The organism is Streptomyces sp. NRRL S-340 (assembly GCF_000720185.1).
Lineage (GTDB): Bacteria > Actinomycetota > Actinomycetes > Streptomycetales > Streptomycetaceae > Streptomyces.
The window spans coordinates 1-57671 of sequence record NZ_JOIY01000044.1; the positions used below are offsets into that span (position 1 = coordinate 1).

The 57671-nt window shown below is 74.4% G+C and carries 46 protein-coding genes and 1 pseudogene; 31 read left to right on the plus strand and 16 right to left on the minus strand.

The features are described from left to right. Both IG64_RS29545 and IG64_RS41285 read right to left on the minus strand, forming a co-directional pair. The coding region (locus IG64_RS29545) for a lantibiotic dehydratase (RefSeq protein WP_037861719.1) at positions 1 to 2621 on the minus strand (2621 nt) is incomplete at its 3' end. Positions 2622 to 2731: 110 nt separating this feature from the next. Beyond that, positions 2732 to 2908 (minus strand): hypothetical protein, encoded by a 177-nt coding sequence (locus IG64_RS41285; protein ID WP_158771673.1) that lies wholly within the window; start codon positions 2906 to 2908, stop codon positions 2732 to 2734. Positions 2909 to 3285: 377 nt separating this feature from the next. On the opposite strand from IG64_RS41285, the gene IG64_RS29550 reads away from it, so the two are divergent. From IG64_RS29550 to IG64_RS29565, 4 genes are all read left to right on the plus strand, one after another. Next, the gene (locus IG64_RS29550) at positions 3286 to 4491 is read left to right on the plus strand and encodes a CapA family protein (RefSeq protein ID WP_158771675.1); all 1206 of its coding nucleotides are present in this window, start codon (positions 3286 to 3288) and stop codon (positions 4489 to 4491) included. A gap of 150 nt (positions 4492 to 4641) precedes the next feature. Continuing rightward, positions 4642 to 5523: a ThiF family adenylyltransferase gene (locus IG64_RS29555; protein WP_037861720.1), complete on the plus strand. Its 882-nt coding sequence runs from the start codon at positions 4642 to 4644 to the stop codon at positions 5521 to 5523. Continuing rightward, positions 5520 to 6518, plus strand: coding sequence for a hypothetical protein (locus IG64_RS37725; RefSeq protein WP_158771676.1), 999 nt, complete (start codon positions 5520 to 5522; stop codon positions 6516 to 6518). The genes IG64_RS29555 and IG64_RS37725 overlap by 4 nt, the downstream gene beginning before the upstream one ends. A 119-nt stretch (positions 6519 to 6637) precedes the next feature. Further along, positions 6638 to 8065, plus strand: a complete 1428-nt coding sequence (locus tag IG64_RS29565) for an FAD-binding oxidoreductase (protein WP_037861722.1) — start codon at positions 6638 to 6640, stop codon at positions 8063 to 8065. 332 nt (positions 8066 to 8397) lie between these two features. On the opposite strand, the gene IG64_RS29570 is transcribed toward IG64_RS29565, so the two are convergent. After that, complete coding sequence (locus IG64_RS29570; protein WP_037861724.1) at positions 8398 to 9168, minus strand: ArsR/SmtB family transcription factor; 771 nt, start codon at positions 9166 to 9168, stop codon at positions 8398 to 8400. 300 nt (positions 9169 to 9468) lie between these two features. Here IG64_RS29570 and IG64_RS41290 point away from each other — a divergent pair, with 300 nt between their 5' ends. From IG64_RS41290 to IG64_RS29595, 5 genes are all read left to right on the plus strand, one after another. Continuing rightward, on the plus strand, positions 9469 to 9882 hold the full coding sequence (locus tag IG64_RS41290) for a RidA family protein (RefSeq protein WP_051813452.1): 414 nt from the start codon (positions 9469 to 9471) through the stop codon (positions 9880 to 9882). Positions 9883 to 9914: 32 nt separating this feature from the next. Continuing rightward, positions 9915 to 11345: an MFS transporter gene (locus tag IG64_RS29580; protein ID WP_051813454.1), complete on the plus strand. Its 1431-nt coding sequence runs from the start codon at positions 9915 to 9917 to the stop codon at positions 11343 to 11345. A 156-nt stretch (positions 11346 to 11501) separates the two neighbouring features. Next, positions 11502 to 11978: a hypothetical protein gene (locus IG64_RS29585; protein WP_037861727.1), complete on the plus strand. Its 477-nt coding sequence runs from the start codon at positions 11502 to 11504 to the stop codon at positions 11976 to 11978. 289 nt (positions 11979 to 12267) lie between these two features. Further along, positions 12268 to 12747, plus strand: a complete 480-nt coding sequence (locus tag IG64_RS40765) for a hypothetical protein (RefSeq protein ID WP_234438652.1) — start codon at positions 12268 to 12270, stop codon at positions 12745 to 12747. Further along, on the plus strand, positions 12737 to 13957 hold the full coding sequence (locus IG64_RS29595; RefSeq protein ID WP_051813456.1) for an MAB_1171c family putative transporter: 1221 nt from the start codon (positions 12737 to 12739) through the stop codon (positions 13955 to 13957). Before IG64_RS40765 ends, IG64_RS29595 begins: the two co-directional genes overlap by 11 nt. Before the next feature lie 135 nt (positions 13958 to 14092). On the opposite strand, the gene IG64_RS29600 is transcribed toward IG64_RS29595, so the two are convergent. Further along, on the minus strand, positions 14093 to 14884 hold the full coding sequence (locus tag IG64_RS29600) for a TioE family transcriptional regulator (RefSeq protein WP_037861731.1): 792 nt from the start codon (positions 14882 to 14884) through the stop codon (positions 14093 to 14095). A gap of 79 nt (positions 14885 to 14963) precedes the next feature. On the opposite strand from IG64_RS29600, the gene IG64_RS29605 reads away from it, so the two are divergent. Both IG64_RS29605 and IG64_RS29610 read left to right on the plus strand, forming a co-directional pair. Then, positions 14964 to 16169: an erythromycin esterase family protein gene (locus IG64_RS29605; RefSeq protein ID WP_037861733.1), complete on the plus strand. Its 1206-nt coding sequence runs from the start codon at positions 14964 to 14966 to the stop codon at positions 16167 to 16169. 124 nt (positions 16170 to 16293) lie between these two features. Then, on the plus strand, positions 16294 to 17829 hold the full coding sequence (locus tag IG64_RS29610) for a carboxylesterase/lipase family protein (protein WP_037861734.1): 1536 nt from the start codon (positions 16294 to 16296) through the stop codon (positions 17827 to 17829). 109 nt (positions 17830 to 17938) lie between these two features. Here the strand turns inward: IG64_RS29610 and IG64_RS29615 are convergent, their stop codons facing one another. Next, positions 17939 to 18307, minus strand: coding sequence for a hypothetical protein (locus IG64_RS29615; protein WP_037861735.1), 369 nt, complete (start codon positions 18305 to 18307; stop codon positions 17939 to 17941). A gap of 101 nt (positions 18308 to 18408) precedes the next feature. Between IG64_RS29615 and sigJ the strand changes: the two genes are divergently transcribed. Beyond that, positions 18409 to 19326: an RNA polymerase sigma factor SigJ gene (sigJ, locus tag IG64_RS29620; RefSeq protein WP_037861736.1), complete on the plus strand. Its 918-nt coding sequence runs from the start codon at positions 18409 to 18411 to the stop codon at positions 19324 to 19326. Between the two features lie 65 nt (positions 19327 to 19391). Here sigJ and IG64_RS29625 read toward each other — a convergent pair whose 3' ends face one another. Further along, positions 19392 to 19919, minus strand: coding sequence for a MarR family winged helix-turn-helix transcriptional regulator (locus tag IG64_RS29625; RefSeq protein ID WP_051813457.1), 528 nt, complete (start codon positions 19917 to 19919; stop codon positions 19392 to 19394). Positions 19920 to 19976: 57 nt separating this feature from the next. On the opposite strand from IG64_RS29625, the gene IG64_RS29630 reads away from it, so the two are divergent. From IG64_RS29630 to IG64_RS29650, 5 genes are all read left to right on the plus strand, one after another. Further along, on the plus strand, positions 19977 to 20801 hold the full coding sequence (locus IG64_RS29630; protein ID WP_037861738.1) for an alpha/beta fold hydrolase: 825 nt from the start codon (positions 19977 to 19979) through the stop codon (positions 20799 to 20801). Between the two features lie 221 nt (positions 20802 to 21022). Next, positions 21023 to 21631 (plus strand): cysteine hydrolase family protein, encoded by a 609-nt coding sequence (locus IG64_RS29635; RefSeq protein ID WP_267883419.1) that lies wholly within the window; start codon positions 21023 to 21025, stop codon positions 21629 to 21631. A 101-nt stretch (positions 21632 to 21732) separates the two neighbouring features. After that, positions 21733 to 22722 (plus strand): aminoglycoside phosphotransferase family protein, encoded by a 990-nt coding sequence (locus IG64_RS29640; RefSeq protein ID WP_078884297.1) that lies wholly within the window; start codon positions 21733 to 21735, stop codon positions 22720 to 22722. A gap of 594 nt (positions 22723 to 23316) precedes the next feature. Beyond that, positions 23317 to 25620, plus strand: coding sequence for a protein kinase domain-containing protein (locus tag IG64_RS29645; protein ID WP_037861741.1), 2304 nt, complete (start codon positions 23317 to 23319; stop codon positions 25618 to 25620). Between the two features lie 77 nt (positions 25621 to 25697). Continuing rightward, positions 25698 to 26594, plus strand: a complete 897-nt coding sequence (locus tag IG64_RS29650) for an EamA family transporter (protein WP_234438653.1) — start codon at positions 25698 to 25700, stop codon at positions 26592 to 26594. 28 nt (positions 26595 to 26622) lie between these two features. Here the strand turns inward: IG64_RS29650 and IG64_RS29655 are convergent, their stop codons facing one another. The 3 genes from IG64_RS29655 to IG64_RS29665 form a co-directional block, all read right to left on the minus strand. Then, positions 26623 to 27582 (minus strand): NADP-dependent oxidoreductase, encoded by a 960-nt coding sequence (locus IG64_RS29655; protein ID WP_037861743.1) that lies wholly within the window; start codon positions 27580 to 27582, stop codon positions 26623 to 26625. Positions 27583 to 27585: 3 nt separating this feature from the next. After that, positions 27586 to 28533 carry an alpha/beta hydrolase fold domain-containing protein gene (locus IG64_RS29660; RefSeq protein WP_051813459.1) on the minus strand — a complete coding sequence of 316 codons (948 nt, stop codon included), beginning with the start codon at positions 28531 to 28533 and terminating at the stop codon, positions 27586 to 27588. Between the two features lie 319 nt (positions 28534 to 28852). Beyond that, complete coding sequence (locus tag IG64_RS29665) at positions 28853 to 29614, minus strand: SDR family oxidoreductase (protein WP_199811677.1); 762 nt, start codon at positions 29612 to 29614, stop codon at positions 28853 to 28855. A gap of 245 nt (positions 29615 to 29859) precedes the next feature. Between IG64_RS29665 and IG64_RS29670 the strand changes: the two genes are divergently transcribed. The 6 genes and pseudogenes from IG64_RS29670 to IG64_RS29690 all read left to right on the plus strand — a co-directional run bounded on the left by IG64_RS29670 (position 29860) and on the right by IG64_RS29690 (position 42496). After that, positions 29860 to 30777: a LysR family transcriptional regulator gene (locus tag IG64_RS29670; protein ID WP_051813475.1), complete on the plus strand. Its 918-nt coding sequence runs from the start codon at positions 29860 to 29862 to the stop codon at positions 30775 to 30777. A gap of 454 nt (positions 30778 to 31231) precedes the next feature. Next, complete coding sequence (locus IG64_RS29675) at positions 31232 to 31558, plus strand: hypothetical protein (RefSeq protein ID WP_051813477.1); 327 nt, start codon at positions 31232 to 31234, stop codon at positions 31556 to 31558. A 323-nt stretch (positions 31559 to 31881) separates the two neighbouring features. After that, entirely contained in the window at positions 31882 to 36027 is a 4146-nt protein-coding gene (locus tag IG64_RS29680) for a type I polyketide synthase (protein ID WP_158771678.1), read from the plus strand. Positions 36028 to 36266: 239 nt separating this feature from the next. Then, positions 36267 to 36893: a TetR/AcrR family transcriptional regulator gene (locus IG64_RS29685; RefSeq protein WP_051813482.1), complete on the plus strand. Its 627-nt coding sequence runs from the start codon at positions 36267 to 36269 to the stop codon at positions 36891 to 36893. Between the two features lie 45 nt (positions 36894 to 36938). Continuing rightward, positions 36939 to 37292: pseudogene (locus IG64_RS41295) on the plus strand (aldo/keto reductase); the annotation flags it as partial. Positions 37293 to 37297: 5 nt separating this feature from the next. Beyond that, on the plus strand, positions 37298 to 42496 hold the full coding sequence (locus IG64_RS29690) for a hypothetical protein (protein ID WP_037861746.1): 5199 nt from the start codon (positions 37298 to 37300) through the stop codon (positions 42494 to 42496). Positions 42497 to 42554: 58 nt separating this feature from the next. Here the strand turns inward: IG64_RS29690 and IG64_RS29695 are convergent, their stop codons facing one another. Both IG64_RS29695 and IG64_RS29700 read right to left on the minus strand, forming a co-directional pair. Then, positions 42555 to 43490 (minus strand): LysR family transcriptional regulator, encoded by a 936-nt coding sequence (locus IG64_RS29695; RefSeq protein ID WP_037861747.1) that lies wholly within the window; start codon positions 43488 to 43490, stop codon positions 42555 to 42557. An 86-nt stretch (positions 43491 to 43576) separates the two neighbouring features. After that, entirely contained in the window at positions 43577 to 44311 is a 735-nt protein-coding gene (locus IG64_RS29700; RefSeq protein ID WP_037861749.1) for a nitroreductase family protein, read from the minus strand. Positions 44312 to 44446: 135 nt separating this feature from the next. On the opposite strand from IG64_RS29700, the gene IG64_RS29705 reads away from it, so the two are divergent. Beyond that, positions 44447 to 44950: an Lrp/AsnC family transcriptional regulator gene (locus IG64_RS29705; protein ID WP_037861751.1), complete on the plus strand. Its 504-nt coding sequence runs from the start codon at positions 44447 to 44449 to the stop codon at positions 44948 to 44950. A gap of 192 nt (positions 44951 to 45142) precedes the next feature. Here the strand turns inward: IG64_RS29705 and IG64_RS29710 are convergent, their stop codons facing one another. Beyond that, entirely contained in the window at positions 45143 to 46357 is a 1215-nt protein-coding gene (locus IG64_RS29710; protein WP_037861752.1) for a beta-ketoacyl-[acyl-carrier-protein] synthase family protein, read from the minus strand. A 522-nt stretch (positions 46358 to 46879) separates the two neighbouring features. On the opposite strand from IG64_RS29710, the gene IG64_RS29715 reads away from it, so the two are divergent. Then, positions 46880 to 47590, plus strand: a complete 711-nt coding sequence (locus IG64_RS29715; protein ID WP_037861754.1) for a DUF4232 domain-containing protein — start codon at positions 46880 to 46882, stop codon at positions 47588 to 47590. A 114-nt stretch (positions 47591 to 47704) separates the two neighbouring features. Then, complete coding sequence (locus IG64_RS29720; RefSeq protein WP_037861755.1) at positions 47705 to 48094, plus strand: VOC family protein; 390 nt, start codon at positions 47705 to 47707, stop codon at positions 48092 to 48094. A gap of 47 nt (positions 48095 to 48141) precedes the next feature. On the opposite strand, the gene IG64_RS29725 is transcribed toward IG64_RS29720, so the two are convergent. Beyond that, entirely contained in the window at positions 48142 to 48900 is a 759-nt protein-coding gene (locus IG64_RS29725; protein WP_037861756.1) for a DeoR/GlpR family DNA-binding transcription regulator, read from the minus strand. A gap of 121 nt (positions 48901 to 49021) precedes the next feature. Here IG64_RS29725 and IG64_RS29730 point away from each other — a divergent pair, with 121 nt between their 5' ends. Beyond that, positions 49022 to 49762, plus strand: coding sequence for an NUDIX domain-containing protein (locus tag IG64_RS29730; protein ID WP_051813494.1), 741 nt, complete (start codon positions 49022 to 49024; stop codon positions 49760 to 49762). Here the strand turns inward: IG64_RS29730 and IG64_RS29735 are convergent. Beyond that, positions 49720 to 50652: an NmrA family NAD(P)-binding protein gene (locus tag IG64_RS29735; protein ID WP_324609595.1), complete on the minus strand. Its 933-nt coding sequence runs from the start codon at positions 50650 to 50652 to the stop codon at positions 49720 to 49722. The genes IG64_RS29730 and IG64_RS29735 overlap by 43 nt on opposite strands. 62 nt (positions 50653 to 50714) lie before the next feature. Here IG64_RS29735 and IG64_RS29740 point away from each other — a divergent pair, with 62 nt between their 5' ends. Beyond that, positions 50715 to 51317 (plus strand): TetR/AcrR family transcriptional regulator, encoded by a 603-nt coding sequence (locus IG64_RS29740; protein ID WP_037861760.1) that lies wholly within the window; start codon positions 50715 to 50717, stop codon positions 51315 to 51317. A 120-nt stretch (positions 51318 to 51437) separates the two neighbouring features. Here the strand turns inward: IG64_RS29740 and IG64_RS29745 are convergent, their stop codons facing one another. Then, a complete protein-coding gene (locus tag IG64_RS29745; RefSeq protein ID WP_037861762.1) occupies positions 51438 to 52403 on the minus strand; it encodes an alpha/beta fold hydrolase in 966 nt (321 codons plus the stop codon). A 277-nt stretch (positions 52404 to 52680) separates the two neighbouring features. On the opposite strand from IG64_RS29745, the gene IG64_RS29750 reads away from it, so the two are divergent. Beyond that, positions 52681 to 53349: a response regulator transcription factor gene (locus tag IG64_RS29750; RefSeq protein WP_037861765.1), complete on the plus strand. Its 669-nt coding sequence runs from the start codon at positions 52681 to 52683 to the stop codon at positions 53347 to 53349. 364 nt (positions 53350 to 53713) lie between these two features. Here IG64_RS29750 and IG64_RS29755 read toward each other — a convergent pair whose 3' ends face one another. Further along, complete coding sequence (locus IG64_RS29755) at positions 53714 to 54589, minus strand: SDR family oxidoreductase (RefSeq protein ID WP_037861767.1); 876 nt, start codon at positions 54587 to 54589, stop codon at positions 53714 to 53716. Between the two features lie 367 nt (positions 54590 to 54956). On the opposite strand from IG64_RS29755, the gene IG64_RS29760 reads away from it, so the two are divergent. Both IG64_RS29760 and IG64_RS29765 read left to right on the plus strand, forming a co-directional pair. Beyond that, positions 54957 to 55661 (plus strand): RraA family protein, encoded by a 705-nt coding sequence (locus IG64_RS29760; protein ID WP_037861770.1) that lies wholly within the window; start codon positions 54957 to 54959, stop codon positions 55659 to 55661. Positions 55662 to 55862: 201 nt separating this feature from the next. Beyond that, positions 55863 to 57323 (plus strand): hydrolase, encoded by a 1461-nt coding sequence (locus IG64_RS29765; protein WP_037861779.1) that lies wholly within the window; start codon positions 55863 to 55865, stop codon positions 57321 to 57323. Positions 57324 to 57671: the final 348 nt, after the last annotated feature.

Consider the following 57671-nt stretch of genomic DNA (forward strand, 5'->3'; position numbering starts at 1 on the left):
GTCCGGGGGCGAGGGCGGGGGCGGGGGCGGCGGGCGAACAGCGGCAGGGTCAGTTCGGCCGCGTGTGCCCCGTCCGGCCCCTGGAGCCAGCGGCAGCCGGCGGGACCGCCGTACCATTCCGTCATCGCGGCCGGTACGGGCCGCCGCAGTTCCTCGTGCAGCAGGAGCAGGTGCAGCGCGTCGTCCAGGTCCAGTGTCAGGCGGTGGTCGGCACGGGTGAGGCGCAGGTGGCGGGGGACGCCCCACTGTTCGCGCCAGCGGGCGACCTCGCGGTGCCAGCGCCCGCCGGTGCCCTCGTTCCGGCGGGCGGCCTCGCGCAGCGCCCGGTCGGGCAGCCAGCGCGCCGGGGACAGGACGGTCCGTCCGTGGCGGACGCGCGGCAGGGCCGGTGCCTGCGCCCACGGGCCCCAGTCCCAGGGAGCGCACCAGCCGCGCCCCTCGTGGCCGAGGTCCAGCAGGAAGCGGGCGGTGTCGGGCACATGGCCGGAGGCCGGGTTGAGCATGCAGTACGACACCGGCCGTACGAGGGTGCCGGTCGGCGTGTGGACCAGGCGCAGGCGCTCCGTGTCGGCGTACACGGCCAGGTCCTCCAGCCGCAGGTCACCGGCCCGGTCCGCCGCCGCGGGGCCGACGCCGAGGGGAATGCGGTGCGGCAGCCACTGGGGGACGGCGGTGACGTTGGCGGACCGGACGACTCGCGGGCGGTAGGCGACGACCGCGGGTGTCCCGGGCCGGGGCTCCTGACGGGCGGTCGCCTCCTCGCCGTGCAGGACGGTGCGCCGGACGGCCGCTTCTCCGCCGTCGAGGACGGGGACGAAGCGGCCGGAGGTGGCACCGGCCCGGGGGGAACCCGTGGGGGCGCCGAGCACCAGGGTGAACCGGCCGGCGCACAGTTCGTCCCAGCCGGCCGCCGCCACCTCGGCCCCCAACTCCAGTGAGGGCGGCGGCCGGTGGGCTGGCTCGGGGGCCAGCGCGGTGACCGTGGCGTCGTCGAGCAGGATCTCACCGGACCCGGAACGGGCCGCCGCCAGCAGGAGTTCGGCGAGTACGCCGTGCCCGGCGACCGCGCCGCGGGCGGCCGGGTCCCGGGCGAGGAAGTCCCGGGCAGCCGGTCCGGCCTGTCCGCGCTGCCCGCCCTGGCTGTCCTGTTCGCCGTGTTCGTCTTGTCCGTTCGGTTCCCCGCGCCCGGCGGCGCCCGCGCGCGTCCGGTAGGCGGCGGGCAGGCCGAGTCCGCGTGCCTCGTCGAGGAGTTCCCGGACCGGTACGGCGCGGTGGGTGCCGTACCGCTCCAGGAACTGCCGGTGGTACGGCCGCAGAGCGGGCGTGCCGGGCGCGTGCCGGGTGAGCCGCCACAGGACGCTCGCCGCGCGCTCGGCCTCCTCACCCACCGCGGTCGGCAGCACCAGCCGCGCGTCGAAGGCGAGGTCGCACTGCACCAGGTGGCCGGACGGCGCGAGAGCGCGCATGCGCTCGGTCACCTCGGCCAGCCGGGGCCCGCGCGCGGTGAGCGGTGCGGCGTCCAGTGCGCGCAGCGCGCCGCGTACCCCCGCCAGGGCCTCGGCGTCGGGGTGGCCCGAGCCGTCGAGACGCTCCAGGACGTGGTCGAGAGGGGTGAGGCAGTCGGGCGGCGGAACCAGGTCGCAGAGCAGGAAGCGTCCGGTCACAAGCCGGGCCACGACGTGGCCGATCTCCTCGCGCGTGGCCTGCGGGAAGGCCTCCTGGAGCCGCCGGACGAGTGCGGGGAAGGCGATGGGCTCGGCGGCGTACCGCAGGACGCTGCCGACGAGCCGGGTGTGGCGCACGGAGTGGACGCGGCGCCGGGCGCCGTCCGCGTCGTGGTGGTCGACCAGGACGACCCTGCCGTCGCGGACGACGTGCAGCGGATCGGCGACCAGCCGCGAGCGGGCGACGAGTTCGGGGCAGGCGAGCAGGCCGTCCAGGACGGTGTCGAGCCAGGCGGCGTCGGGCCGGCTGACGGTGCGGTGGGCGGCACCGACCGTCCGGTGGGGCGCCGGTCCGAGGGAGGCGGCCGCGACACCGGCGAACAGGCCGAAGGGCGTGGGGCGATGGGTCATGCGCAGGTGGTACTTCAGTACGGACAGCAGGATCCGCCGCAGCCTGCGGGGTGTGACCGTCCCGTGCGCCACCACGTCCGGCGCGGCCGTCAGGCGTCCTGCCGTCAGGCGTCCTGCCGTCTCCCGGCCTGTTGTATCCGGTGGGGCCGTCTCCGGCTCCGTCGGCGTCGGACCTGCCGTCACCCGCTCCGTCCTCGGACCCGCAGTCTGTGGCTCCGCCGGCGCCGGACGCACCGTCACCCGCTCCGCCGGAGCCGGGCCTGCGGTCTCGGGCGTCCCCGTCATCGGGGCCGCCGTCCGCGCCGCCGCGCACTTGGACAGGTCGTCGGCGAGGCTCGGGCTGGCCAGCCGGACCGCCGCGGTGAAGAGCGGGTCGGCGGCCAGCCGTGCGAGCCGCGCGCGCAGGGCGGCGGGGTCGTCGAGGTCGTCGAGGCCCCCGGGAGCCGGCTCCGCGCCGAGGCTTTCCCGGGGCGGGCCGGGCAGCGGGAGCGCCGCGGCACGCAGCAGGACGCTGCTGCCTGCCACGAACACGTCGGTGTCGCCCATGGGCGGGCCTGCCTCCATCCTGGCCTGGTCGGGGAACCACCGCCGGCCCGGCGGGAGGGACCGGCACCGGTGGCCGGCATCAGCCCTCCCGCCGGACTCGCCACGGGGGTTCAGCAGTCGTAGTAGGTGGGCGGGCAGGCCAGGCAGGTGCCCGTGCCGGTGAAGGTCGCGGGGTGCGGGCCGGGCCCGGCCACGTCCTCCGCCTCCACGTCCAGCCGCAGGTCGAGGTCGAGGTCCAGGTCGAGGTCCCGGTCCAGGGCGGGCTCCGGGCTCACGGTGCGGGCCATGTCGTTTCCTTCCTGAGAGGTTCCTGAAGGTCTCGGATCGAGCGGCAGCGATGCTAGGAGCCTTCGGTTTCGGTTCCGGCCGAAGTGTGTTCCATCCGCTGTCATGGATGCGTTTTGCGCCAAGTTGCCGACGAGCGTCCGCTGTAGTTGTCAGCGACGGCCCAGCCGTGCTTATGCTCACCAACGGCACCATCCGCTGTAGCGAACGGCCGTCGGGTTCCTCGACCGCTCGAGTCCATCGAGTCCGTCGAGCCCGTCCGGGCCGTCAAGTTCATCGCGTTCACCGAGTCCGTCCGGTACTCGCGAGCACTCAGCGAGTACCTGGCGAATGTCCAGCCAACACCCGCGCCGAAATGGTCAAGGGGGCCGTGCCGTTCATGGACGAGTTGCAGATCGTCGCCGTCGGGGACGTCTTCGTGCACCGGGAACGACCCGAGGAGGCGTTCCAGCACGTCAGCAGTGCCTTCCAGCAGGCGGACACGACGTTCGCCAACCTGGAGGGCGTCTACTGCACCACGCAGGAGCGCGCCCCCAGCGCGGGCGTCCCCGTCATCGCCGATCCCTCCCACGCCCGCGGTGTCGCCGGTGCCGGCGTCGACGTCGTCTCCCTCGCGAACAACCACAGCCTCGACGGGGGGACCCTCGCCCTGCTGGAGACCCGCGCGCTGATGCGCGGCTCAGGTGTGGCCACGGCGGGGGCCGGGGAGAACCGGGAGGACGCGCACCGGCCGGCCGTGCTCGACACCCGCAGGGGCCGCGTCGCCGTCCTCGCCTACGCCTCCGTCTTCCCCTGCGGGTACGAGGCCCGTCCCGGAGTTCCGGGACTCGCCCCGCTGCGGGCGAGCACCCTCTACACCCCGTGGGAGACCAACGAGTGGAATCCGGGGCTGCTGCCCCGGGTCACCACCGTGCCCGACGAGGGGGACATGGAGGTGCTGCGCGAGGACGTGGCACGGGCCCGCGACCAGGCGGACGTGGTGCTCGCCAGTTTCCACTGGGGCGACTTCACCCGGCCCTACGTCCTCACCGATCACGAGACGCGCACCGCGCGCGCCGCCATCGACGCGGGCGCGGACGCCGTCCTGGGCCACCACCACCACCTCTTGCGCGGCATCGAGTTCCACCGCGGACGGCCCATCTTCTACGGCCTGGGGCACTTCGCCTTCGACCTGCCCGGCCTGGAGGAACGGCTGCGGAAATCCGCCTACCTCGGCCGCGGTGACGCTCGGCTGCGCCGCGAGAGCGCCCGGCGTTTCGGCGAGTTCCGTATCGGACCCCGCGAGGGGCATCCGCTGCTCCCCTTCCATCCCGACGGCCGGCTCACCGGCTTCGCCCTCATCGGGTGGGCCGACGGCTCGATCCGCGCCGGGTTCGCCCCGTGCGTCCTCGGCCCGGACAACAGCCCCCGCCCGGTGGCCGCCTCCACACCCGAGGGCAAGGAGGTCATCGACTACCTGGAGCGCGCCTGCGCGTACGAGGAACTGCCCACGCGCTTCGAGCGGGACGCCTACACCTTCCACGGCATCCACGTCACGGCCGTACGTCCCGCCGACCGGCCGGCCGCGCCGCGCACCTCGGCCTGAACGGCACCCACCACCCGCGCCGCACCCGGGCCTGAACGGCACACCCCAGGCACCGACCCCGTCCACACGGCACGACACACCAGGCACGACACACCAGGCACGACACACCAGACACCAGACACCAGACACCAGACACCGGAAAGGTCATCCATGTCGGATCGCAAGCGCTACACCGCCACGGAAACCGGCGAGGACTACTACTGGCAGCGGGTGCGCCGCAACCTGGGCTGGCTGGGCAACACCCCGGAGGAACAGAAGGAGCGCCAGCTCAAGCTGAAGAACGCCGTCATAGGCATCGCCGGCGTCGGCGGCATCGGCGGGGCCACGGCGGACCGTCTGGTCCGCATGGGTGTGCAGAACCTGAAGCTGGCCGACCCGGACACCTTCGAGGTCTCCAACATCAACCGCCAGTACGGCGCGAGCATAGACACCGTAGGCCGCAACAAGGCCGAGGTCGTCGCCGAGGCCGTCTACCGGACCACCCGCGACGTCAACATCGACGTGTACCCCGAGGGCATCACCGAGGACATCGTCGACGAGTTCTTCGAGGGCTGCGACTACGTCCTGGACAAGATCGAGATCTACGAGATCGAGGCCCGCTACACGCTGCACCGGGCCTTCCGCCGCTCCGAGCGCTGCCGGTTCATGATGTGCACCCCCGTGTTCGGACACCGCACGTTCTTCTTCAAGTGGACGCGGGACTCCATGACGGCCGAGGAGTACTTCGGCGTCCCCGACGGCGAGGAGATGAACGAGAAGAACGCCGAGCAGCTCATCAGCAGGTTCATCCCGGAGATGCCGGACTACCCGGACCGGTCCGTGCTGGACGACTGGTTCGTCAAGGAGCGCGAGTGCCCGATCTTCGCGGGCACCCCGCCGCTGGCCCAGGGCATGCTCGCCTCCCGGCTGGGACAGGCCATCACGGGCCTCGACGAGCTGCCCGGCTCCGTGCCGCTGCCCGTCATGCCCGGTTACGCGATGCTCGACACCCAGAAGTGGGTGGCGAAGACGGTGGAGGGCCAGTGGTGGTGACGCAGCAGCTGATGTCCGCCCAGGCGCCGCCGGCGCCCCCCGCCACCGGCCTGCCCCGGCACGCCGTGTCACTGTCCTCCTGGCGGCGCGCCGACTACGAGCGGGTGTGGGAGCGGGCCGAGTGGATGCTGGGCAGCTCCACGGAGACCCTGGCCCGCACGGCCCCCGGCGCACTCCTCGGCGTGCTCTTCTACCAGAACAGCACCCGCACCCGGCTCAGCTTCGAGGTGGCGGCCCGGCGCATCGGCGGCTCGTCCGTCGGCTTCTGCGACGTGACGACCACCCGGGCCGGCGACTTCTACCAGGAGTCCCTGGAGGACACCGTGCGCGTCATAGGCTCCTACGCCGACATCCTGGTGCTGCGGCACACCGACGACGACGCGGCGGAGCGGGCGGCGGCCGTGTCACCGGTGCCCGTCGTCAGCGCCGGCACCGGCGACCGCGAGCACCCGACCCAGGCCATGCTCGACCTGTGGGTGCTCCGCTCCAAGCTGGACAGCCTGACGGGCGTCACCGTGGGCTACGTCGGCGACCCGGCCTGCCGCTACGCCCGCTCGCTCGTGCACGGGCTCGCCACGTTCCACGCCGCGGGGATCGTCTTCCTCTCCCCGGACGGCACGCGGGTCCCCGACGACGTGCGGGCCACCCTGGCCAGGGCCAGGATGAGCTGGCGTACGGCGGGGTCGGCCACCGAACTGCTGCGCGCCGTCGACGCGGTGACCATCATCCCGTTCGAGCTGTCCGACTTCCACGAGAGCGCCGTACGCTCCCACACCCGGTCGGCGCGGCTCGACCAGCGGTTCGTGTTCGACGCCGGGCTGCTCAGCCGGACGGGCACGGGCGTGCCGCTCATCCACACCGGGCCGCGCGGTCCGGAGCTGCCTCCGGAGACGGACGACCTGCCGAACGTGCACTATTTCGAGGGCGTCACCAAGGGCGTCCACCTCCGGGCGGCCCTGCTGGCCGAACTCCTCGCCGGTCACCGCCGCCGGTAGCGCGCCGCGGCCGACGCCGCCGGTACGGCGGCGGACCGCGACGGGCCGTGCCGGGGCAGCGTGCCCCGGCACGGCCCCACCGCTGCCCGCCACACCCCTCCCGACGAGGAGAACTCCCCATGCCTGAAGACCCGTTGGGTGACACCCTCACGGCGGCGCTGCGCGCCCGCGCCCCGCAGTGCCGCGTCCTGACCGGCGCGGAGGTGACCGAGGGCCATCTGCGCGACGAGGCGGCGGGAGCACCCTTCGGGCGGGCCCGGGCCGTGGCGCTGCCCCAGGACACCTCCCAGGTGTCCGCCGTCGTGCGCACCTGCGCCGAACTCGGTGTGCCGATCGTTCCGCGCGGGGCGGGCACGGGACTGTCCGGCGGCGCCAACGCCGTCGAGGGCTGTCTGGTGCTCGCCACCGAACGCATGGACCGGGTGCTCCGCGTCGACGTGGACGACCACACCGCGACCGTGCAGCCGGGCGTCGTCAACGACGACCTCAAACGGGTCTGCGCCGGGCACGGCCTGTGGTACCCGCCCGACCCGGCGAGTTCCGCGTGGTCGACGATCGGCGGCAACGTCGCGACCAACGCCGGGGGCATCTGCTGCGTGAAGTACGGGGTCACCCGCGACTACGTCCTGGGCCTGGAGGCCGTCGTCGCCGACGGTACGGCGGTGCGGCTGGGCGGCCGGACGGTCAAGGGCGTGGCGGGGTACGACCTGCGCGGGCTGTTCACCGGCTCCGAGGGCACCCTCGGAGTGATCACCGAGGTGACGCTGCGGCTGCGGGTGCGCAGGCCCGAGCCGCCGGTGACGGTGGTCGGCCTCTTCGACGAGCTGACCGCGGCCGGGCGAGCCGTCGCGGCGGTCGCGGCCCGCGGACTGACCCCCGCCGCCCTCGAACTCGTCGACCGGCACTGCCTCCAGGCCGTGGACGAGTGGAAGCGCACGGGGCTGGAGCCCGGCGCCGCGGCCCTGCTGCTCGCCCGCAGCGACGCCGGCGGCGGTGCCGCCGAGGAGGAGGGCCGGGCCCTGCTCGACTGCTTCCGGGGCGCGGGCGCCACCTGGGCCGACGTGTCCACCGACCCGGTCGAGGCCGACGCCCTCTTCGAGGCCCGGCGTCTGGCGTACCCCGCTCTGGCCCGCCGCGGGCCCGTCCTCACCGAGGACGTGTGCGTGCCCCGCAGCCGCGTCCCCGAGATGCTGGAGCGCATCGCAGGGATCTCCGCCTCCCGGGGCGTCGCCGTGGCCAACATCGCGCACGCAGGGGACGGCAACCTGCACCCCTTGATCATCGTGCCCGGCCCCGACGAGGCGGCCCTCGCCCGCGTGCACGGCGTCTTCGAGGAACTGATGGACGCGGCGCTCGCCCTGGGCGGCACCGTGACCGCCGAGCACGGGGTGGGCCTGCTCAAACGCGGCGGACTGCGGCGTGAGTCGAGCGCCGCCGCCCTCGCCCTGCAGCACGCCGTGAAACGCGCCCTCGATCCCCGGGGCCTGTTCAACCCCGGCAAGGTCCTGGGCCCGGACCGGCCGTGGTCACCCGGCGCTGCGAGCTGACAACGCCCCGCGCGGTGCGTACTGAGGACGCGTCCGTGTGCTGAAGGCGCGTCCGCACGGAGTGAGCTGAGCACACGCCCGCACGGCGTGTACCGAGGGAGCGTCCGTACGGCGTGTACTGAGGCCGTGCCCGCATGGTGCGTGCTGAGTGTGCGCCCGTGCGGCGTGTACCGAGGGAGCGTCCGTGCGGCGTGTGCTGGGGCGGTGCCCGCGCGGTGCGTACTGAGTGTGCGCCCGTGCGCTGCTCCGGGTCCGGCGCACGCGGGCGCTGCCACCGTGCACGGGCCGAGGGCGGGCCCGCCGCGGGCCCGCCCTCGCCCGGGAACCCGTACTCAGGCCGCCGCGCGGGTGCGCAGTTCCTGGAGGTCGAGGCCCAGCCATTCGCGCAGGCCGCGGGCCCCTTCCTCGGGGACCCGGATCACCCGGCTGCCGGAGGCCCGGACGACCCAGCCCAGTTCCAGGAGCCGGTCGAGCAGCGCGGCGCCCACCGCGCCCGCGAGGTGGTGGCGCTGTTCGGTCCAGTCGACGCAGTAGCGCACGGCGGGCCGGGCCGTCCGCGGCGGTTTCACACCGACCTCGTCCAGGATCCGCCAGCCCTCCTCCGTGACCTCGTAGACGAGGTCCCAGCCCGGCGCGGACAGCCGGTCGCGCACCGAGCGGGCGGGGTCGTGCAGCCCGTCGCCGCCGACCAGGATCCGTCGCTCCAGCAGGGCCCGCATCACGCCGACCCCGAGGTGGCCCGCCAGATGGTCGTAACAGGTGCGGGCCAGGCGCAGGGAGGCGGCCCGTGTCCCGGACCGCAGGGACCGCGGGGTGAACGGTCGCGCCAGGTTGGCGAGGGACTCCAGCGCGTGGGCGACCTCCGCCGAGGCGAGGCTGTAGTAGCGGTGGCGGCCCTGTCTGCGGACCGTCAGCAGTCCGCCGTCGACCAACTGGGCCAGATGGCCGCTGACCGTCGACGGCGCCACGCCGGCCTCCGCCGCGAGCATCGTCATCGGAAGCGCCCGCTGGTCCAGGAGGGCGAGCAGGATCCGGGCCCGGGTCTGGTCCCCGATGAGGGAGGCCGGAGTGAGGAAGTTCGCGTCTCCCGCCAAGTCGCGCATGACTCTCCCGAACAGTCGGTGCCGTGGCCTTCTCGGGTGTCCATGCTGTCACCGATCCGGACGCGACCGAACCGCCGGAACGTTTCGCGCGTCGATTTCGCGCCGCCTTTCACTCCGCCCCGCAGGGGCCCGCACCGGCCGGCGGCTGCCCGGCAGCAGTGCCCCGGACGGCCGCTGCCAGCACATTTCGACCTGGCCCGAAGCTTTACGGCAGTAGATTGGCGAAAGTCCGCTTCCCCCTTGGTGCGGACCGCCCCGGCAGACCGGGAGTGCGGGTCCGCGGGGTGTCACCGTGATTTCGTGGAGGTGCTGATGGGCCGCGAGCTGATCGTCCGGGGAAAGGTGCCCGGCTACCGCTATTCGCCGGGTGTCGTAGTCGGTGACACCGCCTATCTGGCGGGGCATTTCGGCGTCGACGGCGACGGGAAACTGGTCGCGGACGAGGTGGCCGGGCAGGGGCGCCGCGCACTGGAGAACCTGCGGTCCACGCTGGAGGCCGCCGGGATGGGCCTGGGGGACGTGGTGAGCATGCGGGTCTGGCTCACCACCTACGACGACATGCCGGCCTTCGACGCCGTGTACGGCGAGTTCTTCGAGACGGACCCGCCTGCCCGTACGGCCTTCATGGTGGAGCGGCTGCCACTGGGCGCGGCCGTCGAACTCGACGCGATCGCCGTCCGCGACTCGGCCGAGGTGAAGGCACGACTGGCCTGATGCCGGGCCCGGAACGAAACGAAGGAACGTCGATGTCCCTGGACGACGTCAACCCTCCCGCCGCGGTCGCCACCGCGGACCCCCGGGCTCCGAAGACCGCGTCCCGGCTTCCGCTGGTCGCGCTCTGCCTGGGTTTCTTCATGGTCATGCTGGACGCGACGATCGTGACGGTCGCGCTGCCGCCCATCGGCAAGGACTTCGCCACCGGCGGCGACCTGACCGGCGCCCAGTGGGTCGCCGACGGTTACACCATCGTCTTCGCCGGGCTGCTGCTCTCGGCCGGCTCGGTCGGCGACCGGCTGGGCAGCAAACCGGTGTTCCAGGCCGGGCTCGGCCTGTTCGTGCTGACCTCCGTGGGCTGCGGCATCGCCCCGTCCCTGTGGTTCCTGGTCGTGATGCGCCTGCTCCAGGGACTGTCCGCGGCGCTCGTCGTGCCCACCTCCCTGGCGCTCATCCACGCCTCCTACGACCGCAAGGAGGACCGTGCCCGCGCCATCGGGGTGTGGGGCGGCATCGGCGGCATCGCGGCGGCGTCCGGGCCGGTGCTCGGCGGACTGCTCGTCTCGGCGTTCGGCTGGCGCTCGGTGTTCTACGTGAACCTCCCGTTCGGCCTGCTGGGGCTGGTCCTGACGGCCCGTCACGTGATCGCGCCGAGGCCGCGCGGCGAACGCGGCCTGGACCTGCCCGCCCAGATCCTCGGCATCCTGGCCCTCGGCGCCCTCACCCTCGCCATCATCGAGGGCGGCCACCGCGGCTGGTCGGCCCCGCTGGTCGTGGCCGCCTTCGTCCTGTTCGCCGTGTGCGGGGCGGCGTTCCTGCTGGTCGAGGGACGCGTGGGCAATCCCATGCTGCCGCTCTCCCTGTTCCGCCACCCCTCCTTCTCCGGCGCCACGGCCGTGGGCCTGCTGCTCAACATCGGGTTCTACGGCCAGTTGTTCGTGGTCACGTTCTACTTCCAGCAGTACCGGCACTACGCGGTGCTGTGGGCCGGGCTCGCCATCCTGCCCCAGACCGCCATGGCCGGTCTCGCCTCCGCCCTCGGCGGACGGATGACGGCCCGGAGCGGCCCGCGCACCCCCATGACACTGGGGCTGCTGGTCGGCACCGCCGGCTTCTTCGCCCTCCTGGTCGCCGGGAGCTCGACCCCGTACTGGGTGCTGGTGCTGCCCCTGGCCGCGATCGGCTTCGGTACGGCGTTCACCATGCCCGCCGCCGTGGCCGCGGTCGTGGAATCGGCGCCGGCGGAGCGGTCCGGCGTGGCGTCGGGCGTGCTCAACGCCAGCCGCCAGGTGGGCAGCGCGGTCGGCGTCGCCCTGCTCGGCTCGCTCGTCGCCACCCAGGCGCACTTCGAGACCGGCATGCGCGTCGGATCCGTGATCAGCGGCTGCTGTTTCCTGGCGGGCGTCCTGGTCGCCGTCACCACGGTGGGCCGGGGCCCCGGCCGGCAACCGGGCGCCGCCTGAACCCTGTTGGGGCCACTGTGGCCCCAGGCACGGGGGAGGTGGACCTCACCGGCCGTCCTGTCCGCTGTCGCGGACCTTTCACTCCGTCAGCCGGTAGCATCGACCGGTACAGCGGACGGTCCCGGCCGGGGCCGAGTCACCAGCGGAGGACGGCTGATGAAGGAGAGCGACCTTCCCGGGGGCCAGGGCGGCCGGCCGCTGCTCGCCCGGTTCGACGAACGTCTGCGCGCGCTGATCGTCGCACTTTATCCGGATGAACGGCAGCGACCGGGGTACGCGAGACTCGCCGCCCAGATAAGACAGACCACGGGCGGCACGATCTCCGCGACCTACCTGTGGGAGCTGGCCACCGGCAAGAAACGAAACCTCACCCTGGAGCAACTCGACGTCCTCGCCCGGTTCTTCGGTGTCCCGCCGGAGTACTTCTTCGACGACGAGGCCGCCGAACGTGTCAGCGCGCAGCTCAAGCTCGCCTCCGCGCTGCGGGACGCGCGCGTGCGCAACCTGGCCCTGCGCGCCGACGGGCTGTCCCCGCAGACACTGGACGCCCTGCTCACCATGGTGAACGAGGCGCGCAGGATCCAGCAGCTCCCGGATGTCTCCGCACCGGGCGAGAACGAGCCGGACAGTTGACATCCCCGCGTCCGGGTCCGCGAGGGGACCCGCGCCCGGACCTGCGGCCCGACCCGCCTCCGGTCCGGCCGCGGCCCCCGGGACCGGTGGCGGGGTGGCCGGATCCCACCGGGAGCGAAGATCACCCGGTTGACCCGGTTCGGTGTCGTGCCGAAGCATTTGCGGGTCCGGACGATTCGAAGAACGAGCGACTCGGAGAGTGCACCCTTCCCGTCACCGTCCCCCCACACGAGGCGAAGGCACCCGCATGCCGCACTACTTCAGTACACTCCGCCGCCGCTGTCAGGCAGTGGTCGACACCCTGGACCTCCCTCGGCCGTTCTCCGCCGACACCTTCTGCGCGCACCTGTCCCGGCAACGCCGACGGCCCATCAACGTGCACGCGTTTCCCCCCGCCGCGCTGGGCAACTCGGCCTGCGGACTGTGGCTCGCCACCGAGACCGACGACCACATCTTCTTCGAGACCCGGACCACGCCGCTGCACCAAGAACACATCATCATGCACGAGATCGCCCATCTCCTCTTCGACCACGGTTCCTCCCCCACCTCGCCGGCGGCCGGCCTGGCGGACGTGTTCCCCGACCTGAGCCCGGACACCGTGCGCCGGCTCCTGGGACGCACCAGCTACACCACGGTCCAGGAACAGGAGGCCGAGATGCTGGCGAGCCTCATCAAGACCGCCGCCGACCGGCCGCGCAGCTCGCCGTCGGCTGGCGTACTGGGCAACCTCGAAGCTGCCCTGGGGGTCGGCGGTCCCCATGCGCGCTGATCTGGCCTCGGCCGCCGGCCTCGTCGAGGACGCGGGTGTGGCGGCGATCTGGATCGCGGTCCTGCTGCGGATACCGGCGGCCCGGCGCGACCGCCGGCAGCGCGGCCTGTGCCTGGCGGTCGCCGCCGCCGCGGCCGCCATGGCCCTGCGCCTGGGCCCCGTCGCCAGGGCCATCGACCTCGTCACCGGCGATCCGCGCGCCACTCAACTGGCCATGCACCTGCTGGGAGCGCTGTCCGCCCTCGTCGTCCTCGACTTCCTGCTGACCGTGACGGGCGGCGGCCCACCGCGCCTCTGGCTGCACCTCGGCGGCGTGTTCTGCCTGCTGACGCTGCTTTACCTCGACGTCTCGGCACCCGCGCACACCCAGGACGTCATCGGTCCGCACGGCGCGCCCGAGCCCTCCCTGGTCTTCTGGCTCACGCTGGTCTGCATGCACCTGGTGGCAGACGGCACCTGTGTCGTGGTGTGCCGGCGGTACAGCCGCCGCGGCAGCGCCGGGCCGTCCCGCACGAGCCTGGCGCTGTTCGGCCTGGGCACCGCCTTCGCCGGTCTGTTCTGGGTCGCCGACCTGCTGTACATCCAGGTGCGCTCACCGTGGATCCCGGTCTGCCTCTCCGCGACGATGGGGCTGCACGGACTGCTGCGGGCCGCCTCGATCGCCGTACCCACCCTGCTCGACGCGCACCGGGCCGCCGGCGACATCAGGGTGCTGCGCCGCCTGGACCCGCTGTGGCGGGACCTGATCGCCGCGGTGCCCTCCGTCGCCCTGTGCGCGCCGCGTCACCACCTCCTCGAGATCCTGTGGCCGCGCGGTCCCCGGGACCTGATCGTCTACCGGAAGATCGTGGAGATCCGCGACGCGATCCTCGTGCTGCGCGAGTACGTCCCCTCCGACGGGTTCGTGCCCGCAGGGGACCGTGAGTCACCGGCGGGTCCGGACGCCCGCCCGGCCGGCCCGGACGCCTGGCAGCCCGCGCGCGGTGAGGACCGCGAGGCGGTCGCCGTCGCACGCATGCTGCACGCCGCACGGCGTGCGAAGCTGGCGGGCCGCCCGCCGCTCGCCCACTTCGCCCGGCTGCCCCAGCCCGGTTGCGCGGACGTGGCGGCGGAGACGGACTTCCTGACGCAGGTCGCCGACGCCTACCGCCGCCGCCCCCTGCCCCCGTACCCCCTCCCGGCCCGGACCGCCAGCCGCCCCGCCGCGTGACGGCGTCCGGACGCGTCCGCACCGCGCCCCCCGTGCGGTGACCGTGCGCCCCGGGTGCCCCCGTGCGGTGACCGTGCGCGCCCGTGCGGCGGCCCTCCCCTGCCCGGCGCCCCGCGCGGTGGCCGTCCGCGCCTGTCAGCCGCGCTCGCGCAGGTACGCCTCCAACCCGGCGGCCCCGGCCAGCATCGCCCGTGCGCGGGCGGACAGCCGGCCGTGCCAGTCGCCCAGTGCGGACTCCAGCGGCTCCAGGCCGCCCGCGGCCCGCACCTGCGCGATCAACTGCGCGATCTGCTCCAGCGGGCAGCCGCCCCGCCGGAGCTGACGCGCCAGCAGAGCGTCCCGTACATCGGCGTCGTCAAAGACGCGGTAGCCGGTCCGCGGGTCGCGGCGCGGGCGCACGAGCCCGGCCTGCTCCCAGGCCCGCAGCGTCGCCGGCCGGATCCCGAGCTTCCTCGCCAGCGGTCCGATGAACGTGCCGCCGGAGCCGGAGCCGGAGCCGGAGCCGGTGCCGGAAGGGGAAGGGGAGGTGGAGCCGGAAGCGGGCCCGGCCTCGGTCCGGGCCGCCGCCACCACGGCGGGGTCCAGGTCACGCAGGGCGCTCTCCACCGCCTCAAGGGTCCGACGGTCCTCCAGGAGCTGGGCGTGGCTGACGTCGAGGAGACGCAACGCCTCGTCGACCGCTCCCTGGTGCACGGCCCGCAGGACCGACGCCGCCGTCCCGTGGCCGTGGCCGGGCACCAGCGCGAGGAACGCGCGCAGCGCCGCCGCGTGCAGCGGCGTGTAGACGCGGTAGCCGTGCGGTGTGCGGCCGGCGGCCGGAAGGATGCCGGCCTCCTCGTAGTTCCTGACCGCCTGGGTGGACAGCCCGTGCTCGCGTGCCAGATCGACCGGCCTGAGCCGACCCCCCGATTGAAGGTTCCGCGCCATGTTCCGCGCTGTACTCCTGCTCTTGCCACGAGAAACCGAGAAAAGTCTCAACCGAACGTTCAACGATAGCGTGGAAGCCATGGCTACCGACATCCAGGACACCGCCCACGCCGTCGATGCCGCCGCGGTCATGGCGCTGCTTCCGGCCCGGCCCCGGCTGCTCGCCCTCGGCGAGCCCGCCCACGGCCAGGACGCCCTGCTCGGCCTGCGCAACGACGTCTTCCGGCGACTCGTCGAGCAGGAGGGCTACCGGACCATCGCGATCGAGAGCGACTGCATGAAGGGACTGCTCGTCGACGACTTCGTCACCTCGGGCACGGGCACCCTCGACGAGGTCATGGAACGCGGCTTCAGCCACGAGTGGTTCAACGTGTCCGCGCCCAACCGGGAACTGGTGCGCTGGATGCGCGCCCACAACGAGGGCAGGCCCGCCTCCGAGCGGATCCGCTTCGCCGGCTTCGACGGCCCGCTGGAGATGACCGGCGCCGCGAGCCCCCGCCAGGCCCTCACCGCACTCCACGGCTACCTCCGCGCCCACGTGGACGCGGACCTGCTCCCGTGCACCGCGGAAACACTCGACCGGCTGCTCGGCGCCGACGACCGGTGGACCGACGCCGCGGTGATGACGGACCCGGCCCGGTCCGTGGGGCGGTCGGCGGAGGCCGGCCGGCTGCGGCTGCTCGCCGACGACCTGGTGGCGCTGCTCGACGAGCAGACGCCGCACCTGCTCGCGGCCACCTCGCGCGACGACTGGGACCGGGCCCGCCTGTACGGGCGCACCGCCACGGGCCTGCTGCGCTACCACTCGCGGACGGCGGACACCTCCCCGGCCCGCATGGCCCGGCTGTGCGCCCTGCGGGACGCGATGATGGCCCGCAACCTCCTCGCCCTCGCCGAACGGGGCCCCGTGCTCGTCCACGCCCACAACTCCCACCTCCAGCGGGAGAAGAGCACCATGCGGATGTGGGAGGGGCCGATCGCATGGTGGAGCGCCGGTGCGCTGGCGAGCGCTCGGCTCGCGGAGCAGTACGCCTTCGTGGCCACCGCCCTCGGCACGCTCCGGCACCAGGGGGTGGACGCACCGCCGCGGGACACCCTCGAAGGACTCCTGTACGCGCTCCCCGGGGACCGCTGCGTCATCGACACCCGGCGCCTGGCCGCCGCCCTCGGCGACAGCCGTCCCGTGCCCCGCGAGTCCCCGTGGTTCGGCTACGCCCCCTTCGACCCGGCCCACCTGGCGTCCACCGACGGCCTCGTGTTCGTGAAGGACGTACCGCGGTCGTAGCGCGGGACGGAAGCGGAGGCCGAAGCGGAAGCCGAAGCCGAGACCGAGGCTGAAGCGGAAGCCGAGACCGAAGCCGAGACCGAGGCCGAAGCGGAAGGGGACGACTGTGGGAGGCTTGTGCCCCATGGGGGAGACGTCAGGGGCGGGGCCGGACTTCCGGACGACGGGCGGCCGTGTGCGCGGCAGACGGCCGGCCGACGGCGTGGTGGCGGTCCTCGGCATCCCGTACGCCGCCCCGCCCTTCGGTCCTCACCGTTTCCGGGGCCCGCGGGCCGCCCCCGGCTGGAGCGGGACACGTGACGGCACGGACTTCGGGCCCGTCGCTCCGCAGTCGGCGCGGCTGCCCGGCGCGCCGGTGTGGCGCCCCGGCGACGAGGACGTGCTCACCGTCAACGTGTGGGCGCCGCAGGAACGGCAGGGCGCCGGCCCGCTGCCGGTGCTGTTCTGGATCCACGGCGGCGCCTACACCTTCGGCTCCTCCGCCCAGCCCGACTACGACGGCGCCGCGCTCGCCCGTGCCGGGCTCGTCGTGGTCAGCTGCAACTACCGGATCGGCTTCGAGGGGTTCGGCCATGTGCCGGGATTCCCGGACAACCGCGGGCTCCTCGACCAGGTGGCGGCTCTGCGCTGGGTGCGGGAGAACATCGCCGCTTTCGGCGGTGACCCCGCCGCCGTCACGGTCGCCGGGCACTCCTCCGGAGCGGGCTCGGTCGCCTGTCTGATGGCCATGGAGCAGGCGCGCGGGTTGTTCCGCGGGGCCATCGCCCACAGCGTGCCCAGCGCCTTCTTCACCCCTGCCGTCGCCGCCGCGGTCACGTCGAGGATCGCGGGCGAGGCCGGTGTCGCCCCGACGGCCGAGGGCCTGCTCTCCGCCTCGCCGCGGCGCCTGGTGGCGGCCTGCGACGAGGTCGCCCGGCAGTGCGCGGACGATCCCGCGACGGCGGTGCAGGCGTACGAGCCGGTGCTCTTCCAGCCCGTCCTCGACGGCGAGGTGCTGCCCGTCGACCCGCTCCGCGCGCTCGCCACCGGAGCCTGCCGCGACGTCGGCCTCCTGGTGTGCCACGCCCTGGAGGAGTACTGGTTCCTGCACGAGATCGCGGGCGTGCGGGAGGTCACCTCCGAGTCAGCACTCCTGGAGTTCGCCGCGGCTCTCGGCCTCCCCGCCCGGCTGGTCGCCGGGTACCGCGCGCTCAGGCCCGGCGCGCCGGTCCTCGACCGGTACCTCGCGCTCTTCGGCGACGCCCGTTTCGGCGAGTACAGCAGCCGGCTCGCCGAGCACCACGCGCGCGCCGGCGGACGGGCGTACCTCTCCCGTTTCGCCCGCAGGCGCCGCACGCCGGATGGCGAGACCCGGCCCTGGCACACCGCCGACGTCCCTTTCGCGTTCGGCAACCTGGACGCGGAGGGCGCCGCCTTCCTCGTCGGCGCCGTCCCGGACGACGAGGACCGTGCCCTGTCCCGGCGGATGCTGCGCGCATGGGCGGACTTCGCGGCCCGCGGCGACCCGGGCTGGCCCGCGGTCACCGCCGAGGCCACCTTGGTGAAGGCCTGGGCCGTCCCGGACGACCACCTGACCGATGACGCCGCTTGCGGTGTACGCGCCCTGTGGCGGGGAGTCCCGTTCGGGCCGTACGAGGCCTCGCCCGCCGCGGGACGCTGAGGGGAACGCCCGCCGTCACGCGGTGTACGCGCCAGGAGGACACCTGGGGTCCGGTCCGGCGGGCCGGGCGGGTCCCGGCGGCCCGCGCCACCGGACGGCCGGGTCCGCTTCAGCGCCGGGCCAGCGCCAGCACGCTCAGACCGAACATCAGGACACCCAGGGGGAGATGGACCGACGGGACGTGCGCGATGCCCAGCACCACCTGCACCGAGGCGAGGACGAGGAATCCCGAGGCCTGCCACACCGGGCGGGACGAGCCGCCGCCCGGCTTCCACGCCAGTACCGCCGCCAGCACGTACAGCATCGACGCCCCGTACATCACACGGGCCCCGACGCTGTGCAGCGTCTCCCCGTAGGACGCGGTCAGCAGCAGCCCGGCGGAGACCGCCTGGAGGAAGATGGTCAGGGTCTGCAGGGCGATTGCGGCCTGCACGAACGAAGAGCCGCGGCGTGCTTCCGTCGTCACTTCAGTGGCCATGTCACAGTCCCCTTTTCCGCCCTCGGGCAGTGGATCGATAAGGTCTCACCAGCCCGACGACGCGGGCCCGCGAAAGGTAAGGCGAGGGGGCGGCCGCGAGCATGGGGACTGTCGGGACCGGTGGGGACGGGACAGCCGGCGAGCGCCGCCGGCTGATCAACGTCGCCTACCGGCTGCTCGGATCGGTGACCGAGGCCGAGGACGCCGTGCAGGACGCCTACGCACGCTGGTACGGGCTGCCACGCAGCCGGCAGGAGGAGATCCTGTCCCCCGGCGCCTGGCTGACCACGGTGACCGGCCGCATCTGCCTGGACCTGCTCGGCTCGGCGCGGGCCCGCCGTGAACGCTACGTCGGCGCGTGGCTCCCCGAGCCGCTGCCCGACCGCGGTGAGTGGGTCCACGCGGGCGGCACCGGCGCCGCCGGCCCCGCGGACCCCGCCGACCAGATCGTCCGCGACGAGTCGGTGACCATGGCCTTCCTCGTCGTCCTGGAGTCGATGACGCCCGCCGAGCGGGTGGCGTTCGTCCTGCACGACGTCTTCCGGTACCCGTTCGCCGAGATCGCCGGCGTGCTGGACCGGTCCCCGGCGGCCTGCAAGCAACTGGCGGCCTCCGCCCGGCGGCGGGTGAGCGCCGCCCGCACTCCGGTGACGGCGCCCGGACAGGCCGACGTGGTACGGCACGTCAAAGAGGCCTGGCAGACCAAGGACATCGCCGCGCTCATCGGTGTGCTCAACCCGGCTGCCGTGATGACCGCCGACGGCGGCGGCATGGCCGGCGCCGTCCTGCGCCCGGTCGAGGGCGGCGCGCGCATCGCCCAGTACATGGTCGCCATCGCCGACCGGGCCCCGGGCCTCGAACTCCTGGAGCGGTCGGTCAATGGCACGCCGGGGCTGGTGGCCGTCCGGGAGGGCGCCGTCATGACCGTGGCCTCGTTCGACGTCGTGGACGGGCGCGTCACGCGGATCTGGGTCGTCCGCAACCCGGAGAAACTGCGGCCGTGGCCGGCGCAGGGGTAGGGGAGCCGGTTCCCCGTCCCGGCCCTGTGCCGCCTCGGCCCCCGGCCGCGCCCTCGGCCAGGCCCTCAGCCGCGCCCCGGGCCCCGGCTCCCCTCCGCGGTCCCGGCTCCGTCCACGTCCACGTCTTCGAACAGCGCGTGCATCGCGCCGAGGACGCGCAGACAGGCGTCGACGTCCGCCATGCTCAGACCACCGTCCACCCGGCGCAGCAGGGCGTGTTCGCGAGCCCGTACCGCGCCGATCGCCGTGCGGCCCTCGTCGGTCAGCTCGATGAGCGAGGAGCGGCGGTGCGCGGGGTTGGCGACGCTGCGCACCAGGCCGCAGCGCGCCGCGTCGTTCACCATGCGCTGCACGAACTGCCGGCTGAGCGCCTGCGCCCGCCCCATCTGAGGCACCGTCATCGGTCCGCCGGTGCGCAGGAGATCGAGCACCGCGCGCACCCCGACCGACAGGCCGGCGTCCGGCGCTGCCTGTTCCACCTTGCGGTGGACCCGCCGGTAGAGCGGGCCGACCAGGTCGAAGACCTCCGTGAGGCGCTCGGCCAGCTCGTCCGGGGAGGGCGCGGCGGGGGCCGCGGTGCGTTCGTCCGCCATGGCTTCATCATGACACCCCGGTTGCCAAGGTGCGGGGGAACTGACACCTTGGTTGTCATGAGCGCCGATCTCTCAGCCGTTCCGATCCGTTCACTGCAGATTGCCGGAGGCCGTCTCGCCTACCGGGAGGCGGGTTCCGGGCCGCCCCTGGTTCTCCTGCACGGCGGCTTCCTCGACCACCGCATGTGGGCGGAGCAGATCCGGGCGTTCGCCCCGCGCCACCGGGTCATCGCCTTCGACGCCCGCGGACACGGCGGCTCGGACAACGCGACCGGCCCGTACCGGCTCGCCGACGACGTCGCCGCGCTGCTGCACGCCCTGGACGCCGCCCCGGCCGTGCTCGTCGGCGTCTCGATGGGCGGTGCCACCGCAGTCGACTGCGCGCTGGAACACCCGGACCTGGTCCGTGCGGTCGTCGTCAGCGGCGTCGGCACGAGCGAGCCCGTCTTCGAGGACCCGTGGGCGCTGGACGTCCTCGCCGCCGAGGAGCGGGCGCTGGCCGCGGGCGACGTGGCCGGCTGGGCCGACGCGTTCCAGCGTTTCACCGCCGGTCCGCACCGCGACCCGGCCCATGTCGATGCCGACGTCCTGCGCAGGGTGCGGGAGATGGCACTCGGCACGCTCGGCAAGCACACGGCGGGTGAGCCGGACCACCGGGTGCCGGTCACGTCCACCTGGGAGCGGGCGTCCGGTATCACGGTGCCCGTGTGCGCGGTCAACGGCGCGCTGGACGCACCGGACCACCTCGCCATGGCCGACCGTCTGGTGGAACTCGTCCCCGACGGACGCACCACCGCCGTGCCGGACGCGGCGCACTACCCGAACATGGAGCATCCGGCCCGCTTCGACGCCGAACTGACCTCTTTCCTGGAGACCGTGTGACCAGCGACCGTCCGATCGATGACCGTACGGCTGACGGCCCTGGGACCGAAGGCCGTTCGGCCGAAGACGGTTCGGCCGAAGACGGTTCGCCTGACGACCGCCCGGCCAACGACCGTGTGCACGCAGAGGGTTCGCCTGACGACCGGGTGACCGGCGGCCGTCCGAGCGAGGACCACGCGATCAACGACCGTCCGGATGACGGCCGTTCGTCCGGAGACCGCGTGCCCGCTGACCGTAGGACCGGCGGTGGTACGACTGACGGCGGCCGTACGAGCAGCGCCCTCCTCGTGATGGACGTCCAGCGGGCCGTCGTGGACCTCGCCGACGACGGCTCGGGCTACCTGTCGCGTCTGCGCCGGGCCATCGACGCCGCCCGGGCCGCCGGCATCCCCGTGATCTACGTGGTCATCGCCCTGCGCCCGGGCTTCCCGGAGGTCGGCCCGCGCAACCGGGCCCTCACCGCCGTGGCGCGCGCCGGGCTCCACGTCGAGGGAGACCCCGGCACGGCCATCCACCCCGACGTCGCGCCCCTGCCCGGCGAGGTGGTGGTCACGAAGAGACGGGCGAGCGCGTTCTCGGGCAGCGATCTCGACGTGGTGCTCAGGGCGCGCGGCATCGACAGCCTCGTCCTCACCGGCATCGCCACCAGCGCCGTCGTGCTGCACACCCTGTGCCAGGCCAACGACCTGGACTTCGGCCTCACCGTCCTCGCCGACGCCTGCCTGGACCTCGACGCCGAGGTCCACCGGTTCCTCACCGAGAAGCTGTTCCCCCAGTGGGCGGACGTCGTCAGCGTCGAGGAGTGGGCCGGGGGCGTGACTCCCAGGTAGCGCCGGCAGCAGCGGCGACCGTGACGCGACGCGTCGGGCAGGGCGTCCGTGTCTTCCGGACGACCTGCCCGCGAGAGGCGTCACGGCTACTGTTGCCCGGCATGACGGGCAACGGGGCGGGCACCAGCGGCACGGGCACCACCGGCACCACCGGCGCAGAAACCACCGATACGGACATCGCCGATACGGACATCGCCGATCCGGAGATCACCGAGGAACTGGTCCGGGCTCTGCTGCGGGAGCAGCACCCCGACCTGGCGGACCTCCCCGTGAAGCTGGGAGCACGTGGCTGGGACAACCAGGTGTGGAGGCTCGGCGACGACCTCGCCGTACGGCTTCCCTGGGCGACGCGGTCCGCGGACGCGCTGCTGCGCAAGGAGCACACGTGGCTGCCCGTCCTCGCCCCGCACCTTCCGCTGCGCGTTCCCCTCCCGCAGCGCCTCGGTGAGCCCTCCCAACGGTTCCCGCGGCCCTGGCTCGTCACCACCTGGGTACCGGGCGAACCCGCCGACCGCGCCCCCGCGACGCGCGCCGCGCAGGCGGCCGTCACCTTGGCCGGCTTCCTGACCGCCCTCCACCGTCCCGCCCCCGAGGAGGCGCCGGCGGGCCGGGACCGCGGTGGCCCGCTGGCCGCCACCGCCGGGCACCTCACCCGGCAACTCGCCTCGGCCACCGAACTGGGGCTGGTGCGCGACCCGGACGCCGTCCGCGCGGTCTGGGAGGACGCCGCCACCGCACCCGAGTGGACAGGCCCCCGGCTCTGGCTCCACGGCGACCTGCACCCGGCCAACGTCCTGACGGCGAACGGCACGTTCTGCGGTGTGATCGACTTCGGCGATCTCTTCGCCGGTGACCCGGCCTGCGACCTCGCCGCCGCGTGGGTCCTGCTGCCGGACGGCTCGGCTCGCCTCTTCCATGAGGCGTACCGGCCGGGTCCGGACGCCGCGACCCTCCGCCGCGCCCGCGGGTGGGCCGTACTGCGTGCCCTCAGCGCCCTGCACATCGGTCACGCCGGTGTCCAGGGCCACCCCGGAGGGAAGCCCACCTGGGGCCCGCCGGCCCACGCCGCACTACGACGCCTCACCGCGTAGCTGCGCGGGTGAACAGCACCCTGGCGGCTGGCGGAAGGACCAGCCGCACCGCTCGCTGCCGGGCGACGCCTAACCGACCGGCCTTCGGGCGGACGCTGCCGCCGGCTTCCCGGGGCGGCTCCCCGTACGGCCGGCGCCTCGAGAAGACCGCCCTGGGTGTCGTCGTACCCACCCGGCCCGTCGCCGATCTCTGCCGCCAGGCCTGGCAGCGGGCCCTGGGCGGGGACGGACCCCGTCTGGACGAAACCCGCCCGGAGGAGACCGGCGTACCGCGCCCGCGCGAGCGCCGAAGCCGCCCCTGAGCCTGCCGTGCGCTGTGAGCACCGCGCGGGAGGCGCCGGCCGGGCTCGGACCTCCGGACGGGCGTCCGGACGGAGTGGGCGCCCGGCCCCGGCGTCCGGTCCTGGCGCGCGGCCCCGGCGCCCGGCCCCGGCGTCCGGCACGCTCGCGCGCCGCGTCGACGAGGGTTCCGTCGCCTCGCGGTGATGTGATGCTTCTGCGAAGGCCTCCCCCCGCCGCTCCCCGGGCCCGGCCGCCGGTGCGTTCCCGTTCCGTATGGTGGTCCGTGAAACGCTGGGCGACCGAGGGGGGCACGTGCCGCTGTACAAGGAGGACCCGCGATCCGTCGGCGGCTACAAGCTGGTCGACCGGATCGGGGCCGGCGGCATGGGCATGGTCTACCGGGCCAGGGCGCGTTCCGGGCGCGAGGTGGCCGTCAAGGTGGTGCACGCGGAGTACGCGCAGGACTCCGTCTTCCGGACCCGGTTCCGGCACGAGATCGAGGCCGCCCGCCGGGTCAGCGGGGCCTTCACCGCGGCCGTGGTGGACGCCGACCCGGAGGCCGCGTCGCCCTGGATGGCCACCCAGTACGTGCCCGGACCGTCGCTCGCCGCCCGGATCCGCGACCGGGGTCCGCTCCGCGTGACCGAACTGCGGCCCCTGGCCCTGGGTCTGGTGGAGGCGCTGCGGGACATCCACCGGGCCGGGGTGGTGCACCGCGACCTGAAACCGGCCAACGTACTGATGGCCCCGGACGGCCCCCGCGTCATCGACTTCGGCATCTCCCGCGCCGCGAGCCACCACACCCTCACCGAGACCGGGCAGGTGATCGGCACGCCGCCCTTCATGTCCCCGGAACAGTTCACGGACGCGCGGACCGTCGGCCCCGCCTCGGACGTCTTCTCGCTGGGCGCGCTGCTCGTGTACTGCGTCACCGGGCGCGGCCCCTTCGACGCCGACAGCCCCTACCTGACCGGTTACCGGGTGGTCCACAACCAGCCCGCCCTGGACGGGGTGACGGGGTCCGTGCGCGCGGTGCTGGAGCGGTGCCTGGCCAAGGAACCGGCCGACCGGCCCGGAACCGACGAACTCGCGCGCGAGTTCGCCCGGGTCCTGCCGGAGCCGTCGCCGGGCGAACCGGAGACGATGACACTGCGGCTGCCCGCCGAGCGGCCCACCGGCGCGTCCCCGGGCCGCCCCGGCAACTTCCCCTTCGCGCGGGCGGGCGGCTCCGGCTCCGCGCCGACCGGCAGGCCGGCGTCCGCACGAGGCGGCGGTCCCTCCCTCGCCGACACGGCGGCCGTCACCCGCCGCCCACGCCGGCGCGGGCGGCGGGTGACGGCCGTGGCCGTGACCGGCGCGCTCGCCGCGGCCACGGCCGGCTACCTCCTGCTGGGCCCGAGCGGCGGCGACGAGGCGGCACAGGCCACCTCGGTGACCGCCGGCCGCTGGGGCACGCTCCCCACCGGCTGGAAACCGTGGCAGACGACCGCGTCCGCCACCGCGGCCAAGGGCGTGAAGAAGGCGCCGGGGTACGAGGGGAACAGGTCACCGGCCTGCGTACCGGACGCCGGCGCCCTCTACTGCGCCGGCAGCGCACTCCTGCCCGAACGGATCGACGCCACCACGGGACGCACCCTCTGGCGCTCCGGCATCGCACCGGCCGGGCTCCCGGCCGACCGCTACGTCACCACGGTCCTCGGTGCCCACGAGGGCGTGGTGCTCGTCGAACTGACGGTCACCGGCGAGGACGGCAAGGGACAGGCGCAGTCCGTCCTCGCACTCGACGCCGTCAGCGGCACGCGGGTCTGGTCCCACCCGGTGCGCACCGACAGTCTGGGCTCGGTCTACGCCGCCGGCGTGACGCTGACGCAGGAGGGCGACGGCAGCACGGTGACGGTCCGCTCGGCGCGCGACGGCGCCGTACGCGGCAGGATCCCCGTGCCCGCCGGGTACGACTGCCTGCTGCTCGCGGTCGACGACCGCCCCTACGCGGAGTGCGCCGCCCAGGCGGAGGGCGTGCACGACACGAAGTTCCTCGTCGTCGATCCCGCCGACGGCTCGGCGCGCACCCTGGCGTCCCCCGCCCAGCCCAGGAGCTTCGTCGGGGCCAGGGAGGGACGGCTGGTCTTCGTGGAGGCGGACGACCGTCCCGTGACCAACAGCCCCGACCAGATCTACACCCGGATCGTGCGCGTCGACCCGCGCACCGGCGCCCGCACGCCGACGCCGCTGCCCCAGCGGTACCGGGGAGGGACCCCGGCCCTGGCGCACGGCACGCTCTACTTCGTCACCTCCAGCGGCCTGGTGACGGCCGTCTCGCCGGTGACCGGGGCCAGGCTGTGGCAGAGTCACACGAGCCTGGAGACACCGGGTCCGGCCTCGGTCGACCCGAGCGGGCGCACGGTGTACCTGGCGGGTGGGAGTGGCCGGGTGGCCGCCCTCGACACGGCCCGCGGCACCCTGCTGTGGGAGTCGTCCGCGCGCGCGGAAGTGCTGGACAACGGGCTCCTGCCCACCGTGTGGTTCAACCAGGGCGCCCTGGTGCTGGCGGCCTCCGACGGCACCCTCTTCACGCTCGACCCGGCCCACCCGAGGCGGAAACCCGCCCCGGCCTGACCCGCCGGCCTCCCCGCTCCCCGGAAGTCCTGCGATCGCCCCGCCCTCGACGCGCCTGCTGCCGCGGGAGGCGCAGCGTGGCCGTCCAGGCGGCTGGAGAGGGGGACGCCGGGCACTCGGAGCGGATGGGTGTCCTTCTCGCGCTGGCTTCCGCGCTCTGCTACGGCTTCGTCGACTTCGCCGGCGGGCTGCTGTCCCGCCGGGTCCATTTCGCCGTGGTCACCTTCCTAGGACAGTGCGGAGGCCTGCTGCTCGCGCTCGCTGCCGCTCTTCTCGCGCCCGCCGAAGCGGTCCGGGCGTCCGACGTGATGTGGGGTGCGCTCTCCGGGGCCGGGAGCGCCATGGCCATGCACTTCCTCAACCGCGGTGTGAGCCGCGGGGCCATGAGCGTGGTGATGCCGGTGAGCGCTGTCACCGGGGTGGCCCTGTCCGTGTGGGGCGGGGTCTTCTTCCTCGGTGACCGTCCCACGCCCCTGGCCTGGGTGGGTATTTGCGTCACCGTGCCCGCCCTGTGGCTCGTGTCCGCCGGCGGCAGCGGCGGCGGAGGCAGCGCCGGGGCGCGGTCCACGCCGGTGCTGACGGACGGGCCGGCCGCAAGTCTGGGGGTGGCGGCGCAGTACATCGCCCTGGCCCAGGCGGATCCGGCGAGCGGTCTGTGGCCCGTGGCCGTCGGCCGCCTCGCCGCTGTGCTGTTGCTCCTGCCGGCCACATGGCGGCACACCTCCGAGTTCAGGCGGTCCGCCGGGTCGGCCGGCCGGGCCGTCCTGATCGGAGCGGGAGCCGCCCTCGGCCTCATCCTCTATCTCCGGGCCGTCCGGGAGCAGATGCTGGCCGTCGCCGTCGTCCTGGCCTCCCTCTACCCCGCTGTCCCGACGGTCCTCGCCCTCGCGGTCCTGCGCGAGAAGGTCACCCGCGTGCAGGCGGCAGGACTGGTGAGTTCGGCCGCCGCCGTCATCCTGCTCAGCCTGGGGTGAACGCCGGATTCACCGGTGGTGCCCCGGTTCACCGGTGGTGCCCCGGTTCCGCCGGGGTGGCGTCGGGGACGAGGACGACCTTGCCCAAGGGGTGGTCGTGTTCCAGGTGGGCGAAGGCCGCCCGGACCTCGGTCAGCGGATGGGTCCGGCTGATCGGCACCTCGATCCGGCCGGCCGCCGCCAGTTCGGCCAGTTCCCGCAGCACCGCCGGGCCGGTGCCCTCGGGACTGCCCCACGACCGGGTGCCGAGCGCGGCGGCGGCGTCGTGGTCGAGGGTGTTGACCCGGTGGGGCGGCACACCCAGACGGAGCGCGATCCGCGGGTAGTCGTCTCCGTGGAAGTCGAGGAAGGCGTGCGCCGTGCCGCCGCCGTCGCCTTCGATCGTGCGGCGCAGGCGTTCGGCGATCCGGCTCCCGTAGCCGACGAGGGTGGCGCCTTGGGACTCCAGCCAGTCCTGGTGCCGTGCGGAGGCGATCGCGACCACGTGGGCCCGGCGCAGGCGCAGGAGTTGGACGGCGAGGCTGCCGACCCCGCCCGTCGCCCCGCTGACCACGACCGTCTCGCCGGCCCGCGGCCCGACCGCGGCGACGGCCGCCCAGGCGGTGCTGCCCGCGACGTAGAGGGCGCCGGCGGCGGTCCAGGGGAGCCCGTCGGGCTTGCGGACCAGCTGGTCCGCCGGGACGACGACGTACTCGGCGTGGCTGGAGCGCTCCCAGGACCAGCCCAGGACCGGATCCCCGGGAACCCAGCCGCTCACCGCGGTCCCGGTCGCGGTGACGGTGCCGGCCAGGTCGCTGCCCTGCCCGGAGGGGAAGGCAGCGGGGAACCGGTCGTGCAGGGCACCGGTGCGGATCTTGGCCTCGCCCGGGTTGATGCCCGCGGCGCGCACCCGGACCAGGACGTCCCGCGGGCCGAGCGGCCGCGGTGCGACGTCCTCGACGCCGAGCACGTCGATGTCTCCGTAGCGGTGGAAGCGTACGGCCTTCATGGGTCAACCCTCCTGACGCACAAGGTCGTCGACGGCACCGTCGGCGGGGGCGTCGACGTGGCTCCTGATGAAGGCGGCGACGTGGTCGAGGGCGCGTGCGGCCTCCTCGACGGCCGGGGCGAAGCCCTGGAAGACGTGCGGCGCGCCGGGGAAGGTCTGCAGGGTGACCGGGACGTCGGCGTGCGCGGCCCGCGCGGCCAGCCGCAGGGCGTCGTCGAGCAGGATCTCCCGGCCGCCGGCCTGGATCAGCAGCGGCGGCAGCCCGCGCAGATCGGCGTGGAGCGGGCTGGCCAGAGGGGTGCGCGGATCCGCCCCGGCGAGATAGCCGGCGGCCCGGGTCTGCAGGGCCCGGCGGGTGAGCGCCGGATCCGCGTCGGCCCGGGTCGCCATGGTGCCGCCGGACTGGGTGAGGTCCGTCCACGGGGACAGGACGGCCGCGGACGACGGCTGCGGCAGCCCCGCGTCCCGGATCGCCAGCAGCAGGGCGAGGGCGAGGCCGCCCCCGGCCGACTCGCCCGTGACCGCGACCGACCCGGGCCGCACGCCCCGGTCGAGCAGCGCCCGGTAGGCGGCGAGGGCGTCGTCCACCGCGGCCGGGAAGGGGTGTTCGGGGGCGAGCCGGTAGTCGACGGAGAGGGCGGTGGCCGCGGTGCGCCGGGCGATCTCGGAGACCAGTCCGGCACTGGCGGCGGCGGAGCCGATCGCGTAGGCGCCGCCGTGGAAGTACAGCACGGTGACGGCGGTCGCGGTGGTCGCAGCGGTGGCGCCCGCGCGCACCTCCAGGGCGGCCACCCCGCCCAGCTCGGTGGTCCGGGTGCGGACGTCGTCGGGCAGCGGCGCGGAGCCGAGCATCTCGTCGAAGACGCCTCGCATCTCCTCGACGTCGCCGCCCAGATCAAGCGGCGAGTCGCGCAACAGGTCGGATATGCCGTCCAGCTGACTGATGGTCATGTCGTCGGTTCCCTGCGGGAGAGGGCGGGTGAGGGAGGGACGCGGGGCGGCTCGTGCGCGCGGCGTGCGGGACCTCTTCGAGGCCCGTGCGCCGCACGAAGTCCGTACGGGACCCGGACACGGCCGGGTCGGCCTCTTCGGCCATGGAGCGACGTCCACGGGGTGGGTGACGGCGCCGAGCGGTCCCGCGTCGTCACGGCCCCGGGTCGCCGGTGCCGCTGACGGCACCGGGGAGGAGGGCGGCCGCAACGGGGTGCTCCGACCGGCGGGGCGACGGGGCAGGACCGGGGGAGGGCGGGGACGGCCCGGGGGAGAAGGGTCAGGCGATGCCGCCGTTGCTGAACAGCACCTGGCCGTTGATCCAGCGGCCACCGGGCCCGGCCAGGAAGGCGACGGCCTCGGCGATGTCCTCGGGGGTGCCGAGCCGTTCCAGGGGCGCGGCGGCGGCGATCCGGCCGATCAGCTCCTCGCTCTTGCCCTCGACGAAGAGCGGCGTCGCGGTCGGCCCGGGGGCCACCGCGTTGACGGTGACGTCCCGGCCGCGCAGCTCGCGGGCCAGGATCAGGGTCATGGCCTCGACCGCGCCCTTGGTCGCCGCGTAGGCGCCGTAGCCGGGCTGCTGGAGCCGGGTCACCGAGGTGGAGAAGTTGATCAGGGCACCGCCGGGGCGCAGTCGGCGGGCGGCGAGCCGGGAGACCACGAAGGTGCCCCGGACGTTCACCCGGTGCATCCGGTCGAAGTCGTCCAGCTCCATCTCGGCGAGCGGGGCCAGCAGCATGATGCCCGCGGTGTTGACGACCACGTCGATGCCGCCGAACCGGTCCTCGGCGGCGTCGAAGAGTCCGGCCGTCTCCGCCGGTTCGGCGACGTCGCCGGGCAGCGCCACCGCCGTGCCGCCGGCCGCGGTGACCGACTCGACGACCGCCTCGGCCGCCGCCGCACGGCCCGCGTAGTGGACGACGACGGCCATGCCGTCCGCGGCCAGCCGGCGCGCGACCGCGCCCCCGATGCCGCCCGAGCCGCCGGTCACCACAGCCACCCGGGGCCGCCGGGTTCCGCTCACCGCTGCCGCGTCGTCCATGACCGCTTCTGATCCGGCGTCCATGACTGCTCCTGATCCGGCATCCGGACGGACACCTGGTAGTGGGGAGGCATCCGGAGGGATGCCGGGTGCTGCGGAGACATCCGGAGGGATGCCTGGGCCGGGGTGCCGGCGGGCGGTCCGCCCGGCGCGGGTCTCCGCGGGCGCTCCGCCCCGGCACGGGATCAACTCTCCGCCGCCCCCGCCTATTCGTCCAATGCATCTTCCATATGTAGATTATTCAGATGGTGCATATCGAACGGGTCGACCTCAATCTGCTGGCTCCGCTGGCCGCGCTGCTGGAGGAGCGGCACGTCTCGCACGCCGCCGAACTCGCCGGGATGAGCCAGCCGGCGATGAGCCGGGCGCTGCAGCGGCTGCGGGACACGCTCGGCGACGAACTGCTGGTCCGCACGCCGGGCGGATACCGGCTCACCCCGCGGGCCGAACGCGTCCAGCGGCAGTTGCGGGCCGTCCTGCCACGGCTGGAGAGCCTGTTCGCCCCGGAGGAGTTCGACCCCGCAAGGGCCGCCGAGGCCTTCCGGGTCGCCGGGACCGACTACACCCGGGTGTTCGCCCCCGCGGTCTTCCAGCGGGTCTTCCGGGAGTCGCCGCGCTCCACCCTGCACTTCCGCACCTGGCACGACGCCATCTACGACGACCTCGACCGGGGCGTGGTCGACCTGGTCTTCTACGCCAGGTCGAAGCCGCACACCGCGCTGCGCACGGAGCATCTCTTCGACGACCGGTTCATGTGCCTGCTCTCCGCGGACCACCCGCTGGCCGGGCGTCCGGAGATCACCCTGGACGAGTACCTGGACGCCACCCACGTGATCGTCGGCACCACCGGCGAGCGCCAGACCGCGATCGAAGGACGTCTGGAGGACCTCGGCGTACGCCGCCGGGCCGGGCTGACCGTGCCCTACCACTCCCTGGCCGCGCGCTCGGTCCTCGGCACCCGGCTGATCCTCACGCTGCCCGGCAGGTTGCTCGCCGAGCAGCGCTCGGACCCCGGGATCCGCGTCCTGCCGGCTCCCGAGGAGATCCGCCCGCTGCACTACCGGATGGCCTGGCACCCCCGGCTCGACGGCGACCTGGGGCAGCGCTGGCTCCGGGACGCCGTCCGCGCCGTCACCGCCGAACTGCCGGAGCCGGCCCCTTGAGGCAGAGCGCCCGGGACTCTCCCTCCTGCGAACTGTCCTGTTCCTGCCGGGACTTCGGTGCGCTGAAGGGGGCCGGTGGCCGAGGGGCCGGCGTCGGACGAGGCGGCCGCCCGGGCGCGAGGCCGTCCGTTCGGCGCCTCGCCGGGCGGGACGGCCGGCAGGGTGACGGCCGCGGGGTCGCGCCGCGCCGGCCCGCACCACTGGCCCCCCAGTCACTGGAGCATGCCCTATCCGGCGCACACGGCGAACCGGTGGCCGGGCCCGGCCGCCTGCCGGAGGGTGCGGGTGCGGAGTGCGGGAGGGCGCGTGTACGGAAGCGCCGGAGGGCGTGCGTACGGAGTCCGGGAGGGCGCGCGTACGGAAGTGTGTGCGTGGCCGGGGCGGGTAGGCGCCGCAAGCGGATCAATTGATTCCGCTTTTGGCTCTGCCGTCGCGTGAAGCAGGAGGAACAACCGTGAACAAGCTGATGCGGCACCTCGCGACCACGGGTATCGCCGCCGTGGCCGCCGGAGGGGCACTCCTGGCCGGCGGCGGTTCCGCGGTGGCGGCCACCACCCCGCAGCACGGCGGGCGGGCGCACTGCCCGCCCGCGGTGGCGGCCGGCCACGCGCTCTCCCGGCGGGCCCCCGCTCACCAGCGCATCGACCCGTGGGTCCTGGACCAGCTGCGCGTGTTCGACCCGGCGGCCGCCCGGCGGATCACGGTGTTCGACCCGTGGGTCAGGGACCAGCTGGCCCGGTTCGAGGGGCAGGCGGCCCGCTTCGACGGGCAGGGGAACTGAGGGACGGCACCACCCCGCGGTACCTCCGCGGAACCCGGCGGCCCCCCGCGGGCTCCTCCGCCGCCCGGGCGGCAGCCCCCTCGGACGCGCAGGCCCCGCCGGCCGACGGCGTCGCCCCCGGTACGGCCGACCGGGGGCGACGCCGTCGGCCGGGCGCGAGCGGGGCCGCGGAACCGCCCGCTTCCCTGCCCCGTAGTACGAACATGAACCGCAGGCCAACCTGTCCTCCAGTCTTGGCCTCAAAGAACATACTTGTTCTCCAGTTTATTTTTAGACTAGGCTCCCCGCCGGTTGATCCTGACACACAGAGGGGGGCTCTTGTCATGGGTTCAGGACACGGGGACGGTGCGTCGATCGCGGTCGTCGGCATGGGCTGCCGCTTCCCGCAGGCCGCGAGCGTCGACGAGTACTGGTCCAACCTGGTGGGCAACGTCGACTCGGTGACACCCGTCCCGGCCGAGCGCTTCGACATCGCGCCGCGCTACGCGCGTACACCGAAGACGCCCGGTCGCACCACCTCCCGGCACGGCGGCTTCGTACCGGACGCCTTCTCCTTCGACACCGCCTTCTTCGGCATCTCACCCGCCGAGGCCGCGAGCATCGATCCGCAGCACCGGCTCCTGCTGCTGGTCGTGCGCGAGGCGCTCGACGCGGCGGGCATCCCCGCGCCGCGGCTCGCGGGCAGCCGCTCGGGCGTCTTCATCGGCCAGGCCACCGCCGACTACGCGCACCGCGCGGACCTGGACACGCACTGCCTGCGGGAGGCCACCGGCAGCCACTTCCGCGCCATGGCGGCCGGCCGCATCTCCTACGACCTCGACCTGCGCGGCCCGAGCGTGATGGTCGACACCGCGTGCTCCTCGTCGCTGGTCGCCGTCCACATGGCCCGCCAGAGCCTGCTGACCGGAGAGACGGACCTGGCCGTGGCGGGCGGCGTCAACGTCATCCTCTCCCCGCAGGACGCCATCGCCTTCTCCTCCGCCGGCATGCTCTCCCCGGACGGCCGCTGCGCCTTCGGCGACCTGTCCGCCAACGGATTCGTGCGCAGCGAGGGCGTGGGCGTCGTCGTGCTCAAGCGGCTGTCCGACGCCCAGCGGGACGGGGACCCCGTGCTCGCACTGCTGCCCGGCAGCTCCGTCACCAACGACGGCCGCGGCAGCGGCTCGCTGATCAAACCGGCGGTCGCGGGCCAGACGGCCATGATCCGCGAGGCGTGGGCCGCCGCGGGCGTCCGCCCCGACCAGCTGGACTACGTGGAAGCCCACGGCACCGGCACCCCGGTCGGCGACGCCGTCGAACTCCAGGCGCTGGCGGACATGGTGCGCGGCAGGCGGGGCACCCGCGGACCGCTGCCGATCGGCTCGGTGAAGTCCAACATCGGCCACGCCGAGGCGGCGGCCGGCATCGCCGGTCTCATCAAGGCCGTCCTCGTCACCCGGCACCGCACCGTCCCCGCCTCGCTGCACCTGCGCGACCCCCAGCCGCTGCTCGCGGAGGCGGACAGCCCGCTCGAAGTGGTCACCCGCAACCGGGAACTGGACGTCGCCGGGGACGGCGCTCTCGTCGGCGTCAGCTCCTTCGGACTGTCGGGCACCAACGCGCACATGGTGGTCGCCGAGGCCCCGGCCCGGCCCGCCGAACCGCCCCACGCCCCCGCCGAACTCCCCGCCGGCCGCCCCGCCCACCTGCTCGTCCTCAGCGCGCACAGCGCCCCCGCGCTGCGCCGGCTCGCGGCCGCCTACGCGGACTTCCTCGCCCCGGGCGGCCCCGGCCGCGGCCTGCCGCTGTGGGACGTGTGCGCCACCGCCGCCCAGAAGCGGCAGGCCCACCCCTACCGTCTGTGGGCCACCGGAGCAGGCCACGACGAGCTGGCCGAGGCCCTGCGCGCCCTCGCGGAGGGCCGCCCGACGCAGGCGGGCGGGCTCGGCGAGGCCGGGTTCGACGGCCCCCGCCGCACGGTGTTCGTCTTCCCCGGCCAGGGCTCGCAGTGGTCCGGCATGGGCCGCTCGCTGAAGGCCACGACCCCCGCGTACGCCCGCGAACTGGCCGCGTGCGACGCGCTCGTCCGCGAGGAGACCGGCTGGTCCGTCGAGGAAGTGCTCGCCGGAGCCACCGGCCCCTTCCCCGACCGGGTCGCCACCGTGCAGCCCGTGCTGTGGGCGACCGAGCTGGCGCTGGCGGCGGTCTGGCGCGACATGGGAGTGGACCCCGAGGTGTGCCTGGGCCACAGCATGGGCGAGACGGCCGCGGCAGCCGTGGCCGGGGCGCTCACCCCCGCCGACGCCGCCGCGGTGATCTGCCGCCGCAGCGCCCTGATGCAACGCGTCGCCGGCCAGGGCGCGATGATGGCCGTCGAACTCTCCGCCGAGCAGGCCGAGGACCTCGCCGCGGCGGAGGGCCGCGACGTGTGCGTGGCCGCGCAGAACGCACCCACCTCCACCGTCCTGGCGGGCGGTACGCGGACGCTGCGCCGCATCGCGCGGCGCCTGGAGGACGCTGGCGTCTTCCACCGGCTGGTACGGGTCGACGTCGCCTCGCACTCGCCGTTCATGGACCCGCTGCGCGAGGACCTCCTGGAACGGCTGTCCGGCCTGACTCCCGCACGCGGCACGACCGCCCTGTACTCCAGCCTGCTGGGCGCCTTCGTCGACGGCCCCGAACTCGACGCCGGCTACTGGATGGACAACCTGCGCCGGCCCGTGCGCTTCGCCGACAGCGTCCGCCACCTCGCCAAGGACGCCGACAACGTCTTCGTGGAGATCAGCCCGCACCCCGTCCTGCTGAACGCCGTCACCGACACCCTCGTCGACGCGGGCCACACGCCGGCCGTCGTCGCCTCCACCGACCGCACCCGCACCGACGAGGCCCTGGCCCTCGCCCAGTCCCTGGGCGCCTTCTTCACCCTGGGCGGCACCGTCGACTGGCAGCGCTGGTTCCGCGGCCCGGCCCGCCAGGTCCCGCTGCCCGCCTACCCGTGGGAACGCGAGCCGCTGCGCCGCGCCGTGCCCATCGCAGCGCCCGCCGCCCCGCCCGCCGCGCGGCACACCACCGTCGACCTCGCCGCCGACCTGAGCGGGGCCGCGGTCCGGCTGCGCGGTCTGGCACCGCTGCCGCCTGCGGTCCAGCTGGCCGCGCTGCGCGAGGCGGTCCGCCCGGCCGCCGGCAGCGCCCCCACGGTGACCATCGAGGACATCCGCCTCGGCGGCGAACTCGTGGAGATACCCGCGCGGGGGAGCCTGACCCTGCGCGTCAGGACCGAGGACAGGACCGAGGACAGGGCCGGGGACACGGCCGGGGACGGGACCGGGGACCGGCCCGTCGCGCGGCCCGCCGAGGTCCGCGCCCTGGACGGCACCCCGGAGGGGCCCGGCACCCTGTGCATGACGGCGACCGTGGCCACCGCACCCCCGCGGCCCGCCCCGTCCGGCCGCGTGCGCCTGGACGCGGCCCTCGGCCGCTGCCGTACCCATCAGACGCCGCAGGAGTTCTTCACCCGGCTGGCCCGGCGCGGGTACGAGCCGAGCCCGGCCATGCGCGCCGTGCGCCACGTCTGGCGCCGCGACGGCGAGTCCGTCGCCCTGCTGCACCGCCCGGACGGCGTCCCCGCGCAGGCCGCCTGGGAAGCGGCGCTGCTGCCGCTGCTCGCCGCCCTGCCCGGCTCGCTCCCGTCCGGCTCGGCCTACCGGGTCACGCACCTGGAGCGGGTCCGGTTCCACGGCGACCTGCCCGAGGAGTTCTGGCTGCACACCACCCTGCGCGTCCGTGAGGCCGGTGAGCGGCTCCGCGCCGACGCCACCCTCCTCGACCAGCAGGGGCGCGCACTCGCCGAGTTCCAGGGCATGGAACTGCGCCGGCTCGGGGCGGCCCGCTCAGTGGGCACTTACGTACGCGCGGTCGTGTCCCTGCCCCGGCGGGCGGCCGTCCGCGCCGGAAGCGCGGCCCGCACCCTCCGGGCGGCCCTGGCGTCGCGGAGCTTCCCCGGCGCGCCGAGCCGGGGAGCCGGGCCGCTGGAGAACCGGCCCGCGTACGAGGTCCGGCCCGCGTCGTGCGAGGTCCCGCCGGCGCACGAGGTCCCGGCGGCGCGGGAGGTGCCGCCCGCGCGGGACATCCCGTCGGCGGACGCGACGCACCCGGCGTACGGGGCACCCGCGACGGCCTCCGCCCCGGCGGCCCCCGCACCCGCCTCGACGGTCCCCGCCGCTCCCGCGCCCTCGGCGGTGACCACCGTTCCGCCTGCTCCCGACCGGCGATTCGTCGAGATCGTGGCCGAACTGCTGGGCATGGACACCGAACGCCTGGACGTGCGGCGGCGGTTGAGCGCCTACGGCTTCGACTCCCTGACGGCCGTCCAGCTGCGCGGCCGGATCCGCAGCGAGCTGGGCTGTGACATCCCGTTGTCCCGGTTGCTGGGAAGGGACTCGGTCAAGACCCTCGCCCTTTCCCTGGAAGGTGCCGTGGCGGGCGGCTGACCTGCCGGGACCGACGGACCGGATTGCTCCGCATCCGGTCCGCCGGCCCCCTCGGCATCCATGAAAATGAACTAGCGCTCATACATGTATCGTGATACATGTATAGCGGGGTGCCGGAGCTGCCGGTCTGTCGCGCCGGCCAGGACGACAGGGGTTCACCCCCCGGTCCACGACGTCGAACGCCGGTGACACCAGGGCCCTGGACCGGTACGTACGGCATCGGGCGACAGGAGTGACACATGGGCGACACACCGCTCACCACCGGGACACCACTCGTTCCCGGACGGCGCGAGCGCAACAAACTGCGGGTACGCAACCGCATCTACGACGCGGCGGTCGAACTGTTCACCCGCCAGGGCTACGACCAGACCACCGTGGACGAGATCACGGAGGCGGCTGACGTGGCGCGCGGCACCTTCTTCAACCACTTCCAGCGCAAGGAGGACCTGATCGCGGAGTGGAGCGAGAAGCGCCGCGAACAACTGCGCGACGGCCTGACCGACCTCGCCGTCCAGGACGGCCGGAGCACCCGGCTCGCCCTGCTGCACTGCATGAGCCTGCTCGCGCGCATCAGCCTCCGCGACAGCGCCCAGACCCGCGCCATGCTCGCCGCCTGGGTCAGGGCGGGTTTCCCCCTGTACGAACAGCCCTACGTCAGCGAGATGTTCGCCCAGTTCGTGGAGGAGGGCCAGAAGCGGGGCGAGGTCTGCGAAACGGTGGACACCCGCCTGGTCAGCTACGTCCTGCGCGACCTCTACCTCGGCGCGCTCTACCGCTGGTCCCGGCCCGAGGCCCGGATCGACCTGGAGGCCGAACTGCACGCCGCCTGCGGCACCGTCCTCGACGGAGTCCTCACCCGCCGGTGACGCGGGAAGTCCCGGGCCGGCGCGGGAGCGGAGGCGGTTCACGGCCCCACCGACGAGGCGGAGAGCCTGCGCACGCTGCACGCGGCTCCCGGCCTCGGGGTCACGCACCTCGCCACCGCCGGCGTGTACGGCGAGGGCCACGACGAACGGGTCGCCGGCCGTGCCGTCACCGGTGAGCCGACGGCGCCGCACCCCGCCCGGTGGCCCTCCTCCCGTACGCCACGGCCGGATCGGGCGGTCGTCCGGACCGCACCGCCCCGAGCCCGGCGGAACCTCCCCGGCCCGCCCGGTGATCCAACGGCGGGTGAACCCGGCATGGCCCGCGGGTGTGGGCCGGACGACGGTTGGGGCCCGTACCCGCGCACCCCCCGTCCCGGGCCTGATCAGCCATTACGTTGAAACCCGTGCGCACACAGCAGCAGCCCGGGAACGGCACGGCCAAGGACGACCAGCAGGGCCGCCGCCCCTCCCGTCTCCCCGGGCCGGCGCCTTCCGGAGCCCCGTCGCCATCCCTGCTCGCCCTCCAGCGGGCCGCCGGGAACGCGGCCACCACCCGTGCCCTGCGAGGCCGAGGACGGCAGCCCGCGCCCGCCATCAACGAGAGCACCGAGCAGGGCCTCGCCCTGCCGCCGTACCTCGCGGACCTGACCGCGGCCGGACTGTCCACCGCGTACGGCCTCACCGGACACGCGTTCGTGCGCGAGGCGGTGACCCGGGCCGTCGGGCACGGCGGCGGCACGGTCGACGAGATCGCCGCCGAACTGGCCGGGCGGCCGGAGACCTTCTTCGGGCAGGGCCGTGCCTTCGCCGTCCCGGGCGCGAGCGGCACCCAGTGGTTCGACGTCACCGTCACCGTCTCCCGCGCCCCCGACGACGAGCCGCCGCTCTTCCTGCCCGCCAAGGACATCGAGACGGCCGTCCCCGACCAGTACACCGCACCCTTGGCGCCACTGGACGAGGCCGTCGGCAAGGACACCAAGGTCGACGTCCAGCACAACACCGCGGCCACCGCGTCCACGTCGGCCGGCGGATCCTCGAGCCACGGCCTGGGCGGCACGGCGTTCGGTCTGGCGCCCGTCGCCCCCGGGCTCTGGCTCGGTGCGGCGGCCACCGCCGGCGTGCACCCCTGGCAGTCCTCGCGGGAGACCCGCGGCCAGCGGAACGTGGCCGAACCCCGGGTGCTGCGCAGCGACTCGGGCTCGGTCGAGGTACCGCGCAAGATCCGGTACGGCGTCCGGGTGCGGAGCCACGACGGCACGGAGGTGTGGGCCACCAGCGGGCCCGGCACGCTCACCCAGCGGGTGCCCACCGAGCACCTGGTCCCGGCACGCGGCGGCCCGCAGGCCGACGTGCGCCGGGTCGGCCCGGACACCGCCCGGCGCGTCTCGCTCGCCGACTCCCTCGCCCCGCTCGGCGTGACCGACACCGCCGCACCGCACCAGGGCGGCGGCGGACTGTTCGACGCGGTCGCCTCCGTCCTGCACCCCTCCCTGACCGCACCCGGCGCACCGGGCCGCGCCCGGCTCTACGCGGTCACCTCCACCACGAGCGTGCTGGAGGACCTGCCCCGGCTGCTGCGCGACGGTGTCCTCGGCGAGGACCTGGAGTCCAAGGACGGCAGGACCGCGGGCAGTTACCGGATGAGCGCGCAGATCACCGGTCTCGCCCCCGCCTGGAGCACCGGCAAGACACAACTGCGCACCCACCAGCAGACCCAGCACACCGTCACCGACACCGCGGGCAAGGGCCGGGCGCTCGCGGGCGGGGTGGGCCCGGCGGCCGGTGTCGGCGCCGCCGGCAACGCGGCCGTGGTGCGCGGCACCGTCATGCCGGTCGCGGCCGCCCGCTCGGCGCGGTTCACCGTGGCCGAACAGAGCGTGACGAGCCGGCAGGGCGCCGAGGTCCGTGGCGAGAAGGTGCTCTACCGCGGCACCGTACAGCTCACCGTGGAGGGGACGGGCCCGCGCTCGGCCCGCTCGGTGCTGAACCCCCGGGCGCGGGTCGCCGTGCACACGATGGACGTGCTGATCAGCCTGCGCGCCGACGAGGCGCAGGACCTGGGGCTGCAGCTGCCCCCCGGCGTGCGGGCCGGCGAGTTCGTCAGGAAGCCGACGCGGACCGTGGTGGACGCCGAGGGCCGCGAGAAGCAGGAGGAGGTCGAACGCCACCTCCCGTTCGGGGCCATGGGCTCCAGCGTCGCGCTCAGCGCCCTCGACACCCGGCCCATGATCCAGGCCGTGCAGCAGCTGTTCGTCGTCGACCCCCGGCTGGCCGGCTATCTGCCCTCCTTCGGCGCCGACACCGCCCCGACCCCCGCCGACGGCGAGGAGGCAGCCGCCCAGCGCCACAACCAGCGCGAGCTGATGGCCGCCCTGTCCGAGACCAACCTCCGTGTCAACAAGGACCAGTTGCTGTCCACCGGCATCCGGGTGCGGCTGCGCCGCAAGAGCACCCTGCACTCCCACGACGTCCAGATCCGGGTCAAGGGCACGCTCGGGAAGGCCGACTACCTCGGCGACACCGAGGACTGGCTGGTGCGCAGCCACTCCGGAGTCACCAGCAACTCGCAGAGCGGACGCAGCAGTACGCGCTCGATCGGCGGCATGGTCCTCGGCCAGGCCCGGCTGGCCCCCGGCGCCCTGACCGCCTCGGCCCGCTACGACCGCGGCCGCAGCGGTACCCGCCGCAACCAGGCGGGCCCCACCACCCGGACGGACGTCCTCACCAACGGCTCCGAACAGGCCGCGACCTTCGCGGCGGCCCTGCGGCTGGACGTGCACGTCACCATGACCTCCCGGAAGCGCAAGCTCGCCCGCGGTCTCACCGTCGGCTCCCCCGGCCGGGACGCGCCGGAGCCCAGCCGGCTGGTGCGTCTGCACCTGGGGGAGCAGGACGTACGGCTGCGGACGGCAGCGGAGTTCACCCTCGACGACGCCGGGAAGGAGCGGCTCGACGAGATCGGCGCGCCGGCTCCCGGTCCCGAGACCGCGGTGGCCGCCGAGGGCATCGGCGACCTGGCCGGCCTGGTCCCGGCCCCGGCGACCGGGCAGGCCGTGCGCGACTGGCAATTGGTGGAGACCGTCGGCGACGGACAGCCGCTGCGGGACCTCGCCTTCGGGCTGCTGTCCCGGGCGGCGGCCCGTGGCCGGGCGGGACACGAGGACCCCGCGCTGGCCACCGAGGGGCTGGCGCCGCGGCTGGCGATCGAGGAGCGGCTCAGTCCGCAGGCGATCACGGCGTCGCTGCGGCAGGCCGCGTCCTCCGGCTGGGTGGTGAAGAACCTGCGCTACCCGCGCCGCCTGGCCGCGCTGAACGGCGCCGTCGGCACCCGGCTGGCGCTGGCCAACCCACGGCTGCTGCACGAGGGCGCCGGTCCGGGCACCGAGACGTTCGTGCTCGGCGGCCATCAGGCGGCCGGACAGCAGGGGACGGCCACCACCAACTCGGTGCAGTTCGGGGTCACCGGCATGGAGAGCGGCACCCACTGGCGCGCGGCCGAGGGACTGTCCGGGCACCGGAGCTGGGGCGAGAGCCGGACCGAGGCCACCGCCCTGTCCGGCACGGTGGAGCGCAACGCCCACACTCCCCGCAAGGCCCCCCTGTACCTGGTGCTGTGCGACCTGCTGGTCACCATGGTGGCGGAGGTCAAGGTCACCGGCGGCGGCCCGTACACGGCGTCCGCGGCCCGGACCCTGCCGGCGACGGCCGCCGTGTGGCTGACGGCCGGGCAACTGCGGGCCGCGGGCGTGGACCTTCCCGAATCGGCGCGCAAGGCGCTGAAAGCGGACGGGCCGGGGACCGGGGGCCGCCCCGCGGCCGGGGACACGGGTGCGCGGGAGCGGGCCGCCGACGCGACCGCGACCGGGAACACCGCACCGTCCGACCGGACCGCGACGGGGGGCACCGCCGAGCGCGAACGGGCCGCCACCGGGGCCGGGAACACGGCGGCACGGGATCAGGCCGCCACCGGCGCCGCGGACACGGCGGCCGGCTCCCGGCGGCAGTCCGCCGCGGCCCTGCCCGCGTCCCTCCCGCTCGGCTTCGGGATGATCGAGGACCTGCCCGCCTTCGTCCCGCTGCTGGAAGGCCTGCGTGCGAACCTGGGCACGCGCCACCGGAGCCTGGCCGCCGAGCTGCTGCCCAGACAGCAGCTCAAGGACCGCAACGACAACGTGCAGCGGCTGCTGCGCGTCCTGGACCGGGACGGCGCAGCCGGTCTGCTGGGAAGCGCCATGGACGGCGGGGTCACCGTCGAGCTGTTCGACGGACGCCGGACGCCCTACTGGGCGGTGTTCAAGGTGACGCGGTTGGGCGACGGCGTCACCGAGGGCGCGGCGGACGACGGCCGCGACATGGAGTACATCACCTCGGCGGTCGCCCAGGAGGCCACCGCGCGGGAGCAGGGCGCGACCACCGGCGCGGAGCTGACCGTCGGCGCCGGCGGCCGGCCCGACGGCGGGGCCGGGCAGTTGAAGAGCACCGGTGCAGCGGGCGGTCTCGGCATAGGCCGGGGCGCATCGCACCGGCAGGGCTTTGCCGCCCGGGGCCAGCTCGGCATGAAGACGGTCGCGGAGGCCAAGACGGCCCGGTCGACGAAGCTGCGGCTGCCGGTCACGGCCACCCTCGAACTCTACGAGGGCGACCGGCGGATAGGCCTGGCCTCCACCGGCCGGACCGCCTTCACCTACCGCATCCTGGACAACGACCTCAAGGCACTCGCCCGGGTGGCCGCCCCCCGCAGGACGGCCACCACCGCCCCGCCCCCCGGCGCGCAGGAGGCCCGCCCGGCCCGCCTCGGGGCCTGGCGCGCCCTCGGCGCGAAGCTGCCGATGGAGGCTCAGGTCAACGGCTTCCAAGGCGCCCCGGCCGTACGGCGGCTGGTCACCGAGACGGTCGGGGCCGCGGGCGGTGACCCGCGGTACCGGGAAAAGGGCCAGTCGGCCGCGTACACCCTGAACGAGGCCCTCTCCACCGAGTGGCTGACCGCGGCGCTGCCACTGCTGACCTCCTCCGGAGTGGACCTTCCCCCGGTGCACGCCACCGGGATCGAGGGCCAGGACCTGCACGTCTCCCTGCACGCGCGGCTGCGCCGGGGACGGGTCCTGGGCGTGGGCGACAAGATGACCTTCGAGACGGTCGGCCAGAGCAGCCTGGACGCGCCCCGCCCCACCCAGACGGACGGCCAGAGCTCCCACGGCCAGGGCAGGTCCGCGCTCGGCCGGTTCGGCGGCGGGCTGGTCGACGCCGACCAGTTCCGCCTCAACCAGCTGACGGGCACCAGCGGCGGTTCGGGCGGCGCGGCCGACGGGGCGGTCAACGCCTCCGGTTCGATGCCGTTGCACAAGCCCAAGCTGGAGTCGGTCCTCGTCCAGTTCTCGCTGGGCGTACGGGTGGTGGCGCGGGTGGACAACCGGGTGCGTCCGTCCCGCACGGCCACGGCCGTACGGGAGCTGTCACTGCCGCAGCCGGTGGTGGTCCGCATGCCGGCGCCCATGGTGCGCCACATGCTGACCACGCAGGCCGCGTATCTGCTGGACCCCGCCGACCACCTGGGACTCCTGGGGCTCCGCAGGGCCGCCGCACCTCCTCCGCCGCCGAACTGAACGGGCCGGGCGCGCCCTGGACCGCGCCGCACACCGCGGGACTCGGGACCGGGGGCGCTCAGCGCGGAGCCACCCAGTCCGGCACCCAGGTCCCGGCGGCGCCGTGACCGGCCGGGCCGGCGGTGAGGTGGGCGCGGAGGGTGGTCAGCGCCGGGTGGGGATTGTCGCGGTGCCACAGGAGCGAGTGCGGGTAGACGGGCGTCGGGCCGGTGACCGGGATACGGCGCAGGCCGTGGCCGGCCGGCCAGACGAGGCGGGTGTACTCGCCCATGAAGGTGGCCAGGGCCGGGGTGTCGGCGACGGTGTCGAGGAGCGCGTCCGAACCGAAGTTGGGCCCACTCGCCTCGATGGTGAGGCCGAACTCGGCGACGAGGTCGTCGTAGTAGGCGGCCCACTCGGTGCCGGGGACGATCCCGGGCATCCAGATCCGGTGTCCGGCGAGCTGCGCCACGGTCAGCGACCGGGCGCCGGCCAGCGCGTGGGCGGGGCCGGTGAGGAGCTGGAGCGGCTCGTCGAGCACCCGGACGGACTCGATGTCGTCGGGAAGGGGCCGCCCGGGCACGGCGACGGCGCGGAAGGACGCGTCGACCGTGCCGGAGCGGAGCGCGGCGAGGGCCGCGTCGATGTCGAACAGCATCACCACGTCGAGGTCGATCCCCGGGTGCGCGCGGTGGAAGCCGCGCATCAGGCCCGAGGCCGCGCCGCGCGAGTTGATCACGTCCACGCGCAGCGGACGGCGGCCGGTGCGCACGGAGGCGGCCGCCCGCTCGGCGACGCGCAGCAGCTCACGCGCGTGGGGCAGGAACGCCTGTCCGTCGACGGTGGGCTCGGCGCCCCGCGGCGTGCGGGTGAACAGCCGCACCCCGAGGTCGCGCTCCAGGGCGGCGACGCGCTTGGAGACGGCCTGCTGGGTGATCGACAGGTCGGCGGCGGCCTTCTGGAACTGGCCCGAGTCCACGACGGCGACGAAGGTGCGCACCGCTTCGAGGTCCATGCCGTGCCACCCCAGATCCCGTCGTCACGTTCCCGTCCGCCGCCGATTCCACGACAGGAGCCGGTGAGCCACCGAGGGTACCCCCTCTACAGGACCGGCCTTCTGCGCGGCGGGGCCGTCGGCCGGTCGTGCCCGGGCCGGCCGCCCGGGCTCTCGGCGATCGCCTCCGCCAGCGGCTTGCGTGCCAGGTCGGGCACCTCGCAGTCGGCCGCGGCGTAGCCGACGGGGAAGAGGATGTAGGGCCGTTCGTTGCCGGGCCGCTCGCAGATCTCGGTGAGGAAGCGCATCGGGTTGGGCGTGTGGGTCAGGGTGCTCAGCCCCATCGCGTGCAGGGCGGCGATGAACAGGCCGCACGCGATGCCCACGCTCTCGTTCACGTAGTAGTTCTTGCGCAGCGAGCCGTCCGGCAGCACCGTGCTCTTCTCGGCGAAGCAGACGACGATCCACGGCACGACGTCGAGGAAGGACTTGTCCGCGTCCGTCTCCAGACGCGCGAGCGCGGCGCGCCACTCGGGCGGGATCCGCCCGCCCTCGTAATTGACCTTCTCCTCCTCCTCGGCGGCGACCCTGATGCGGTGCTTGGTCCCGGCGTCACCGATCACGGCGAACTTCCACGGCTGGAAGTGGGCCCCGGAGGGCGCGGTGTTCGCGGCGGCGACGGCGAGGTCGACACACGCGCGGGGGACCGGCTCGTCACTGAAGAACCGCACGCTGCGCCGGCGGTCGAGGAAGGACACGAAGTCCTTCCCCCGCCGGACCATCTCGGCCTCGTCGTACCGGTCGGGCCGGTAAGGGACGAACGGGTGGGTGTGCTGCCTCACGACTGCTCCTCGTGGACCGGGGCCCACAGCGTGGACCCCCGGCAGCCGAATGGGCAACAGACTCCGCATGCCGTTGCTAATCTGACAGCGAACGAGGCGGGAGCGTGCCTCACAGGCCGCAGATCGGCAGAAACGGTGGCACGGCAGGGACTCGACGCGCTGGACGGCCGGATGCTGCGCCTGCTGCGGGAGCGCCCGCGAGAGGGCCTGCTGGAGATCGCCCGCCGGCTCGGCGTCGCGCGCGGCACGCTGCAGGCCAGGCTCGACCGGCTGACCCGCTCCGGCGTGGTGACCGGCTACGGACCGGACGTGGACGTCGCCGCTCTGGGCCACGTGGTCCACGCGTTCACCACGTTCGAGGTGGACCAGTCCGCCCGCGAGGCCATCACCGCCCGCCTGCGGGCCGTGCCGCAGATCGTCGAGGCGCACATCGTGACGGGCCCCGGCGACATCTGGTGCCGCATCGTGGGCGTGAGCAACCAGCACGTGCAGCAGGTGATCGACCACGTCCTGGAGGTTCCGGGCGTCCGGCGCAGCACGACGGTCATCGCGCTGAGCGCGGTCATCCCTCACCGGGTGCAGCCCCTGGTCGACGAGGTGGCCGGTCTCTCCGGGGACCAGGACGCGCACCTGCGTTAGAGCTGCGGACAGAAGCGGGTTCCGGTCAGCGGGCGGTGTCCGGTGCGTGCGGTCGCCAGGCGCCGGAAAGTCCTTGTGGCGGAGCTGCCAGGGCCTTTTGGCAACGCGGCCAGGGCGCGTGCCGGGCGCCGCCCGCCGGGGCCCGCTCCTGTCCGCAGCTCTCAGTCCGGCGGTGCGCTCACCGCCTCGTCCTCACGTGGTGAGGACGAGAGTGACGTTGTGCCCGCCGAAGCCGAACGAGTTGGCCAGCGCGGCGGACCACCGCCCGGTGCGCCGCTCGCCCCGCACCACGTCCAGTTCCACGCGCGGGTCGAGTTCGTCGAGGTTGCGCGTGGCCGGCACCGTGCCGTCCGCGAGCGCGAACAGCGCCGCCATGGCGCCGACCGTTCCGGAGGCGCCCACCATGTGACCGGTCATCGACTTCGTCGCCGTCACCGCGGCACGGGTTCCGATCACCCGGCCGATCGCCTCGGCCTCCGCCAGGTCACCGGACTCGGTGGAGGTGGCGTGGGCGTGCACGACCCCGATGTCCGCCGGGGCCAGCCCCGCGTCGCGCAGCGCGAGTTCCATGGCGAAGGCCTGGCCCTCGGCGTCGGAGGCCGTGATGTGGTGCGCGCTCGAAGTCACGGCGCTGCCGGCCAGCGTGCCGCGGGCACGTGCGCCACGGGCCCGGGCGAACTCGGCGCGTTCGAGCACCATCATCCCCGCGCCCTCACCCATGACGAACCCGGACCGCCCGACGTCGAACGGGCGGGACACGGCCTCCGGGTCCGCCGACCGCGTCGACAGGGCCTTCATCTGGGCGAACGCCGCGAGGGTGAAGGGGTGCAGGCACGCCTCCACCCCGCCCGCGACGACCACGTCGGCCCGCCCGCCGCGGATCAGATCCTGTCCCAGGGCCAGTGCCTCCGCCCCGGACGCGCAGGCGCTCACCGGAGTCCTGGCGCCGCCCTTCGCGCCCAGGTCCATGCTCACCCAGGCGGCCGGCCCGTTGGGCATCAGCATCGGGACCGCGAACGGGGACATGCGGCGGATCCCGGCACGTTCGAAGACGTCGTCCTGCCCCAGTGTGGTGAGGACGCCGCCGGTGCCCGTGCCGATGACGACGGCGAATCGTTCCGGCTCGACCTGCGGAGTTCCGGCGTCCCGCCAGGCCTCGCGCGCGCTGAGGAGGGCGACCTGCTCGGCGCGGTCGAGCTTCCTGGCCTCGGTCCTCGGCAGCAGGGAGGCGGGATCCACCGTGAGCCCGGCCGCGACGTGCACGGGGAGGTCCGCGGCCCACTCCTCCTCCAGGAGGCGCACCCCCGATCTGCCCTCCAGCAGCCCCGACCACGTCGACGGCGCGTCGGCCCCCAGGGGCGTCATCGCACCGACGCCCGTCACCAGCACCCGATGGTCACGCGTCACGCCAGTCTCCTCCAACTGTGCGGATCCTACAGAGCACCTGACGTGCCCTCGGGGTGATCATTCCAGCCTGCGGACGACGAGTCAGGAGAGGAGGTGACCGAACCAACGGCGAGAGATTGTCTCCTTCCTACAAACCATGGGGGGCGTGGCAGTGTCGCCCGGCGAGCGGCCCCGGCCCCGGCCGGCCCCAGGTCCCGCCCGGCCCCGGGGGCTGGGCGTGGGTGTGCCCGCCGCGCCTGGGACACTGGTCAAGATCCACCGGGTCACGGGTCTGTCCCAGCGGGTGGTGCTCTCCGGCGGGCGCGAAAGGGGCGCTTGCGGTGGCGGCGTGCGTCGTGCGCCGACGCGTGTCACAGGGATGTATCAGCGGGCGCTGACGGGGAACGGCTCACCGTGACCGACCAGTCCTGTTGGTCAGAATCGCTCGCCGGTACCGAGACTCCCGCCGACGCCCGCCGGCTCGCACGGAGGGTACGGACTCGTACCGAACGGCCGGTCCCCACAACCGAACTGAGGAAAACGATGCGCGTTCACAAGCTCACCTTCGCCGCCCTGGCCGTCGCCGCGAGCCTCTCGCTCACCGCCTGCCAGAACGACGACGGCGGCACGACGGGACAGAGCGACCCGTCGGCCGCGTCCACCGCGTCCTCCTCGGACGGCGGGACGGGAGCGGGCGGCAACTCCGGTCAGGGCGGCGGGGCGCAGGACTCCGAGGGTGCCGGCTCGGCCGGGAGCGGCACGGCGGGCAAGAACTCCTCCGGGCAGGGCGCCGCCGCGGGCACCGGATCCGACGCGGCGGGCACGACCGGCAGGACCGCCAGGTGCCGTACCGACGAGCTGGAGATCACGGCGGCGGACAACACCATCGACGGCGACCCCGCCCGGACCGTCGCCGTGACGATGAAGAACCGCGGCGGCCGGGCCTGCACGATCTCGGGGTACGCGGGCGTCGACCTGAAGCTCAAGGAGGGCTCGCTGTCCGCGAAGCGCACGGGTGAGAAGGCCACCTCCACGGTCCTCAAGAACGGGCAGTCGATCGCCTTCGGCATCCACTACCCGGCCAACGACACGGGCGGCTCCGGCGTCCGCGTCACGGGGCTGCTGGTGACGCCGCCGAACGAGACCAAGACGGTCACCCTCGCGTGGCCGGGCGCTGCCACACTGCCCGTCACGGACAGCACCACCTCCCAGGTGACGGTCGGCCCGGTGGGCAGCGCCGGCCAGGGCGGCTGACCGCACACCCGGACCGCACACCCAGGCAGCCGCACGCCCGGCCCGCGGCGGAACTCGCCGCACCCCGCGCGTTCGACGCCGCCGCCCTGCCGCACCCCCTGAGAGGATCGGGACATGGCTGACTCATCTGTGCGGATCAATGCCCTCATCGTCGACGCCGCGGACCCGGAGCGGCTCGCCCGGTTCTGGTCCGAACTGCTCGGCAGGCCGATCGTGGGCCGTACGGGACCGTACGTATGGCTGCGGCGGGAGAACGACCTGGGCCTGGGCTTCCAGCGGAACGCCGGGCCCAGGAGGGGCAAGAACCGCCTGCACTTCGACGTCAGTTCGGCCGACCCCGCCGCCGAGCAGCAGCGGGTCGAGGCGCTGGGCGGGCGCAGGCTGGAGGAGTACGCCGACGGCGGGTTCCTGGTGATGGCGGACCCCGAGGGCAATGAGTTCTGCATCATCCCCGAGGGACCCTTCGAACTCGACGACGAGGGGCGCGCGGACTATCTCGGCTGACCGGCACTCGCGCAGGGGGCCGCGGGCGGGGCGTCCGCAGCCGAGTGTCAGACGGCCGCCAGGATCTCCACACCGAGCGCCCCGAGCTGTTCGACGACGGTGTCGCGGGGATCGGCGTCGGTGATCAGGCCGCTGATCCTCTCCCAGGGCAGGACGCGGAACGGTGAGGCCGTGCCGATCTTCTCCGAGGAGGCGAGGACGTAGGTTTCCGCGGCCCGTGCCGACAGGGCGCGCTTCATCGCCGCCTCGTCGGCGTCTCCCGTGGTCAGCCCGGCCTCGGGGTGCACCCCGGTGACACCGAGCAGGAAGACGTCCGCGGAGACGTTCTGCGCGGCCTCGACCGCGGCGGCACCGCACGTGACCGCCGAGTGCTTGAAGAGGCGCCCCCCGAGCAGGAACAGCTCCGCCCGGGGATGGTCGAGCAGCGCCGCGGCGATGGTCGGGCTGTGGGTGATCACGGTGCAGGAGAGGTCCCTGGGCAGCGCGCGGGCGACGGCGAGGGCGGTGGTGCCGCCGTCGAGGATCAGCGTGCCGCCCGGCCGCACCAGCCCGACGGCCGTCGCGGCCACCTTCCGCTTGCCGTCCGGGGCCACCGCCTGCCGGGCGCCGTAGTCCGCCACTGCCGGGGAGACGGGCAGCGCTCCGCCGTAGACCCGCTGGCACAGCCCCTCGGCGGCGAGATCGCGCAGGTCGCGCCGCACGCTGTCCTCCGAGATGCCCAGCTCCGCGGCGACTTCCTTGGCCACGATCTTTCCCTTGCGGGCGAGCAGACCGAGCAGGTGCTCACGCCGTTCAGCAGCCAGCATTCACGTTTCCCCTCATCCAGACCCCCGGCGTTGATGCTCGTGCCTGTTCTTGCACGTTTCTGCATGTATCTTAGCGCCTGTGACCGACCATCCCCAGCTCGTCGTCCCCGAGGAGACCCCTGTGACAGGCCGGCCGGGCATCGACATCCCCGACCACCGCGGGCGCACCGGCCTCGACCGGGCCGGCCGCGGCCTCGACCGCAACCCCGGTGTCCGGGTACGCGACGTCGAACTCACCTCCCAGGGCTGGCACGTCCTGCGCCGCACCACCTTCGACTACCGCCGCCGCGACGGACGGTGGGAGACCCAGCAGCGCGAGACCTACGACCGCGGCAACGGCGCCGTCGTCCTGCCCTACGACACCGACCGCGGACGCGTCCTGCTCACCCGCCAGTTCCGCTACCCGGCCTACGTCAACGGCCACCCCGACGGCATGCTCGTCGAGGCCGCGGCCGGGCTGCTCGACGCGGACGACGCGTACACCGCGGTCCGCCGCGAGAGCGCCGAGGAACTCGGCGTGACCCTCGGCCCCCTCGCCCACGTCCTCGACGCGTACATGAGCCCCGGCTCCGTCACCGAGCGCCTCCACTTCTTCGCCGCGCCCTACACCCCGGCCGACCGGACCGGCACCGGCGGCGGACTGGAGGAGGACGGCGAGGACATCGAGGTCCTCGAACTCCCTTTCCGGCAAGCCCTGGACATGACCCGCGACGGCCGCATCGCGGACGGCAAGACCATCCTGCTCCTCCAGTGGGCGGCCCTGCACGGACCGTTCGCCCCGCGGCGCGACGGGCAGGAGCCGCTCACCCGGGGCGAAGTTCAGCTGGACGGGGCCGGGGCGTGCCCGAACGCGCCCGCGTGATCGGCGACCCACCGGGAGAACGTCCTCGGCGGCACCCCGAGGACGTCGGACACGGCCGAGGTGACGTGGGCGGGCCTCCCGAGCGTCGCACACCAGGCGGCGAGCAGCATGTCGACGACCGGGCGCGGCGCCTTCCCCTCCGTCCGGGCGCGGAACTCCTCCGGTGACAGCTCGCTGAACCTGACCGGGCGTCCCAGGACCTTCCCGATGATCTCCACCTGCTCCGCCTGGCTCAGCGACTCGGGGCCGGTGAGGACGTAGTCACCCCCGGCGTGCCCGTCCTGGTACAGCGTCCGCGCCACGACGGCCGCGACGTCCCGGTCGTCGACGGGTGCGGTCTCGGCGGCGCCGTAGGGCCACCGGACGACGTCGCCGGTGCGGACGGCGGGACCCCACCAGGCCGACGAGTTGGACGCGAACATCCCCGGCCGGATGACCGTCGACTCGACTCCGGCGGCCGCGATGAGCCGCTCGATCCCGGCATGGAGCTCCGCCATGGGGTTCGGCTGCTGGAAGAACGGGTGCGGTGTCCGGTGCGGCGAGGAGAGGAAGACGACGCGCCGCGTGTGGGCCGCCAGCCGCTCGACCACCGCCTCCGCGGTCGCCGGCGGCGCGGTCCACAGGAGGAAGACGGCGCCGGCGCCCCGCAGCGCCCCGTCGAGAGACGCGGGCACGGTGAGGTCACCGGTGACGGCTTCGACGCCGGGCGGCAGCGTCGCCGCCGCCTCGGGGCGCCGCGTGAGGGCGCGGACCGGCACGCCCGCGCCGAGGAGCTGGTCGATGACGGCGCGTCCGATCCGGCCGGTGGCCCCGGTGACGAGCACCGGTGGCCCGGGGGTTCGGGTCGGCGGGGAGGAGGGGTCCGCTGCGGGAAGGTCTGTCCGAGTCACCAGCGCATCAAAGCGTTACCGAGTTAAAAAAGCAACCCGGTTAAGAATGTTATGCTGAGCGGGTGATCGAGCCGACGGGGCTGCGCGCCCGCAAGAAGGCGCGGACCCGTGACGCCATCGCCGAGGCGGCGGTCTCCCTGTTCCTGGCGCGCGGATTCGACCAGGTCTCGGTCAGCGACGTCGCCGCGGCGGCCGAGGTCTCCAAGCCCACCCTCTTCCGGTACTTCCCCACCAAAGAGGACCTGGTGCTGCACCGGTTCGCGGACCACCAGGGCGAGGCCGCGCGCGTCGTGCGTGAGCGCCGCCTGGGCGAATCCCCGATGGCGGCGCTGCACCGGCACTTCCGGGCCGGCCTCGACCGGTACGAGCCCGTCACCGGCCTGTGCGACCATCCCGCGGTGGTGGACTTCCACCGTCTGGTGTTCACCACGCCGAGCCTGGCGGGGCGGCTCACGCAGTACCTGCTCGAGGACGAGCAGGCGCTGGCGGAGGCCCTCGATCCGGGCCCGGACGTCCAGGCACGGCTGAGAGCGGCCCAGGCGCTCGCGGTCCAGCGGGTGCTCGCCCGCACCAACTGGCAGAAGATCGCCGACGGCCGGACCGCCCGCGACGTGCACCCCGAGGCCGTCACCGACGCCGATCAGGCCTTCGCCCGGCTGCGGTGACGGGCCGGCTCCGGGCCCCTTCTGCGTCGAGCGGACCGAAAGGCCTCGTCCACCCGGCCGCTGCGGACGATCCCGCGCGGCGGGGTGTCCACCGGCCTCCCGGCGAGGGGCCGCGCCGCGTCACGGGCGCTGCGGGCAGGAGCGGAGGAAGTCGAGGAGGGCCGCGGTCACCTCGTCCGGGCGCTCCTGCTGGGTCCAGTGTCCGCAGCCCGCGAGTTCGACGGGCGGGCGCCGCAGACCGGGCATCCGGTCGGGAAGGCTCGCGATGAGTTCGGGCGCGCCGGGGAAGGCGGGCACGGGGTCGCGGTCGCCGTAGACGTACAGCGCCGGCGTCGTCACGACCGCGTCGGCCCACGGCGCGGTCAGTTCCCAGTTGCGGTCGAGGTTGCGGTACCAGTTGAGCGCACCGGTGAACCCCTCGGAGAAGCTCTCGGTGAGCGCGTCGAGGTCTTCCTCGGTGAGCCAGCCGGGCAGCGTCTCGGGGTCCGGCATGGCCGCGAGCCAGCCGCGCTCCGGGTCGACGAGCGGCTGCTTCACACCGCCGGGAGCATCACCCGAGGCCGAGTAGATGAACTTCCGCAGCGCTGTGCGCGTGTCCCGCCCGAACTCGGCGTCGGCGACACCGGGGCGGTCGAAGTAGTTCCAGTAGAAGCGTCCGCCGAACGCCCTGTCCATGGCGGCCAGCGGTGGCTCCTTGCCCCGGAACGGCGGCGGCACACTCAGCCCCGCCACCCCGAGGACCATGTCCGGGCGCATCAGCGCGGTGTGCCAGGCCACCGGTGCCCCCCAGTCGTGCCCGACGACGTACGCCCTCTCCTCGCCCAGCGCCCGGACGAGCCCGACCACGTCACCGACCAGGTGCAGGATGGTGTACGCCCCGACGTCGGCGGGGTGGTCGCTGCGGCCGTAGCCGCGCTGGTCCGGGGCGACGACGCGGAACCCCGCCTCGGCCAGCGGACCGAACTGGTGGCGCCAGGAGCGCCAGGACTCGGGGAAGCCGTGCAGAAGCACGACCAGGGGGCCTTCGCCCTGCTCGGCGATGTGCAGCCGGATCCCGTTCACATGGACCACGCGGTGTTCGACCATGGGCCGAGCGTACGCGCGTCACCCGACGCAGGGGGGCGCCTTCCCGGCGGCTCGGCTCCCTTTGCGCCGCCACCGTTCAGGGCCTGTCCCGCGGATCAGGCCGCAGGGAACTCACGGCGCCCGACCGGTTCAGGTCAGCGGGGGCCGGCGTGTGCCGCCGCGAGGCGGAGGGGGAGTCGCCGCGGCGCGCCGGCGAGTCGAGGCAAGGCCGCAGGTGGGCGTGCGGGGCCCCGCGTCGGGGTCGTGTTCCGCCGGACAGGGCCCAGAGTCGGGCGCCATGCGCATACTCGTCGTGCAGCACGACCCGGACCTCGCGGAACTGATCTCCGGGTGTCTGCTCCGGATCGGCTTCGACACCGACACGGCCGCCGGCCTCGCCGACGCCGACCTCAAGTTGCGCGGGAGCGCCTGCCACGGCCTCGTGGGCGACCGGGCGCAGCCCGACGGAGACGTCCTCCGCCTGGTCGCAGCCCACCGCCGGGCCGGCTGGACCCGCCCGGTCCTGATGCTCACCGCGGTCGATTCCTCCGCCGAACGGGTGACCCTCATCGAGCAGGGCGCCGACGACCACCTGGTCAAGCCCTTCACCACCGCCGGCCTCACCTCCCGTGCGCTCGCCCTCTTCCGCGCCCCCGTGGTTGTCGGCCAGGCGTCCCGGCTGCGCTTCGGGGACCTGGAACGGACCGCGCACGACGGCCGGTTCACCCGCGCCGGGGTGCCGCTGTCCCTGACCGTCACCGAGGAGGCGGTCCTCCGGGCCCTGATGCTGGCGAGCGGCGCGCTGGTCACCCGCGACCGGCTGGCCATGTGCTGCGCCGGCGACCGGCACCCGCCGGACTCCGACGCGGTCGACGCACTGATCGGCCGGCTCCGCCGCCGGCTCGGCCACCCGGACCCGGTCCGGAGCGTCCGCGGGATCGGCTACCGCCTGGTCGACCCCGCCTGAGAACCGCGGACAGAAGCGGGTTCCGGTCAGCGGGCAGTGTCCGGTGCGTGCGATCGCGCGGCGCCGGAAGGTCCGTGCAGCGGAGCTGACAGGGCTTTCCGGCAACGCGGCGGGGGCGCGTGCCGGGCGCCGCCCGCCCGGGCCCACTTCTGGTCAGCTCTGCGACAGCGCCCTCGGCGGACCGGCCGGGAGGCCCGGACCCGTTCCCGCGTCCGAGCGCGCGGCCGCCGGCGGAGGGGGACCGGCGACGACGGGCGCCCAGCGGCACGGGAGCCGCCCCGCACGCCGGGCTGCCGCGGCACCCGAAGCCCCGGCCCGGCCCGCACCGGGAGCCGCCTCGCACCCCGTACCGCCCCGTGCTGGATCACGGGCCGGCCTGGTCGGCCCGGCCGCCGGCGCCCAGCGGCCCCGTGGTCCCGAACGGCTCGCCGGCCGTGAGGCGGGGCAGTTCGCGGCGCGCCACCCAGGTCACCACAGGCGGCATCCCGGCACGTACGAGCTGGGCCGCCCGGAGCCACCGCGGTACGTAGACGGACGGGCGGCGCCGTTCGACCGCGGTGACCAGCCGGTCCGCCACGTGCCCGGCGCCGTACACCTTGCGCGCCGGCGGCGGCATGTGGCCGCGCAGTTCCCGCAGCGCCGGGTGCCGGTCGGAGTCGCGGATCATGTCGGTGTCGGTCCAGTTGATGTACGCGATGCCGACGCCCACGCCCCGGTGGGCCACCTCCGCCCGCAGCGAGTGGGCGAACGACTCCGCCCCGGCCTTCGAAGCGCAGTACGCGCTCATCATCGGGGCGGCGCCGAGGGAGGCGAACGACGCGACCTGGAGGAAGTAGCCGCGGGTGCGGAACAGGTCCCCGAGGAACGTCCGGGCGGTGACGGCACTGCCGATGAGGTTCACCTCGACCACCCGGCGCCACACGGCGGGGTCGGAGCCGGCGAACGGGCCGCACTCGGCCACGCCCGCGTTGGCGATCACGACGGAGGGCGGGCCGAGCCGCGCGCGGACGGACTGCCCGGCCCGGGCCATCTCCCGGTCGTCCGTGACATCGACCTCCCAGTACTCGCTGATGCCGGGCAGCGACGCCTTGAGCCGCGTCAGCAGCCGCTTCTCATGCCCGAGCAGCGCCACCTTCGCTCCGCGCGCGGACAGTTCCCGGGCCGTCGCCGCGCCCAGACCACGTGCCGCTCCGGTCACCACCGCCGTCCGTCCGCGCAGGGGGTCCTCGGTGACCGGCATGGAACGGTTCCTCTCACACGGCGGTGTCCGTCCCGCCCACCGTAAGGACGGACGGCCCCGACGGCACGCCGGCAGCCGTCGCACGGCTCGGCGCGGCGCCCCCGGCGGGCCGGGAGACCGGCCCGGCGGATGCCCGGGCGCGGGGCGCGGGGCGTACCGTAAGGTCCCGCCACGTGGGGTTGGAGCAGGGGGGACATCGTCGCTCGGGCGGACACCGCCCCGCCCCGCCGCGTGCGCGCCGCCGCCGGCGGTCCGGCCGGTGTGGCCGCGGGCCGCGGGCGACAGCACTCGACCGCGATGACCAGCCGGCACCACCGCCTGCCGGCCGACCTGCGCGGCGGGCACACCGAGAGCGAGGAGAAGCCTGATGGACACCCGGGAACTGCAGCGCCTCTACGCGGACCTGACGACCCCTCACGTCGCCGACGCGATCACGCGGCTCGGCCTCCCCGTGCGGCACGCCCCCGCCGGCGTACGTCCGCTGTGGACGGGCTCCCACATCGTCGGCCCCGCCCGTCCCGCCCGGCACTTCGGCAGCGTCGACGTGTTCCTGGAGGCCGTCGAGCACGCCCGCCCGGGGGACGTGCTCGTGGTCGACAACGGCGGCCGGGACGACGAGGCGTGCGTCGGCGACCTCGTCGCCCTGGAGGTCCAGCGCGCCCAGCTGGCCGGAATCGTGATCTGGGGCCTCCACCGCGACTCCCGCGAGCTGCGTGACATCCGCCTGCCGGTCTTCAGCCAGGGAGCGCTGCCCGTCGGCCCGCAGCGGGTCGACGCCCAGGAGCCGGACGCGCTCACCCGTGCGCGGTGCGGCCACGCCACGGTCACCGGCGAGGACGTGGTGCTCGGCGACGACGACGGAGTCCTCTTCTTCCCCGCCGACCGCGCCTCGGACATCGCCGGGACCGCCACGGCCATCCGCGACACCGAACGGGCCCAGGCCACCCGGATGCGGCTCGGCGAGACCCTCCGCGAACAGACCCGGTTCACCGACTACCTCGCCGTCCGCGACAAGGAGGGCATCACCTTCCGCCGGCACCTGCGCGCCCTCGGCGGAGCCGTCGAGGAGTGACCGGCCGGGAGACGGCGTTCCCGGCCTCCCGGAGACCGCACGGCCGCACCCTTCGGCCGCCCGCCCCGCGTGCGGACGGGTACCGGCGACCGTTCGTTCAACGCCCGTGCGCAGCGAGGGCAGTTGACCCCGCCCCTTCGGGCATTCATCATGCCCCAGGGCTTACTGACTCGGCGCCATTGCCACGTTTAACGTCCGGGAGTGAGCCTCTGGACTTCCCTCGAACCCGCCTCCGCGACCGTGGACCCGGGTGGTACCACGACTGTGCGGCTGCGCCTGCGCAACACCGGTGACGTGGTGGACGAGTACCGCTTCGAGGCGGTGGGCGCTCTCGCACCGTGGGCCACCGTGGAGCCGCCGTCGCTGCGGTTGTACCCGGGGACGACGGGGTCGGTAGAACTGACGTTCGCTCCGCCGCGTACGCCGGACGCGACGGCGGGGCCGAATCCGTACGCGGTGCGGATCACGCCGACGGAGCATCCGGAGGCGACGACGGTTCCGGAGGGGAACCTCACCATCACCCCGTTCACCGAAGTACGGGCGGAGTTGATACCGCCTACGGTGAAGGGCCGCTTCCGCGGCCGTCCGCGACTGGCCGTGGACAACGTGGGCAACACGAAGCTGACGGCTTCGGTGAGCGGCAGCGACAACGGTGATCAGTTGTCGTACGGCATACATCCGAGCAACGTGCAGATCGAACCGGGCCGTGCGGCGTTCGTGAAGACAACCCTGAAGCCGCGCAAGATCATCTGGTTCGGGTCGGCGGAGCAGCGCCCTTACACACTTGCGGTGCAGCGGTCGGGTGTGCCGCCGCTGGACGTGGAGGGCACGTACGTGCAGCGGGGTCTCCTGCCGCGCTGGCTCGCGGTCTTCCTCAGTGTCTCCACGGCGCTGGCGATCACCCTCGTGATGCTGTGGATCTCCCACCAGCCCCGGGTCAGCACCGCCGCCACCGAAAAACTCCAGGAAGCCGGCACCAGCACGCTCCAGCCCGCTCCCGCACCGCCCCCGAAGGTGTCGGCGGCCCCGCCCTCCGACGCCGTCACGGCACCCCCGGCCCCGGCCCCGACCCAGCAGGCGGGCGGATCCGGAGGGGGAGACGAAGGCGCGGCGGGGGGCGGTGGGTCCGAGCGGCAGCAGAAGAAGAAGGAGAGCAAGGCACCGGAGAGGACCGCGGCGACCGCCGTCCAGCAACTCGCCGCCGGGGATCCGGGCGGACGGCACATCTGCTACCGGGTCTACACGCCGGGCGACGGCTGGTCCGACGCCGTGTGCGACGGCGAAACAGCGGGCGCGGCCGGCTCGGGGATGCCGATCAAGGCCGTCAACATCGCCGTGTCCGGGACCAAGGGCACCTCCAGCGGCGCCTTCGTCCACGACCCGGAGTCGACCAATGGCGAAGGACACTTCCCCGAGCCGTGGTCGAATGCCGTCGACGGCATCGACAACTACGTCGGCAGCACGGAGAAGGACGCCCCGAGCATGCTGGGCTTCACCATCAACGTCGACGGCGGCAAAGGCACGGTCTGCCAGTCCTCCTACGTCCACAACGACACCTGGCTCGGTCTGGCGTGCGACGAACCCGGGACCGGGTACGACTTCACCTACGCCGGCACCCACGACAACGCGTCGTGGATCGAAGCGGTCAAGCTCAGGGTGTGACCCGGACCGCCGGCGCCGAGCGTCGACCGGCGGCGGTCCCTCCGGTCCGGGGTGTGAACGCCCGGCGAGGCTCGGTGGGGCTCGGTGACGCCCCGCACGGCGGGGCGAGCCGGCGCGGGGGACACGGTCCTCCTCGCGGCGCACAGGCTTTCGAACTGCGACGGTCGCCCTGACCTGATCGGTCGCGAGGCGTCCACCGGCAAGCTCCGGCTCCATCCCGGCAAGAAGGGGTCCCCCGGGCCACGCGTGCTGATCGGCTCCGGCGCTGGAACTCCATGAGTTCCCTCGTCGCCGTCGGGACTGGTCGGCCGACGGCCGTGCGGACCTTCTCGCGACGAGCGGCGACCG

Excerpts from the sequence above, each read along its gene's own strand:
- IG64_RS41285 (WP_158771673.1), bottom strand. The coding sequence starts at position 2,908 with ATGGCCCGCACCGTGAGCCCGGAGCCCGCCCTGGACCGGGACCTCGAC.
- IG64_RS29550 (WP_158771675.1), top strand. The coding sequence starts at position 3,286 with ATGGACGAGTTGCAGATCGTCGCCGTCGGGGACGTCTTCGTGCACCGG.
- IG64_RS29555 (WP_037861720.1), top strand. The coding sequence starts at position 4,642 with ATGTCGGATCGCAAGCGCTACACCGCCACGGAAACCGGCGAGGACTAC.
- IG64_RS29565 (WP_037861722.1), top strand. The coding sequence starts at position 6,638 with ATGCCTGAAGACCCGTTGGGTGACACCCTCACGGCGGCGCTGCGCGCC.
- IG64_RS29570 (WP_037861724.1), bottom strand. The coding sequence starts at position 9,168 with ATGCGCGACTTGGCGGGAGACGCGAACTTCCTCACTCCGGCCTCCCTC.
- IG64_RS29580 (WP_051813454.1), top strand. The coding sequence starts at position 9,915 with ATGTCCCTGGACGACGTCAACCCTCCCGCCGCGGTCGCCACCGCGGAC.
- IG64_RS29585 (WP_037861727.1), top strand. The coding sequence starts at position 11,502 with ATGAAGGAGAGCGACCTTCCCGGGGGCCAGGGCGGCCGGCCGCTGCTC.
- IG64_RS29595 (WP_051813456.1), top strand. The coding sequence starts at position 12,737 with ATGCGCGCTGATCTGGCCTCGGCCGCCGGCCTCGTCGAGGACGCGGGT.
- IG64_RS29600 (WP_037861731.1), bottom strand. The coding sequence starts at position 14,884 with ATGGCGCGGAACCTTCAATCGGGGGGTCGGCTCAGGCCGGTCGATCTG.
- IG64_RS29605 (WP_037861733.1), top strand. The coding sequence starts at position 14,964 with ATGGCTACCGACATCCAGGACACCGCCCACGCCGTCGATGCCGCCGCG.
- IG64_RS29610 (WP_037861734.1), top strand. The coding sequence starts at position 16,294 with ATGGGGGAGACGTCAGGGGCGGGGCCGGACTTCCGGACGACGGGCGGC.
- IG64_RS29615 (WP_037861735.1), bottom strand. The coding sequence starts at position 18,307 with ATGGCCACTGAAGTGACGACGGAAGCACGCCGCGGCTCTTCGTTCGTG.
- sigJ (WP_037861736.1), top strand. The coding sequence starts at position 18,409 with ATGGGGACTGTCGGGACCGGTGGGGACGGGACAGCCGGCGAGCGCCGC.
- IG64_RS29625 (WP_051813457.1), bottom strand. The coding sequence starts at position 19,919 with ATGGCGGACGAACGCACCGCGGCCCCCGCCGCGCCCTCCCCGGACGAG.
- IG64_RS29630 (WP_037861738.1), top strand. The coding sequence starts at position 19,977 with ATGAGCGCCGATCTCTCAGCCGTTCCGATCCGTTCACTGCAGATTGCC.
- IG64_RS29640 (WP_078884297.1), top strand. The coding sequence starts at position 21,733 with ATGACGGGCAACGGGGCGGGCACCAGCGGCACGGGCACCACCGGCACC.
- IG64_RS29655 (WP_037861743.1), bottom strand. The coding sequence starts at position 27,582 with ATGAAGGCCGTACGCTTCCACCGCTACGGAGACATCGACGTGCTCGGC.
- IG64_RS29660 (WP_051813459.1), bottom strand. The coding sequence starts at position 28,533 with ATGACCATCAGTCAGCTGGACGGCATATCCGACCTGTTGCGCGACTCG.
- IG64_RS29665 (WP_199811677.1), bottom strand. The coding sequence starts at position 29,614 with ATGGACGACGCGGCAGCGGTGAGCGGAACCCGGCGGCCCCGGGTGGCT.
- IG64_RS29670 (WP_051813475.1), top strand. The coding sequence starts at position 29,860 with ATGGTGCATATCGAACGGGTCGACCTCAATCTGCTGGCTCCGCTGGCC.
- IG64_RS29680 (WP_158771678.1), top strand. The coding sequence starts at position 31,882 with ATGGGTTCAGGACACGGGGACGGTGCGTCGATCGCGGTCGTCGGCATG.
- IG64_RS29685 (WP_051813482.1), top strand. The coding sequence starts at position 36,267 with ATGGGCGACACACCGCTCACCACCGGGACACCACTCGTTCCCGGACGG.
- IG64_RS29695 (WP_037861747.1), bottom strand. The coding sequence starts at position 43,490 with ATGGACCTCGAAGCGGTGCGCACCTTCGTCGCCGTCGTGGACTCGGGC.
- IG64_RS29715 (WP_037861754.1), top strand. The coding sequence starts at position 46,880 with ATGCGCGTTCACAAGCTCACCTTCGCCGCCCTGGCCGTCGCCGCGAGC.
- IG64_RS29720 (WP_037861755.1), top strand. The coding sequence starts at position 47,705 with ATGGCTGACTCATCTGTGCGGATCAATGCCCTCATCGTCGACGCCGCG.
- IG64_RS29725 (WP_037861756.1), bottom strand. The coding sequence starts at position 48,900 with ATGCTGGCTGCTGAACGGCGTGAGCACCTGCTCGGTCTGCTCGCCCGC.
- IG64_RS29745 (WP_037861762.1), bottom strand. The coding sequence starts at position 52,403 with ATGGTCGAACACCGCGTGGTCCATGTGAACGGGATCCGGCTGCACATC.
- IG64_RS29750 (WP_037861765.1), top strand. The coding sequence starts at position 52,681 with ATGCGCATACTCGTCGTGCAGCACGACCCGGACCTCGCGGAACTGATC.
- IG64_RS29755 (WP_037861767.1), bottom strand. The coding sequence starts at position 54,589 with ATGCCGGTCACCGAGGACCCCCTGCGCGGACGGACGGCGGTGGTGACC.
- IG64_RS29760 (WP_037861770.1), top strand. The coding sequence starts at position 54,957 with ATGGACACCCGGGAACTGCAGCGCCTCTACGCGGACCTGACGACCCCT.